At 71.5% G+C, this 57188-nt stretch carries 53 protein-coding genes (1 of these 53 running past the window's edge); 28 read left to right on the top strand and 25 right to left on the bottom strand.

The window, feature by feature from the left end:
* Nucleotides 1-172: the 3' portion of a DUF397 domain-containing protein gene (locus ACFU3E_RS12285; protein ID WP_384155430.1), read on the top strand. It extends 50 nt beyond the left edge of the window; only the last 172 of its 222 coding nucleotides appear in the window; its start codon lies off the left edge, out of view; it ends in the stop codon at nt 170-172.
* An 11-nt stretch (nt 173-183) separates the two neighbouring features.
* On the opposite strand, the gene ACFU3E_RS12280 is transcribed toward ACFU3E_RS12285, so the two are convergent.
* Nucleotides 184-1587 carry a glutamate decarboxylase gene (locus ACFU3E_RS12280; protein WP_384155427.1) on the bottom strand — a complete coding sequence of 468 codons (1404 nt, stop codon included), beginning with the start codon at nt 1585-1587 and terminating at the stop codon, nt 184-186.
* A gap of 40 nt (nt 1588-1627) precedes the next feature.
* A complete protein-coding gene (locus ACFU3E_RS12275; RefSeq protein ID WP_384155424.1) occupies nt 1628-2914 on the bottom strand; it encodes an ion channel protein in 1287 nt (428 codons plus the stop codon).
* A 102-nt stretch (nt 2915-3016) separates the two neighbouring features.
* Between ACFU3E_RS12275 and ACFU3E_RS12270 the strand changes: the two genes are divergently transcribed.
* A complete protein-coding gene (locus ACFU3E_RS12270; RefSeq protein ID WP_384155421.1) occupies nt 3017-3778 on the top strand; it encodes a MerR family transcriptional regulator in 762 nt (253 codons plus the stop codon).
* Between the two features lie 19 nt (nt 3779-3797).
* On the opposite strand, the gene ACFU3E_RS12265 is transcribed toward ACFU3E_RS12270, so the two are convergent.
* Nucleotides 3798-4163, bottom strand: coding sequence for a YbjQ family protein (locus tag ACFU3E_RS12265; RefSeq protein WP_384155418.1), 366 nt, complete (start codon nt 4161-4163; stop codon nt 3798-3800).
* Between the two features lie 134 nt (nt 4164-4297).
* Here ACFU3E_RS12265 and ACFU3E_RS12260 point away from each other — a divergent pair, with 134 nt between their 5' ends.
* Nucleotides 4298-5146, top strand: coding sequence for a DedA family protein (locus tag ACFU3E_RS12260; protein WP_384155415.1), 849 nt, complete (start codon nt 4298-4300; stop codon nt 5144-5146).
* Between the two features lie 111 nt (nt 5147-5257).
* Here the strand turns inward: ACFU3E_RS12260 and ACFU3E_RS12255 are convergent, their stop codons facing one another.
* From ACFU3E_RS12255 to ACFU3E_RS12245, 3 genes are all read right to left on the bottom strand, one after another.
* Complete coding sequence (locus tag ACFU3E_RS12255; RefSeq protein ID WP_384155412.1) at nt 5258-5683, bottom strand: hypothetical protein; 426 nt, start codon at nt 5681-5683, stop codon at nt 5258-5260.
* Nucleotides 5684-5968: 285 nt separating this feature from the next.
* Nucleotides 5969-7675, bottom strand: a complete 1707-nt coding sequence (locus ACFU3E_RS12250; RefSeq protein ID WP_384155409.1) for a threonine/serine exporter ThrE family protein — start codon at nt 7673-7675, stop codon at nt 5969-5971.
* Between the two features lie 120 nt (nt 7676-7795).
* A complete protein-coding gene (locus ACFU3E_RS12245) occupies nt 7796-8287 on the bottom strand; it encodes an inorganic diphosphatase (RefSeq protein WP_033310291.1) in 492 nt (163 codons plus the stop codon).
* Nucleotides 8288-8366: 79 nt separating this feature from the next.
* Here ACFU3E_RS12245 and dacB point away from each other — a divergent pair, with 79 nt between their 5' ends.
* The 6 genes from dacB to folE all read left to right on the top strand — a co-directional run bounded on the left by dacB (nt 8367) and on the right by folE (nt 16015).
* The gene (gene dacB, locus ACFU3E_RS12240; RefSeq protein WP_384155406.1) at nt 8367-9989 is read left to right on the top strand and encodes a D-alanyl-D-alanine carboxypeptidase/D-alanyl-D-alanine-endopeptidase; all 1623 of its coding nucleotides are present in this window, start codon (nt 8367-8369) and stop codon (nt 9987-9989) included.
* 68 nt (nt 9990-10057) lie between these two features.
* Entirely contained in the window at nt 10058-11200 is a 1143-nt protein-coding gene (locus tag ACFU3E_RS12235; RefSeq protein ID WP_384155403.1) for a zinc-dependent metalloprotease, read from the top strand.
* 196 nt (nt 11201-11396) lie between these two features.
* On the top strand, nt 11397-12434 hold the full coding sequence (gene tilS, locus ACFU3E_RS12230; RefSeq protein WP_384155401.1) for a tRNA lysidine(34) synthetase TilS: 1038 nt from the start codon (nt 11397-11399) through the stop codon (nt 12432-12434).
* A gap of 62 nt (nt 12435-12496) precedes the next feature.
* Nucleotides 12497-13057, top strand: a complete 561-nt coding sequence (hpt, locus tag ACFU3E_RS12225) for a hypoxanthine phosphoribosyltransferase (protein WP_384155686.1) — start codon at nt 12497-12499, stop codon at nt 13055-13057.
* 186 nt (nt 13058-13243) lie between these two features.
* Nucleotides 13244-15283 (top strand): ATP-dependent zinc metalloprotease FtsH, encoded by a 2040-nt coding sequence (ftsH, locus tag ACFU3E_RS12220; protein ID WP_384155683.1) that lies wholly within the window; start codon nt 13244-13246, stop codon nt 15281-15283.
* Nucleotides 15284-15409: 126 nt separating this feature from the next.
* Nucleotides 15410-16015 carry a GTP cyclohydrolase I FolE gene (folE, locus tag ACFU3E_RS12215; protein ID WP_384155398.1) on the top strand — a complete coding sequence of 202 codons (606 nt, stop codon included), beginning with the start codon at nt 15410-15412 and terminating at the stop codon, nt 16013-16015.
* Nucleotides 16016-16024: 9 nt separating this feature from the next.
* On the opposite strand, the gene ACFU3E_RS12210 is transcribed toward folE, so the two are convergent.
* The 6 genes from ACFU3E_RS12210 to ACFU3E_RS12185 all read right to left on the bottom strand — a co-directional run bounded on the left by ACFU3E_RS12210 (nt 16025) and on the right by ACFU3E_RS12185 (nt 21080).
* Nucleotides 16025-16513, bottom strand: a complete 489-nt coding sequence (locus ACFU3E_RS12210; protein ID WP_384155395.1) for a DUF3180 domain-containing protein — start codon at nt 16511-16513, stop codon at nt 16025-16027.
* A gap of 59 nt (nt 16514-16572) precedes the next feature.
* Nucleotides 16573-17184 carry a 2-amino-4-hydroxy-6-hydroxymethyldihydropteridine diphosphokinase gene (gene folK / locus ACFU3E_RS12205; RefSeq protein WP_384155392.1) on the bottom strand — a complete coding sequence of 204 codons (612 nt, stop codon included), beginning with the start codon at nt 17182-17184 and terminating at the stop codon, nt 16573-16575.
* The gene (gene folB / locus ACFU3E_RS12200) at nt 17181-17540 is read right to left on the bottom strand and encodes a dihydroneopterin aldolase (RefSeq protein WP_384155389.1); all 360 of its coding nucleotides are present in this window, start codon (nt 17538-17540) and stop codon (nt 17181-17183) included. The genes folK and folB overlap by 4 nt, the downstream gene beginning before the upstream one ends.
* 237 nt (nt 17541-17777) lie before the next feature.
* Entirely contained in the window at nt 17778-18284 is a 507-nt protein-coding gene (locus ACFU3E_RS12195; RefSeq protein WP_384155386.1) for a nuclear transport factor 2 family protein, read from the bottom strand.
* Nucleotides 18281-19171: a dihydropteroate synthase gene (gene folP, locus ACFU3E_RS12190; RefSeq protein ID WP_384155383.1), complete on the bottom strand. Its 891-nt coding sequence runs from the start codon at nt 19169-19171 to the stop codon at nt 18281-18283. The genes ACFU3E_RS12195 and folP overlap by 4 nt, the downstream gene beginning before the upstream one ends.
* Before the next feature lie 73 nt (nt 19172-19244).
* A complete protein-coding gene (locus tag ACFU3E_RS12185; RefSeq protein WP_384155380.1) occupies nt 19245-21080 on the bottom strand; it encodes a phosphatidylglycerol lysyltransferase domain-containing protein in 1836 nt (611 codons plus the stop codon).
* A gap of 233 nt (nt 21081-21313) precedes the next feature.
* On the opposite strand from ACFU3E_RS12185, the gene ACFU3E_RS12180 reads away from it, so the two are divergent.
* Nucleotides 21314-22432 carry an alpha/beta hydrolase gene (locus ACFU3E_RS12180; protein WP_384155377.1) on the top strand — a complete coding sequence of 373 codons (1119 nt, stop codon included), beginning with the start codon at nt 21314-21316 and terminating at the stop codon, nt 22430-22432.
* Nucleotides 22433-22567: 135 nt separating this feature from the next.
* Nucleotides 22568-23890, top strand: coding sequence for a hypothetical protein (locus tag ACFU3E_RS12175; RefSeq protein WP_384155374.1), 1323 nt, complete (start codon nt 22568-22570; stop codon nt 23888-23890).
* Between the two features lie 64 nt (nt 23891-23954).
* On the opposite strand, the gene ACFU3E_RS12170 is transcribed toward ACFU3E_RS12175, so the two are convergent.
* Together ACFU3E_RS12170 and ACFU3E_RS12165 are read right to left on the bottom strand one after the other, a co-directional pair.
* The gene (locus tag ACFU3E_RS12170) at nt 23955-25289 is read right to left on the bottom strand and encodes a PH domain-containing protein (RefSeq protein WP_384155372.1); all 1335 of its coding nucleotides are present in this window, start codon (nt 25287-25289) and stop codon (nt 23955-23957) included.
* Complete coding sequence (locus ACFU3E_RS12165) at nt 25286-25816, bottom strand: PH domain-containing protein (protein ID WP_384155369.1); 531 nt, start codon at nt 25814-25816, stop codon at nt 25286-25288. Before ACFU3E_RS12165 ends, ACFU3E_RS12170 begins: the two co-directional genes overlap by 4 nt.
* A 31-nt stretch (nt 25817-25847) precedes the next feature.
* Between ACFU3E_RS12165 and ACFU3E_RS12160 the strand changes: the two genes are divergently transcribed.
* The gene (locus ACFU3E_RS12160; protein ID WP_384155366.1) at nt 25848-26999 is read left to right on the top strand and encodes an NADH-quinone oxidoreductase subunit D; all 1152 of its coding nucleotides are present in this window, start codon (nt 25848-25850) and stop codon (nt 26997-26999) included.
* Between the two features lie 4 nt (nt 27000-27003).
* On the opposite strand, the gene ACFU3E_RS12155 is transcribed toward ACFU3E_RS12160, so the two are convergent.
* Nucleotides 27004-28002: an SAM-dependent methyltransferase gene (locus ACFU3E_RS12155; RefSeq protein WP_384155363.1), complete on the bottom strand. Its 999-nt coding sequence runs from the start codon at nt 28000-28002 to the stop codon at nt 27004-27006.
* 118 nt (nt 28003-28120) lie between these two features.
* Here ACFU3E_RS12155 and ACFU3E_RS12150 point away from each other — a divergent pair, with 118 nt between their 5' ends.
* Nucleotides 28121-29314 (top strand): sensor histidine kinase, encoded by a 1194-nt coding sequence (locus ACFU3E_RS12150; protein WP_384155360.1) that lies wholly within the window; start codon nt 28121-28123, stop codon nt 29312-29314.
* Nucleotides 29315-29368: 54 nt separating this feature from the next.
* The gene (locus tag ACFU3E_RS12145) at nt 29369-30037 is read left to right on the top strand and encodes a response regulator (RefSeq protein WP_384155357.1); all 669 of its coding nucleotides are present in this window, start codon (nt 29369-29371) and stop codon (nt 30035-30037) included.
* A 174-nt stretch (nt 30038-30211) separates the two neighbouring features.
* On the opposite strand, the gene ACFU3E_RS12140 is transcribed toward ACFU3E_RS12145, so the two are convergent.
* Entirely contained in the window at nt 30212-31393 is a 1182-nt protein-coding gene (locus ACFU3E_RS12140; RefSeq protein ID WP_384155354.1) for a threonine aldolase family protein, read from the bottom strand.
* A gap of 181 nt (nt 31394-31574) precedes the next feature.
* On the opposite strand from ACFU3E_RS12140, the gene ACFU3E_RS12135 reads away from it, so the two are divergent.
* From ACFU3E_RS12135 to ACFU3E_RS12090, 10 genes are all read left to right on the top strand, one after another.
* On the top strand, nt 31575-32504 hold the full coding sequence (locus tag ACFU3E_RS12135) for a Rossmann-like and DUF2520 domain-containing protein (RefSeq protein ID WP_384155351.1): 930 nt from the start codon (nt 31575-31577) through the stop codon (nt 32502-32504).
* Entirely contained in the window at nt 32501-33502 is a 1002-nt protein-coding gene (panC, locus tag ACFU3E_RS12130; RefSeq protein WP_384155348.1) for a pantoate--beta-alanine ligase, read from the top strand. The genes ACFU3E_RS12135 and panC overlap by 4 nt, the downstream gene beginning before the upstream one ends.
* Entirely contained in the window at nt 33499-35208 is a 1710-nt protein-coding gene (locus ACFU3E_RS12125; RefSeq protein WP_384155345.1) for an L-aspartate oxidase, read from the top strand. The genes panC and ACFU3E_RS12125 overlap by 4 nt, the downstream gene beginning before the upstream one ends.
* A 5-nt stretch (nt 35209-35213) precedes the next feature.
* Nucleotides 35214-36188, top strand: coding sequence for a carboxylating nicotinate-nucleotide diphosphorylase (gene nadC, locus ACFU3E_RS12120; protein ID WP_384155342.1), 975 nt, complete (start codon nt 35214-35216; stop codon nt 36186-36188).
* A 14-nt stretch (nt 36189-36202) separates the two neighbouring features.
* Nucleotides 36203-37000 (top strand): type III pantothenate kinase, encoded by a 798-nt coding sequence (locus tag ACFU3E_RS12115; RefSeq protein WP_384155339.1) that lies wholly within the window; start codon nt 36203-36205, stop codon nt 36998-37000.
* 262 nt (nt 37001-37262) lie between these two features.
* Nucleotides 37263-37889, top strand: coding sequence for a hypothetical protein (locus ACFU3E_RS12110; RefSeq protein WP_384155681.1), 627 nt, complete (start codon nt 37263-37265; stop codon nt 37887-37889).
* A gap of 18 nt (nt 37890-37907) precedes the next feature.
* On the top strand, nt 37908-38096 hold the full coding sequence (locus tag ACFU3E_RS12105; protein ID WP_384155336.1) for a hypothetical protein: 189 nt from the start codon (nt 37908-37910) through the stop codon (nt 38094-38096).
* A 182-nt stretch (nt 38097-38278) separates the two neighbouring features.
* Complete coding sequence (locus ACFU3E_RS12100; RefSeq protein WP_384155678.1) at nt 38279-38716, top strand: BlaI/MecI/CopY family transcriptional regulator; 438 nt, start codon at nt 38279-38281, stop codon at nt 38714-38716.
* A 9-nt stretch (nt 38717-38725) separates the two neighbouring features.
* The gene (locus ACFU3E_RS12095; RefSeq protein ID WP_384155333.1) at nt 38726-39259 is read left to right on the top strand and encodes an amino-acid N-acetyltransferase; all 534 of its coding nucleotides are present in this window, start codon (nt 38726-38728) and stop codon (nt 39257-39259) included.
* Nucleotides 39260-39525: 266 nt separating this feature from the next.
* Nucleotides 39526-39861 (top strand): Lsr2 family protein, encoded by a 336-nt coding sequence (locus ACFU3E_RS12090; protein ID WP_094057033.1) that lies wholly within the window; start codon nt 39526-39528, stop codon nt 39859-39861.
* A 9-nt stretch (nt 39862-39870) separates the two neighbouring features.
* On the opposite strand, the gene ACFU3E_RS12085 is transcribed toward ACFU3E_RS12090, so the two are convergent.
* Complete coding sequence (locus tag ACFU3E_RS12085) at nt 39871-40566, bottom strand: SCO3374 family protein (RefSeq protein ID WP_384155330.1); 696 nt, start codon at nt 40564-40566, stop codon at nt 39871-39873.
* Nucleotides 40567-40996: 430 nt separating this feature from the next.
* Here ACFU3E_RS12085 and ACFU3E_RS12080 point away from each other — a divergent pair, with 430 nt between their 5' ends.
* On the top strand, nt 40997-43522 hold the full coding sequence (locus ACFU3E_RS12080; protein ID WP_384155327.1) for an ATP-dependent Clp protease ATP-binding subunit: 2526 nt from the start codon (nt 40997-40999) through the stop codon (nt 43520-43522).
* 65 nt (nt 43523-43587) lie between these two features.
* Here the strand turns inward: ACFU3E_RS12080 and ACFU3E_RS12075 are convergent, their stop codons facing one another.
* Nucleotides 43588-46650, bottom strand: a complete 3063-nt coding sequence (locus tag ACFU3E_RS12075; RefSeq protein ID WP_384155324.1) for an NACHT domain-containing protein — start codon at nt 46648-46650, stop codon at nt 43588-43590.
* A gap of 60 nt (nt 46651-46710) precedes the next feature.
* Nucleotides 46711-47346, bottom strand: a complete 636-nt coding sequence (locus tag ACFU3E_RS12070; RefSeq protein ID WP_384155321.1) for an HAD family acid phosphatase — start codon at nt 47344-47346, stop codon at nt 46711-46713.
* A 440-nt stretch (nt 47347-47786) separates the two neighbouring features.
* On the opposite strand from ACFU3E_RS12070, the gene ACFU3E_RS12065 reads away from it, so the two are divergent.
* Complete coding sequence (locus ACFU3E_RS12065; RefSeq protein WP_384155318.1) at nt 47787-48515, top strand: M23 family metallopeptidase; 729 nt, start codon at nt 47787-47789, stop codon at nt 48513-48515.
* 18 nt (nt 48516-48533) lie between these two features.
* Here ACFU3E_RS12065 and ACFU3E_RS12060 read toward each other — a convergent pair whose 3' ends face one another.
* The gene (locus ACFU3E_RS12060) at nt 48534-49130 is read right to left on the bottom strand and encodes a TetR/AcrR family transcriptional regulator (RefSeq protein WP_384155315.1); all 597 of its coding nucleotides are present in this window, start codon (nt 49128-49130) and stop codon (nt 48534-48536) included.
* Between the two features lie 122 nt (nt 49131-49252).
* Between ACFU3E_RS12060 and ACFU3E_RS12055 the strand changes: the two genes are divergently transcribed.
* Nucleotides 49253-50836: an MDR family MFS transporter gene (locus ACFU3E_RS12055; RefSeq protein WP_384155312.1), complete on the top strand. Its 1584-nt coding sequence runs from the start codon at nt 49253-49255 to the stop codon at nt 50834-50836.
* A 160-nt stretch (nt 50837-50996) separates the two neighbouring features.
* Here ACFU3E_RS12055 and cseC read toward each other — a convergent pair whose 3' ends face one another.
* From cseC to ACFU3E_RS12030, 5 genes are all read right to left on the bottom strand, one after another.
* Entirely contained in the window at nt 50997-52352 is a 1356-nt protein-coding gene (cseC, locus tag ACFU3E_RS12050; RefSeq protein WP_384155309.1) for a two-component system sensor histidine kinase CseC, read from the bottom strand.
* 14 nt (nt 52353-52366) lie between these two features.
* Nucleotides 52367-53068 carry a two-component system response regulator CseB gene (gene cseB, locus ACFU3E_RS12045; RefSeq protein WP_384155305.1) on the bottom strand — a complete coding sequence of 234 codons (702 nt, stop codon included), beginning with the start codon at nt 53066-53068 and terminating at the stop codon, nt 52367-52369.
* A 129-nt stretch (nt 53069-53197) separates the two neighbouring features.
* Nucleotides 53198-53851, bottom strand: coding sequence for a hypothetical protein (locus tag ACFU3E_RS12040; protein ID WP_384155301.1), 654 nt, complete (start codon nt 53849-53851; stop codon nt 53198-53200).
* Entirely contained in the window at nt 53839-54378 is a 540-nt protein-coding gene (locus ACFU3E_RS12035; protein WP_030251439.1) for a SigE family RNA polymerase sigma factor, read from the bottom strand. The genes ACFU3E_RS12040 and ACFU3E_RS12035 overlap by 13 nt, the downstream gene beginning before the upstream one ends.
* A gap of 284 nt (nt 54379-54662) precedes the next feature.
* On the bottom strand, nt 54663-55604 hold the full coding sequence (locus ACFU3E_RS12030; protein WP_384155298.1) for an A/G-specific adenine glycosylase: 942 nt from the start codon (nt 55602-55604) through the stop codon (nt 54663-54665).
* A gap of 656 nt (nt 55605-56260) precedes the next feature.
* On the opposite strand from ACFU3E_RS12030, the gene ACFU3E_RS12025 reads away from it, so the two are divergent.
* A complete protein-coding gene (locus ACFU3E_RS12025; RefSeq protein WP_384155295.1) occupies nt 56261-57127 on the top strand; it encodes a hypothetical protein in 867 nt (288 codons plus the stop codon).
* Nucleotides 57128-57188: the final 61 nt, after the last annotated feature.

Genomic DNA, 57188 nt, shown 5'->3' with positions numbered 1-57188 from the left:
GTCCTCCTACAGCAACGATCAGGGCGGCAGTTGCCTGGAAGTCCTCGACGGCCACCGCCGGGGCGTTCCCGTACGCGACTCGAAGAACCCCCACGGACCGGCGATCATCCTCCCGGAGCCGGCTTGGTCGACGTTCGTCACGGCGGTCAGGAACGGCGCGTTCCCCTCCTGACCGCCCTGTCGTCAGTGATGGAACCCGGTCGCCGCGCCCCTGTCCTCGGTCAGCGGGCGCGGCTGCTTGCGCAGATCCGGCAGCAGCCGCTCCAGGTCCTGCGCGAGCAGTTCGGCGAGGTCGGCGGAGAAGCCGTTGCGGCACACCACCCGCAGCACGGACAGGTCCTGCCGGTTCGGCGGAAAGGTGTACGCGGGCACCAGCCAGCCGCTCTCGCGCAGCCGCCGGGACACGTCGAAGACGTCGTACGCCGTCACGTCCGGCGCGGTCGTGAAGGCGAACACCGGCAACTCGTCGCCCCGGGTCAGCAGCCGGAAGTCGCCGAGTGCCTCGACCCGCCCGGCGAGCCCCGTGGCCACGTCCCGCGCGGCCTGCTGGACGGCCCGGTAGCCGTCCCGGCCCAGCCGCAGGAAGGTGTAGTACTGCGCCACGACCTGCGCGCCCGACCGGGAGAAGTTCAGCGCGAACGTCGGCATGTCACCGCCCAGGTAGTTCACCCGGAACACCAGCTCCTCCGGCAGCGCCTCCGCGTCCCGCCACAGCGCCCAGCCCACGCCCGGGTAGACCAGCCCGTACTTGTGCCCCGAGGTGTTGATCGACGCCACCCTCGGCAGCCGGAAGTCCCACACCAGGTCCTCGTCGAGGAACGGCGCGACCATCGCGCCGGACGCCCCGTCGACATGGACGGGGACATCGATCCCGGTCCGCTCCCGCAGCGCGTCCAGCGCCGCGCACAGGTCGGCGATCGGCTCGTAGGACCCGTCGAAGGTGGAGCCGAGGATGCCGACGACCCCGATGGTGTTCTCGTCGCACAGCTCGGCCGCGGCCTGCGGGTCGAGGTGGAACCGATCGCCCTCCATGGGCACCAGCCGGGGCTCCACCTCCCAGAAGGTGCAGAACTTGTCCCAGCAGACCTGCACGTTCACGCCCATCACCAGGTTGGGCCGGGCCCCGGGGTAGCGGTCGGCGTTGCGCTTCGCCCAGCGCCGCTTCAGCGCCATCCCGGCGAGCATGCACGCCTCGCTCGACCCGGTGGTCGAACACCCCACGACGGACGCCGGGTCGGGGGCGTTCCACAGGTCGGCGAGCATCGCCACGCAACGCCGCTCCAGCTCGGCGGTGCGCGGGTACTCGTCCTTGTCGATCATGTTCTTGTCCCGGCACTCCGCCATCAGCAACCCGGCCTCGGGCTCCATCCAGGTGGTGACGAAGGTGGCGAGGTTCAGCCGTGCGTTGCCGTCGAGCATCAGCTCGTCGCGCACCAGCTGGTGGGCGGTCGCCGGGGCCATGGGCCGGTCCGGGAGCCGGTGGGTGGGCGGGGCCTCGGCCATGTCGCCGAGGGGGTTGGCGGGGCCGTAGAAGGGGTTGACGGACAGGTGGCGTTCGAGGGGCCGGTGACCTTCGTGGAGCGGCATGAGTGCCTCCAGGGGCGAGTTCGAGAGGGGGAGGGGGGCGTCAGTGGACGGGCGTGCCGTCCTCGCGCAGCTGCATCTGCGGCCGGCCCGTCACCAGCAGCCAGGCGGGCAGCGAGGCGACGCAGAGCACGGCGATGATCCCCGGCGAGGCGACCAGCACCGCGGCGACGAACAGGCTCACCCAGCCCTGCCGGGTGATGGCCAGCAACAGTCCGAGCACGGCGGCCGAGACCCCGATCGAGGGATGCACCCCGGACACCAGGGCGTGGGCGCCCAGGCCGAGGGCGGTGCCGACGAACACCGCCGGGAAGATGCGCCCGCCCCGGAAGCCGCAGGACGCGGCGACCAGCAGCGCGGCCAGCTTCACGACCGTCAGCAGGGCGTACTCCCCGGCCGACCGGCTGTCCGGGGCCTGCGCGAGCTCGGCGATCTCGTCGATCCCCTTGAACAGCGTCAGATGCCCGCCCAGGGCCGCGAGGGCGCCCAGCACGATGCCGCCCGCCGGGAGCATCAGCATCGGGTGGCGCAGCCGGCGGAAGGCGCCGTGCACGCACGGGAAGGCCCGCACGGCTGCCATGCCGAGCAGCGCGCCCACCGAGGCGACCACGACCGCCGCCAGCAGGTCGCTCCAGCCGGGGCGGCCGAAGGAGGGCAGGTTCAGGTCGAAGCTCGGATGGTCGATGAGGGTGACGGTGAGGGCACCGGCCGTGCCGGCGGTCAGCGGTGCGAAGACGTTGTCCCACAGCAGTCCGCGGGTCTCCCGCGCGGCCAGCGCCTCGGAGATCACCAGGGCCGCCGCGACCGGCGTGCCGAACAGGGCGCCGATCGTCGCCGCCTCGGCCAGCGCCGGCCAGACCCGGCCCGGCGCCCGCGGCACGAGGCGGGCGCCCAGCCAGGCCGCGAGGGCGACGTTCACGGTGATGATGGGGTTCTCGGGGCCGAGGCTCGGCCCGCCGGCCAGCATCAGCGCGGTCGCCAGCACCAGCCCTGGCAGCACGACGGGCGGCAGCACAGGGGCGTCCAGTCCGACGGTCGCCGGATCCGGGCCGGCGTGCCCCGGCATCTTCCACACCACGAGCCCGACCGCGACGCCCGTCGTGAAGAGCATCACGACCATCCACGCCACGGAGTACCGGCCGATCCCCAGGGCGTCCGGCAGCGGCCCCCAGAGCACGTCCTGGAGCTCCTCGGCGGCGACTTCCACCCCCACCAGGACCAGGCTGGACAGGATTCCCACGGCCAGAGCGGGCAGGATCGTCGGCAGCAGCGTGCGGGCGGGAGTCGCGGGGGTGACGGAGGGCGCCTGCTGCGCGGAATCCTGGACCACGCCCACACCATAAACGCGTCAAAGAGGGCAAACCGGAAACACGCTTGCACCTCACGCGGCGTGAGGCCCGACCGTGGAGCACGGAAGAAGGAAGGAGCGGAAGTGAGCTACTCCGTGGGACAGGTCGCGGGCTTCGCCGGCGTCACGGTGCGCACGCTGCACCACTACGACGACATCGGCCTGCTCGTCCCGGGCGGGCGCAGCCACGCGGGCCACCGGCGCTACAGCGACGACGACCTCGACCGGCTGCAGCAGATCCTGTTCTACCGGGAGCTCGGCTTCCCGCTCGAGGAGGTCGCCGCGCTGCTCGACGACCCGGAAGCGGACCCGCGCGCACACCTGCGCCGGCAGCACGAGCTGCTGACCGCCCGGATCGAGAAGCTGCGGAAGATGGCGGCGGCCGTGGAGCACGCCATGGAGGCACACAAGATGGGACTCAACCTCACGCCCGAGGAGAAGTTCGAGGTCTTCGGGGGCAAGGACCCGGAGCAGTACGCCGACGAGGCGGAGGCGCGCTGGGGCGGCACGGACGAGTACGCCGAGTCGCAGCGCCGCACCGCGAGGTACACCAAGGAGGACTGGAAGCGCATCCAGGCCGAGGCCGCCGACTGGGGGGAGCGTTACGGCGCGCTGATGTCGGCGGACGAGCCGCCCACCGGCGAGGCGGCCATGGCCCTGGCGGAGGAGCACCGCCAGCACATCTGCACCTGGTTCTACGAGTGCTCCCACGAGCTCCACCGCTGCCTGGGCGAGATGTACGTCTCGGACGAGCGGTTCAAGGCGTTCTACGACGCGATGCGCCCGGGTCTCGCGGAGCACCTGAGGGACGCGATCACCGCGAACGCCGCGCGGCACACCTCCTGATCCCCGGCCCGGGGGTGGCTCACTCCCGGGTCAGGACCACCGCCGTGCCGTACGCGCACACCTCGGTGCCCACGTCCGCCGCCTCCGTCACGTCGAAGCGGAAGGCGAGGACGCCGTTGGCGCCACGGGAGCGGGCCTGTTCGACGAGTCGGTCCATCGCCTGGTTGCGGGTCTGCACGAGCGTCTTGGTGAGCCCGCGCAGCTCGCCGCCGACCATCGACTTCAGCCCGGCGCCGATCTGGCTCCCCAGGTGCCGGGAGCGCACGGTCAGGCCGAAGACCTCGCCGATCACCTCCCGAACGTGGTAGCCGGGTACGTCGTTCGTGGTGACGACCAGGACGTCGGGCTCCGGGCCCTGTCCGCCGCCGTATTCATCGATGCCCATGGTTCACAGCTTTGACCGGGACCGCGCACAGTGCATCCTGAGTACGCCCATGGAACCTGGGTCATGACGGCTGCGTTGATACTTTGAGGCAGCCAGCCCCAGCCCGTCCCCACTGCAGCAGGAGCCACATCCCCGTGACCACGCTTGCGCTCGGCCCCGAGTGGCTCAGCCCGGACTATCTGATCTCGACGTTCAGCCTGCCCGGCATCCTGCTCATCGTCTTCGCGGAGTCAGGTCTCTTCGCCTTCCTGCCGGGTGACTCCCTGCTGTTCACGGCGGGTCTCTTCGTCGCCGAGGGCACGTACATCACCCAGCCGCTGTGGCTGGTCTGCGCGTTGATCGTGATCGCCGCCGTCGTCGGTGACCAAGTGGGCTACACGATCGGCAAAGTCCTGGGCCCGAAGCTCTTCAACCGTCCCAACTCCAAGCTCTTCAAGCAGGAGAACCTGGACAAGGCCCACGAGTTCATGGAGAAGTACGGCCCCAAGGCGATCGTCCTGGCCCGCTTCGTCCCGATCGTGCGCACCTTCGCCCCCATCGTCGCCGGCGCCGGGCGTATGAAGTACCGCACGTTCCTCACGTACAACGTCATCGGGGGTATCGCCTGGGGCACCGGCGTCACCCTCGCGGGTTACTGGCTCGGCCAGATCGACTTCATCAAGAAGAACGTCGAGCCGATCCTCATCCTGATCGTCCTGCTCTCCGTCGTCCCGATCATCATCGAGTACCTGCGCGACCGCTCCAAGAAGAAGCGCGCGGCGGCGCAGGCCTCCGCGCAGCGCCGGCAGCCCCCCGTCATGGACGACGCGACGACCCAGCTCCGCCGCATCGACCCGAACGGCTGGCCGCCCCACCAGCAGCCGCAGCAGCCCCCGTACGGCAACCAGGACGGCTACAACGACCAGCAGTACTACAGCCAGTACCCGCAGGCTCCGGGCTACGGCCACCAGCAGCAGTACGACAAGAACTACCCGCAGAACTGAATCCGGGCAGGGGTGCATCACCTGCGAGACCGAGTGCTGTACAGCGATCCCGCAGGTGATGGGCCACCTATGCCGCCAGCCAAGGGCGGCGCTGCTTTCCCGGCTCTTCCCCTAGCTCACGTACATCCACCTGGTCACATAGACGTTTCCGTCGGTCATCATGATGCCGCGGATGCTGTCATCGGAACCCAGGTTGCTGAGACGCCTGGTGTATGAGCCGCAATTTCCAGTCCCGATGAATTGATTGTCCCAGCCGTCCCAGATGTAGCTCCCGCCGTCTATCTGGTAGCCGAACTGCACGTTGATGGTCCCCGAGCCTCCCGTCCTGCAGTATTCGGTGGTGTAATTCCCGGTGATCGGACCGTCCGGACCGTAGATGCACAGCTCGCCGTTGTCGAGCGATCCGCACTTCGACGACTGGGCAGTCTGCGGAGCAGCGCTGGCGGATGGGACAGGACCGAACAGCACGAGGACTCCGGCCATGGCCGCAGCCAAGGAGAGCGTGTTCTTGGCGGCTCGCAACACGGAAAATCTCAAGTCTGTCTCCCCTTCAGGAAAATGGCTTCGGCGAAAGGCTAGGCGGTTGGCCCATGGGTCAGACAGGCCGCATCCCTGAAGGTGAAGACACTAAAGGTGACAGTAGGTAGTCGAAGAAACCTCTTGGGGTCGGTCAAAGGCGTCATGTCTCTATATTGAATCCATGCCGTCCGCTGTCGAAGTCACTGTCGGCTGGTCTCGCAAGGCGCATGTGACATCCATCACTGGATGATCATGGTCGTGTCCCGCAGATGCCTACGTCGACCCCGCCGCAGGACTGGCCCGTCAGAAACCGCGTGTCCGCTTGGCGGCGCGGCGGCTCGCCGCCGTGGCCGCGCCGGGGATGCGCAGGAACAGCCGCGAGATCTCCGTTCCCAGGTTCACTCCGATCGCGATGGCCATCGCCAGCGCCGCGGCCTTCGACAGCCACACCAGCCCCATATCGACATCGTTCTGCGAGATCGACAACAGCCCGAAGTACGACGCGGAACCGGGCAACAGGGGCCCGATGGCCGCCGTCGTGTACGGCAGCGCCGACGCGAACCGGTACCGGGACAGCAACTGCCCGAACAGCCCCACCAGCCCCGCCGCAACCGCCGTAGAGGCAACCGGCGAGAATTCGCCCGTGTAGTGCATCGCGCCGTAGACCGACCACGCGACGCCGCCGTTCAACGTCACAGCCAGCACGGTGGATCGTTCCTGCTGCAGCAGTACCGCAAAGGCCAGGGACAGCAGCATCGACGCGCCGATCTGCAACAGCGGCCGCGGCTCGGTGCTCAGAGCCGCGTCAGGGGTGAGGCGGGCACCCAACTGGACGCCGACATAGAGCATCACCAGCACCCCGACGACGATGCCCACAAAGAAGTACATGACTTCCAGCAGCCGTGCGGACGCGGTGATGTAGTAGCCGGTCAGACCGTCCTGCACGCCCGCCACCAACGCCCGGCCGGGCAGCAGCGCGAACAACCCACCAGTGATCACCGCGGACGCCTTGACGTCCACGTGCGCCAGCGCCAGCGCGATCCCGATCGCGGCCGGAGGCGTCGCGGCGACCGTGAACTGGTAGAACTCCGGCAGCCCGCGCCCCGCGCACAGCCAAGCCAGCCGGTCGCCGAGCATCGCGCCCACCACGGCCGCGAAGAAGACGATCAGGTCACCGCCGACCAGCACCGAGGCCGAGCCTGCCAGCAGTCCGCTCGCGGCGGTCAGTACCCAGCCGGGATAGGGGTGCCGGTTGCGGCGGATCTCTGCGAGCCGCCCATAGGCCTCCTCCAGGGAAATCTGCGTCTCCGGATCGCTGAGGTCGTCCACCAGCTGGTACACGGCCGCCAGACGCGTGTAGTCGGTGCCCCGGCGGCGTACCGTCCGGGACGCCGTCACCGGGTCGTCCACCAGGGACGGCTGATGGGAGATCGACAGCAGAGTGAAGGTGACGTTCGGCTCGCAGCGGTCCAGGCCGTAGGACCGGCAGACGGCGAACATCGCCGCCTCCACGTCCTCGGCGCCCTCGCCGCCGGCCAGCAGCAGTTCACCGATACGCAGTGTCAGGTCGAGCACACGCGGAACGGCCGGACCCTCGTCCTCCTCCGCCTTGTGCACGAGCTCCAGCGCGGGCCGCTCGGCCACCGGCATCCGCAGCATCGTGCGCATCCGATCCTGCCAGGGCACGTCCTTGGTCAGACTGATCGCGGGGATGCCGGTCGGCGGCGTGAAGGCGGGAGGCGCTTGCCTGGCGCTGTAGGTCCTCGGCGGGTTGAAGGCCGAACCTCCCGACTCCGCCACGGGCGCCTGCGGGACGTCGAGTCTCTTGGGGAAGACGAACTCGGACGTCGTCTCCGACTCCGTGCCGGTCGTCCTGGGCACGGCCAGCCCCTCAGGGATCGCGAACTCCGACGTCGTCGACATGTCCCCGTCGACGCCGGTCCCGGCCGGAGGCACAAACGCACTCCTCGCCTCGTCCGACCTCGGCTTGCGGTCCTCCGCGTCCGTCACTGCCTGGCGCTCCCTGTACGACACCTCAGCCTCAGTACCCCCCAGTGCCTCAGTATGCGCACATACAGGCGAACGGGCCGCACGCGCAGGCGTACGGCCCGTGGGTTCAGGAAGAGGGGGTCAGTGACCGCCGCTCTCCTTGAAACGCTTGTAGGACCGCTCGATCTCGATCTCGGCGTCCGTACGGCCCACCCAGTTGGCGCCCTCGACCGACTTGCCCGGCTCCAGGTCCTTGTAGACCTCGAAGAAGTGCTGGATCTCCAGGCGGTCGAACTCCGACACGTGGTGGATGTCCCGAAGGTGTTCCACGCGCGGGTCCGTCGACGGCACGCACAGCAGCTTGTCGTCGCCGCCCGCCTCGTCCGTCATGCGGAACATGCCGATCGCCCGGCAGCGGATCAGGCAACCCGGGAACGTCGGCTCGTCGAGGATGACCAGCGCGTCCAGCGGGTCGCCGTCCTCGCCGAGCGTGTTCTCGACGAAGCCGTAGTCCGTCGGGTAGGCGGTCGAGGTGAAGAGTCGCCGGTCCAGGCGGATACGACCGGTCTCGTGGTCCACCTCGTACTTGTTGCGCGAACCCTTCGGAATCTCGATCGTGACGTCGAACTCCACCGGTGGCTCCTCCATGATCAACACATAGTTCTGGTGGTTAAGTGTCCCTCACGCAGGTGTGTGATCGCGAAAGGGGCTGGTGGTCGTGCCAGAGCTGAGGCCTTGGCGGGCCGCGAAACCGCACGTGGTGCGCCTCGCGGATTCCGTACGACCGCGCCTGGCCCGGGCCGCGGCGGCCACGAAACCACAGGTCGCGCGACTCGTACGAGCCGGGAAACCGCAGGTCGCGCGACTCGCACGAGCCGGGAAACCGCAGGTCGCGCGGGTCACGCGGCCGAAGGCCTGGCAGTACACCGCGGGCGCCGCCACCGCCGGACTCGCACTGGCCGCCGGTGTGGTGACCGCCGCCGGTCCCTGGGACTCCTCGGGTCAGCGTACGGCCGAGCGGGACCGGGCAGTGGCCCTGGGCCGCGCGGGTGGCACAGATCACGGCAGCGTCCCCGGCGCCCCCGGGCGGCCCCGGCCCGCCCCCAGCGCCGGACCCGTGCTGACCGGCCTCGGCGGCGTCAGCACCGTGAAGTCCGCCCCGGACGGCAAGGCCCTCGCCGGCGCCCTCGACCCCCTGCTGAAGGACCCGGCCCTCGGCCCACGGCCCGCCGCCGCGGTCGTCGACGTGACCACCGGCAGGCGCCTGTACGGCTCGGGCTCGGGCACCGGGCTCACCCCGGCCTCGACGACGAAGATCGCCACGGCCGTCGCCGCGCTGTCCGCGATGGGCGCCGACCACCGCCTCACCACCCGCGCCGCGCTGGAACCCGACACCGAGGAAGTCGTCCTGGTCGGCGGCGGCGATCCCACCCTCACCGCCCGCGAGAACGACCGGACAGGCTCGGCCAGCCTGCGCGCCCTGGCCGCCGAGACGGCGGGCGCCCTCGCCGAACGCGGCGTCCGCGAGGTGACCCTGTCCTACGACACGACCCTCTACGCGGGCGACGCAATGCACCCGATCGGGGTCAACGGCAATCTCGCCCTCGTCAGCCCCCTGATGGCCGACGAAGGCCGCACGAACGACTCCACGAGCGGCCCGGTCGAGCGTGTGAAGGACCCGGCGGCGGACGCGGCCCGCCGGTTCGGCGACCTCCTGGAGTCCCACGGCATCAAGACCACGGCCCCCGGCCTGTCCAAGGCAACGACCCGCGCCGAGACCCTCGCGACGGTCTCCTCACCCCCGCTCTCCGCCCTCGTCGAGCGCATGCTGACCAACAGCGACAACGACATCGCCGAGGCCCTCGCCCGCCAGACGGCGATCGCCACCGGCAACCGGGCCGACTTCGCCGGAGCCGGCAAAGCCATCGGCTCCCAGCTGCGCAAGCTCGGCCTCCCCCTGAAGGGCGCGGCCTTCAAGGACGGCAGCGGCCTGAACCGTGCGGACCGGCTGACCCCCGACCTCCTCACCGCGCTGCTCGCGAAGGCGGCCGACCCTTCCCACCCCGAGCTGCGCCCGGCCCTCACCGGCCTCCCCGTCGCCGGCTTCACCGGCACTCTGACCACCCGTTACGCGGACGGAGCATCCGGCGTCGTCCGCGCGAAGACCGGCACGCTCTCGGGCGTCCACAGCCTCGCGGGCACCCTGGTCGACGAGGACGGCCGGCTGCTGGCCTTCGCGTTCATGGCCACCGGCACGGAAGCGATCCTCCCGGCCACGACGCAGAAGGCCCTGGACAGAGTGGCGAGCGCACTGGCGGCGTGCGGCTGCAGGTGAACGGCCCCCGGCCTCACCCGGCCCTCGTCGCCCTGCCCCAGCGGGCGGCGCTCACGTACGGTTGACGCATGACGAGCATCGGTGGTGCTTCAACCGGCATGGTCGACTGGAATCTCGCGGTCGCGACCGCGACCCGGCTCGTACGGCCGGGCCCGGAGGTCAGTCGCGACGAGGCCCGGGCCGTCGTCGCGGAGCTGCGCCGGCATGCCAAGGCCTCGGAGGAACACGTCCGCGGATTCACCCGTCTGGGCACCGAGGAGGGACACGACACCCCCGTCCTGGTGGTCGACCGGCCGGGCTGGATCCGGGCGAACGTCGCCGGGTTCCGGGAGATTCTCCGGCCCCTGCTCGACAAGATGCAGGAACGGCGCGGCAACACCCCCGGCGGCGGGGTCATGAGCGCCGTCGGCGGCAAGGTCACCGGCGTCGAACTCGGCATGCTGCTGTCCTTCCTGGCCTCCCGCGTCCTCGGCCAGTACGAGACCTTCGCCCCCGCCACCCGCGAATTCCCCTCCGGCGGCCCCTCCGGCGCACCGAGCGGAGGGGGCCGGCTCCTGCTCGTCGCCCCGAACATCGTCCACGTGGAGCGCGAACTCGACGTCGACCCGCACGACTTCAGGCTCTGGGTGTGCCTGCACGAGGAGACGCACCGCACCCAGTTCACCGCCGTGCCCTGGCTGCGGGACCACCTCGGGGGTGAAATCCAGTCGTTCCTGGAGGAGACCGACGTCGACCCCATGACGGTCCTGGAACGCGTCCGCGAAGCCGCCCAGACCCTCGCCGGGGGCCGCCCCGAGGCCGAGGAGGACGACGGCGGCCGCTCCCTCGTCGAGATCGTCCAGACCCCCGCCCAGCGCGAGATCCTGGGCCGGCTGACGGCCGTGATGTCCCTGCTGGAGGGCCACGCCGACTTCGTCATGGACGGCGTCGGCCCGGACGTCGTACCGACCGTCGGGGAGATCCGCGAGAAGTTCCAGCAGCGGCGCGCCAAGGGCGCCTCCCGCCTGGACCTGGCCCTGCGCAAGCTGCTCGGCTTGGACGCCAAACTCCGCCAGTACCGGGACGGCGAACGCTTCGTGCGGGCCGTCGTCGACGAGGTCGGCATGGACGGCTTCAACCGTGTGTGGACCTCGCCCAACACCCTCCCCACCAAGTCGGAGATCGCCAAACCGGCGGACTGGGTCGCGCGGGTGCATCGCAGGGCCGAGTAGTGAACATCGCGGGAAGGTCGTGAAAGGAAACCGGCCGACGGCAGGCGAACGCCCCTCCAATCACCCGTCCGAGGGACCGTGAGGCAGGGGTAGGCGTGCAATGCTCGGGGAACGGCCCGGTTCTGTCACCATCTACACACTCTGCGTGACCGGCACGCGGGCTCACCCCCCGAAAACTTCATGAAGGGAACCGGACATGGGTCCCCATCCTGCGGTCGCGGCGATACGCCTGGCGGTCCGCCGCGTCCTCCACGACCTCCTCACCGAACACCACCGCGCCCCCGCCGCGGTCCCGCACGCCCTCCCGCACGAGAAGCCACCCCCGCCGCTCGTGCTCGTGGCATGCTCCGGCGGCGCCGACTCGATGGCCCTCGCCTCCGCCCTGGCCTTCGAGTCCCCCAAACTCGGCGTTCGAGCCGGCGGCGTCACCGTCGACCACGGCCTCCAGCCCGGCTCCGACGCCCGCGCCGCGGAAGTCGTCCAGCGCCTGCGCGAACTCGGCCTCGACCCCGTCGACTCCGTCGCCGTCACCGTCGGCCGCGCCGGCGGACCCGAGGCCGCCGCCCGCGACGCCCGCTACGCCGCACTCGACACCGCGGCCGAACGCCACGGCGCCGCCGCGGTCCTGCTCGGCCACACCCGCGACGACCAGGCCGAGACCGTCCTGCTCGGCCTCGCCCGGGGCTCCGGCATCCGCTCCCTGTCCGGAATGGCCGCGGTCTCGGGGGCCGGCGGCCGTTACCGGCGTCCCTTCCTGGAACTCGACCGGCAGACGGCCCGTAAGGCCTGCATGGTGCAGTCCCTGCCCGTCTGGGACGACCCCCACAACGCCGACCCGGCCTACACCCGCTCCCGGCTGCGCCACGAGGGCCTGCCCGCGCTGGAGAAGGCCCTCGGCAAAGGCGTCGTCGAGGCCCTCGCCCGTACGGCCCGGCTCTCCCGCGACGACGCCGACGCCCTCGACTCCTGGGCCGGCCAGGCCGAGGCCACCGTCCGTGACGCCGCGGGCCTGCTCGAGTGCGCGAAGCTCTACGCCCTGCCGCCCGCCGTACGCCGCCGGATCCTGCGCCGGGCCGCCATCGCGGCCGGCGCGCCCGCGGGATCGCTGTTCGCCCGCCACATCGAGGAAGTCGACCGGCTGATCACCGGCTGGCGCGGTCAGGGAGCCATCAACCTCCCCGGCAAGGTCGTGGCCCGGCGGCAGGGTGGCAGACTGGTGATTCGGCAAGGCTGAACCACGACCCCTCCCGCCGGACCGGCGGAGGGGCCGCTCGGCCGGTGGGACGACCGAAAGTGATGCGGGTGGACGCGAAAGACATGGGTGCCGACCTCGAGAAGGTGCTCATCACCAAGGAAGAGATCGACGCCAAGCTGGCCGAGCTGGCCGCGAAGATCGACGTGGAATACGCGGGCAAGGACCTGCTGATCGTCGGAGTCCTCAAGGGCGCGGTGATGGTCATGGCCGACCTCGCCCGGGCGCTGTCCACCCCCGTCACCATGGACTGGATGGCCGTATCCTCGTACGGGGCGGGCACCCAGTCCTCCGGTGTGGTGCGGATCCTCAAGGACCTCGACACCGACATCAAGGGCAAGCACGTCCTGATCGTCGAGGACATCATCGACTCCGGCCTGACCCTGTCCTGGCTGCTCTCCAACCTCGGCTCGCGCGAGCCCGCCTCCCTCAAGGTGTGCACGCTGCTGCGCAAGCCCGAGGCCGCGAAGGTCGCCATCGACGTGGAATGGGTCGGCTTCGACATCCCCAACGAATTCGTCGTGGGCTACGGCCTCGACTACGCCGAGAAGTACCGCAACCTCCCGTTCGTCGGTACGCTCGCGCCCCACGTGTACGGCGGCTGAAACCCCGGCCGGAGTGCCGTGACGGTGATCGGGAACCCCAGCGGGTTTCCCGCCGTTGGAGCAGGCGTAGGCGGATCGCCAGCCGTCCCACGCGGCTTCAGGTGACAATGCTGGGGTACCGTCCGAAGAACAGTCTTTATCAAACTCACTATGGCAGGAGGGACGGGGCGGCACCGCTCCGTATGGATGGACGTGAAGCGATACTTCCGTGGGCCGGTCATGTGGATCGTGCTGGCCGTCCTTGCCGTGGTCGTGTTGATGCAGGTCGTCGGCTCGTCCGGCGGCTACAAGACGGTGGACACCGGCCAGGTCGTCCAGGCGATCAACCAGAACAAGGTGGAGTCGGCCAAGCTCACCACCGGTGACGAGTCGACCATCAAGGTCACGCTCAAGGACGGCGAAAAGGTCGAGGACAGCTCGAAGATCCAGGCGAGCTATATCGGCGATCAGGGCGTGGACATCGCCAACACGCTGCAGAACAAGTACCAGGACAAGCAGATCCCGGACGGCTACACGGTCTCGCCGTCCAAGCAGAACCCGTTCGTCGGCATCCTGCTCTCCCTGCTGCCCTTCGTGCTGATCGTGGTCGTGTTCCTGTTCCTGATGAATCAGATGCAGGGCGGCGGCTCCCGGGTCATGAACTTCGGGAAGTCCAAGGCGAAGCTCATCACCAAGGACACGCCCAAGACGACCTTCTCCGACGTCGCCGGGTCCGACGAGGCCGTCGAGGAGCTCCACGAGATCAAGGAGTTCCTCCAGGAGCCGGCCAAGTTCCAGGCCGTCGGCGCCAAGATCCCCAAGGGCGTCCTGCTCTACGGGCCTCCCGGCACCGGCAAGACCCTGCTCGCGCGTGCCGTCGCGGGCGAGGCGGGCGTCCCCTTCTACTCGATCTCCGGTTCCGACTTCGTCGAGATGTTCGTCGGTGTCGGTGCCTCCCGAGTCCGTGATCTGTTCGAGCAGGCCAAGGCGAACGCCCCGGCGATCGTCTTCGTCGACGAGATCGACGCGGTCGGCCGCCACCGCGGCGCCGGCCTCGGCGGCGGTCACGACGAGCGCGAGCAGACCCTGAACCAGCTCCTCGTCGAGATGGACGGCTTCGACGTCAAGGGCGGCGTGATCCTCATCGCCGCGACGAACCGGCCCGACATCCTCGACCCGGCGCTGCTGCGCCCGGGCCGCTTCGACCGGCAGATCGCCGTCGACCGCCCGGACATGCAGGGCCGTCTGGAGATCCTCAAGGTCCACCAGAAGGGCAAGCCGGTCGCGCCCGACGTCGACCTGTCGGCCATGGCCCGCCGTACCCCCGGTATGACGGGTGCCGATCTGGCCAACGTGCTGAACGAGGCCGCCCTGCTGACGGCCCGCAGCGACCAGAAGCTGATCGACAACCACATGCTCGACGAGGCGATCGACCGTGTGGTCGCGGGCCCGCAGAAGCGGACCCGGATCATGTCGGACAAGGAGAAGAAGATCACCGCGTACCACGAGGGCGGTCACGCCCTGGTCGCGGCGGCCTCGCCGAACTCCGATCCCGTCCACAAGATCACGATCCTGTCGAGAGGCCGTGCCCTCGGCTACACGATGGTGTTGCCGGACGAGGACAAGTACTCGACCACGCGCAACGAGATGCTGGACCAGCTGGCCTACATGCTGGGCGGCCGCGCGGCCGAGGAGCTCGTCTTCCACGACCCGACCACGGGTGCCGCCAACGACATCGAGAAGGCCACCGGTCTGGCCCGCGCGATGGTCACGCAGTACGGCATGACCGAGCGTCTCGGCGCGATCAAGTTCGGTGGCGACAACACCGAGCCCTTCCTCGGCCGTGAGATGTCTCACCAGCGCGACTACTCGGAAGAGGTCGCCGCGCTCGTGGACGAAGAGGTCAAGAAGCTCATCGAGACCGCGCACAACGAGGCCTGGGAGATCCTGGTCGAGAACCGCGACGTCCTCGACAACCTGGTGCTGCAGCTGCTGGAGAAGGAGACGCTGGGCAAGGAGGAGATCGCCGAGATCTTCGCCCCGATCGTCAAGCGCCCGCCCAGGCCCGCCTGGACCGGCTCCTCCCGCCGTACGCCGTCCACCCGTCCGCCGGTCCTCTCCCCCAAGGAGCTGGCTCTGACGAACGGGGCGAACGGCGCGACGCCGGCCATCTCCACCGTGAAGAGCACCGCGGCGGAGCCCGCCCCGGCGCCCGAGCGGACCCCGGAGGACCGCCCCGAGAGCTGATCTGAGCTCTCCCGGCGGTCCCGCCCCCGGAATGGATGCCGCGCCCCCCAGGTTTTAGCCTGGGGGGCGCGGCTTTCCGCCATATGTGCAGGCCGCACCGTGAAGGACACAGGAACGAGGCACCAGATGACCGACCCCGTGACGCTGGACGGCGACGGCCGGATCGGCGAGTTCGACGAGAAGCGCGCCGAGAACGCCGTACGTGAACTCCTGATCGCGGTCGGCGAGGACCCGGAGCGCGAGGGGTTGCGGGAGACGCCGGCGCGGGTGGCGCGGGCGTATCGGGAGCTGCTTGCAGGGCTGCGGCAGGAGCCCGAGGATGTTCTGACGACGACGTTCGACCTGGGGCACGACGAGATGGTCCTGGTGAAGGACATCGAGATCGTTTCCCTCTGTGAACATCATCTGCTGCCCTTCCACGGCGTAGCCCATGTGGGTTACATCCCGGCCGAGACCGGCAAGATCACAGGCCTCTCGAAGCTGGCACGTCTCGTCGAGGTGTTCGCCCGGCGGCCGCAGGTGCAGGAACGACTCACCACGCAGATCGCCGACTCGCTGATGAAGATCCTCGAGGCGCGGGGGGCCATCGTCGTGATCGAGGCGGAGCACATGTGCATGTCCGTGCGTGGCATTCGCAAGCCGGGGGCCAAGACCACGACGTCGGCGGTGCGCGGCCAGCTCCGGGACGCTACGACCCGAGCCGAGGCGATGAGCCTGATACTGGCGCGCTGACGCTGCGCGTCACACCGTCGGTGCGGCCCCCGCGCCGTCGTTCTCGTCGTCCTCCGGGAGCTTGCAGACGCGCTCCAGGAAGATGGCGGCCGCTATGACGCCGATGGCCGCGAGGACCGAGAAGCCGGCGTAGATGGCCTGGTCGCGGCGGGCGGGAACGTCGAGGGATTCCAGGAGGAAGACGCCGGTGCCGCCGTACATGCCGGCGACCAGGGCGGCGACCAGGGCGCTGGCGTGGCCGAAGACGACCGCGCGGGCCGCCATGAGGGGGTCGACACCCTTGGCCTCGGGGCGGCGCTCGCGCTGGGCCTTGAGCCGGGCGCGGATCGAGAGCGCCGTGGCCAGCAGGACCACGGCGATCACGGCCAGGACGATGGGGGCGGCCAGAGGGACGCTCGGGAGTGTTCCGACCGAGTTCCACAGGCGGGCGCCCGCCCAGGACAGGACTCCGGCCACGACGAAGACGCCGGCCAGCACCCGGATACGCAGCTCTCTCACGGTGTCCCTTCGGTTCCCCCGGCTTCCGGCCCGGTTCGCGGCCGTCTTGACCTTAACGGCTACTCGGGCAGCCGGAGTTCCAGGTCCGTGCGGGGCGCCACCCCGTCCCGGGTGACGGCGTCCAGCAGACCGGCGACCGGGCCGCGGCCGGGCAGCTGCGCCTCGGGGTCCAGGTCGTGCCAGGGGGCCAGGACGAAGGCACGTTCGTGGGCGCGGGGGTGGGGGAGGACGAGCTGCGGGTCGTCGGAGACGACATCGGCGTAGGAGACGATGTCGACGTCGAGGGTGCGGGGGCCCCAGTGCTCGTCCCGGACGCGGTGGAAGGCCTCCTCGACCGCGTGCGCGCGCTCCAGGAGCGAGGACGGCGGGAGAGTGGTCTTGAGGACCACGACGGCGTTGAAGTAGGCGGGCTGGCTGCCCGGGTCCACGCCCCAGGGCTCGGTCTCGTAGACCGGGGAGACGCCCTTGATGCGGAGGCCGGGCGTGTCGCCGAGGGCGTCCACGGCTCCCTGGAGGGTCTCCAGGCGGTTGCCCAGGTTGGACCCGAGAGCGACCACGGCCCATTTGGGGTTGGACAGGGTCGTGTCCGCGGCGTCGACCTTCTCGACGACGGAGGCGGGTACCGGCTGGACGGTCGGGTCGCTGGGACCCTTGATGAAGGGCGCGGTCATGCTCGGCTCCGGGTGATGGTGACGGTCACGTCGTCGAAGGGGACGGTGATCGGGGCGTCCGGCTTGTGGACGCAGACCTCGACCTCCTCCACTCCCTCGTGCTTCAGACAGACCTGGGCGATGCGCTCGGCGAGCGTCTCGATGAGGTCGACGGGCTCGCCCTGGACGACGGCCACGACCTCCTCCGCCACGATGCCGTAGTGCACGGTCTTCGCCAGGTCGTCGTCGGCCGCGGCCGGTCGGGTGTCCAGGCCGAGGACGAGGTCCACGACGAAGGCCTGGCCCTCTTCGCGTTCCCTGGGGAACACGCCGTGGTGCCCGCGGGCCTTCAGGCCGCGCAGCGCGACACGATCCACGCGAATCACTCCTGCAATCGTCGGTCAGGGCCGGTCGGTGCCGTGTGCGGTCGGCACACCGGCCTCGGTCGAATCTACCTGCGAGCACGGACGGGCCCGGGCCACGGGGGTGGGGGCTTCGGCCGGGCCCGGCAGGATTCATCCAGCGTTTCCCCTGGGGAACCCGTCGGTGCACAGGTTGGTAGCCGCCCCTACCCGGGGGCCCGTGATTCCAACCACTTCGTGGCGCCTACCCACTCAGGCGGGGGTGTCGTCCTGCTCGTCCTCACCGGTTTCGGCCAGGACCGGGGAAGCGTGGTGCGACCAGAGTTTCCACCCCTGGGGCGTGCGCCGGAACACGTTGGTGGCGACCACGAGCTGCCCGACGAGCGGGCCGAGCTCCTCGCCGGCGCCCTCGGGGGCGGGGCCGCCGCTGAGGATGTTCTCCGTGCAGGTCACCAGGGCGGTGTCGCCGGTGACCGAGACGTGCACATCGGTCAGGAAGAACTGGATGTAGTCGGTGTTCGCCATGATCAGCGCGTACGACCTCAGGACCTCGCCGCGGCCGGTCAGCACGGGCCAGCCGGGGTGCACGCAGGAGACCACGCCGGTGTCGGCCGGGTCGTGGTAGGTCTCGTCGACGCCCAGGTCGGCGGGGGTCAGCCAGAGCGACGCCAGTTCCTCGAAGTCGCCCTGCTCCAGTGCCTCGTAGAAGGCGGTGTTGGCGGCCTCGACCTGCTCGACGTCGGTGTGCGGGGCGCTCACCGGGCACCTTCCGCGCCGGTGCGCGGGCCGCGCGCCCCCGCGATGGCGCGGGCGACCCGGACCGCGTCCGCCGTGGCGCGCACCTCGTGGACGCGGACGGCCCAGGCGCCGGCGTGCGCCGCGAGCGCGGAGACGGCCGCGGTGGCCGCGTCGCGTTCGCGCGCGGGCGGCGGGGGGCCGTCGGGGCCGGCGAGGATCCGGCCGAGGAAGCGTTTGCGGGAGGCGGCGACGAGCAGCGGGTGGCCGAGGGCGAGGACCCGGTCGAGGCTCGCGAGGAGCGCGAGGTCGTGCTCGGCGTCCTTGGAGAAGCCGAGGCCGGGGTCGACGATGACGCGGTCGGGGGCGATGCCGCCGGCCAGGACGGCCTCCACGCGCGCGTGCAGCTCGTCGACGACTTCGGTGACGACGTCGGCGTACTCGCCCCTGACGTTGCCGCCCTGGAGGAAGCCGCGCCAGTGCATGACGACGAAGGGCGCTCCGGCATCGGCGACGGCCGGGATCATGCGGGGGTCGGCGAGGCCGCCGCTGACGTCGTTGACGAGGGCGGCACCGGCCGCGAGGGCCCGTTCGGCGACGGAGGCGCGCATGGTGTCCACGGATACGGTGACGCCCTCGGAGGCCAGGCCGCGGACGACGGGGACGACGCGGCGGAGTTCCTCGTCCTCGTCGACCCGGGTGGCGCCGGGGCGGGTGGACTCGCCACCCACGTCGACCAGGTCCGCGCCCTCGGCGACGAGGTCGAGGCCGCGTTTGACGGCGGCCGTGGTGTCGAAGAAGCGGCCGCCGTCGGAGAAGGAGTCGGGGGTGACGTTCACGACTCCCATGACCGCGCAGCGGTCCCGTTCCGGTAGGCCCGCCACGCGCCCGCGTCCGCTCAGGTTGCTCATATCTTCAGCGTAGGCCCAGGCGGGGGCCGTCAGGCGCTGCGGCCCGGGCGACGGCCCCGTGGGAGCGGCCCGGTCAGGCCGCCCGGACGTCCCGTTCCACGGTGGTGCCGTGGGCGCACGGGTGGTGGGCGGCCGGGCGCCGTCGGCGCAGGAAGCGCGGCAGGGGCGGGGCGAGGGTGACGAAGCCCTCGGCCTGCATGGCGGCGAAGCCGATGCGGGGCAGGTCGGCGGAGGCGCGGTAGACGACGAAGCGCGGCTCCCAGCGCGGCCGGAACTTGGCGTTGAACTTGTACAGCGACTCGATCTGGAACCAGCGGGAGAGGAAGACCAGCAGTCCGCGCCAGGCGCGCAGCACCGGTCCGGCGCCGATCTTCTCGCCGCGGGCCAGTGCCGCGCGGAACATGGCGAAGTTGAGGGAGACCCGCGCGATACCGAGCTTGGGGGCGGCCTGGAGGGCGGCCACGATGAGCAGTTCGTTCATGCCCGGGTCGGCCGAGCGGTCGCGGCGCATCAGGTCCAGGGAGACGCCGTCGGTGCCCCAGGGCACGAAGTGCAGGATCGCCTTCAGGTCGCCGTAGGGGCCCGGGTGCTCGTCCTGTTTGTGGGCGGTGGCGATGAGGCAGTCGCCGTCGGCAGGGTCGCCGACGCGGCCCAGTGCCATGGAGAAGCCGCGCTCGGTGTCGGTGCCGCGCCAGTCGTCGGCGGCCTGCCGGATGCGCTCCAGTTCGGCTTCGCCGACGTCACGGACACGTCGTACCCGGGTTTCGTAACCGGCGCGCTCGATGCGCTTGACCATCTGGCGCACGTTGCGCATCGCACGGCCGGCGAGGGAGAAATCCGCGACGTCCACCACCGCCTCGTCGCCCAGTTCGAGGGCGTCGAGCCCGGTCTCGCGGGTCCACACCTCGCCGCCGGTCTCGGAGCAGCCCATCACGGCGGGGGTCCAGGAGTGGGCCTTGGCCTCGTCCATGAACCGTTCGATGGCGCCGGGCCAGGCCTCGACGTCGCCGATCGGGTCGCCGCTGGCGAGCATCACGCCGGAGACCACGCGGTAGGTCACCGCCGCCTTGCCGCTGGGCGAGAAGACGACGGCCTTGTCGCGGCGCAGCGCGAAGTGGCCGAGGGAGTCGCGGCCGCCGTGCTGGTCCAGCAGGGCGCGCAGCCGGGCCTCGTCCTCCTCGGTGAGCCGAGCGGCCGGATGTTCGGGGCGGAAGGCCAGGTAGATGGTGGTGACCGCGGTGAGCAGGCCGAGGGCGCCGAGTGAGAAGGCGACGGTCCAGGAGGTGTTGCCCTGGTAGGCGACCGGGCCCTCGAAGCCGAACAGCCCGTAGATGACGTGGGTGATGCGGTCGGCGAGGCTGGGGTCGCCGACGATGCGCTCGCCGTGGACGCTGACGATGAGCAGCCCGAGCAGGAGCGAACCGGCGCTCATGAGCACGAAGTTGGCCAGGGCCCGCCAGCGGCTGCGAGGGTCGGGCAGGGCGTTGAACTGGTCGCGGTGGCGCAGCAGGGGAGCCAGCAGCGCCAGGGAGATCAGCACGCCCACCAGCGAGTGCCGGTAGGTGAACTGAGCGACGGCACCGGCCGGCAGGAGTGCCACCGCCGCCCGCCAGGCCCGGCGCTTGCCGCGCTTGAGGCCGTGGGCGAGCAGCAGCAACAGCACGCCGGTGCTGAGGGACAGGGCGGCCGCGAACGGGCCGAGCGCGCCGGGCAGGACCTCGGCGATGGCGTGCATGCGGCTGTGCCGGAAGCGGGGGAAGACGCCCGCGGCGATGTCCAGGACGCCCACCAGGGCGCAGGCTCTGCCGACGAGGACGGGGACGGCCTCGGGGCGTGGCCCGCGCAGTATCCGGCTCACCCGGCCCGGACGGGCCGCGCCGCTGCTGTGACGCGGAACCTCGCCCGACATTTCCTCATCTGTCCTGACAGACATCGCATCCCGTAGTTCTGCGAGAGACCTTGGATCCGGTGCCGATTCGGGCATCCGGCGACATTGCGCCCTCTAGGACGGTGTCTCGGGGGGAGAGGTTCACTCCCCACGTCAAAGCCGTTTCAAAGGCCAAGGAAAGTCCGGGACAAGCCCTTGCGAAGGTGTGATCGCGGGGCGGGCCCGGACGGAGAGCGCGGACAGGTAACCAACCCATGGGTCTGACGAGCAACAAGATGCTGGTGCTGGCGGTGCTGTCGGCCGTGCTGCTGTTCGCCGGCACGGTCTGGCTGTGGCCACGGATGGCCCGGCGCAGTTGGCCTGCCGTGGCCGGGCGTATCGGCCTGCTGCTGGGCACTCAGCTGGCGCTGTTCGCAGCGGTGGGCCTGGCCGCCAACCAGGCCTTCGGCTTCTACGCGAGCTGGGCGGACCTGTTCGGGCAGGAGAAGGACCAGGGCGTGGTCGTCGACCACGCGCCGGGCGGCGGTCCGCTGGAGGTGGTCGGCTCGCGCCGGGTGCCGGGGGCGGGCGGTGCGCTGCCCCGGGCCGGCGGCCGGGTCCAGCAGGTCGACATCGTGGGCCGCACGACGGACATCGCCACGCCCGCGTACGTCTATCTGCCGCCGGAGTACTTCCAGCCGCGGTACCGCACCCACAGGTTCCCGACGGCCGTCGTGCTGACGGGTTACCCGGGTACGGCGTCGGCGCTGGTGGAGAAGCTCCACTATCCGCGTACGGCCCTGGAACTGGCCCGGGCGGGCCGGGCGGAGCCGATGATCCTCGTGATGCTGCGGCCCACGGTGGCGCCGCCCCGGGACACGGAGTGCGTCGACATCCCGGGCGGTCCGCAGACCGAGTCGTTCTTCGCGAAGGATCTCCCCGACGCGTTGCGCACGCACTACAGAGTGGCCGAAAAGCCGGGCGGTCTGGGCATCATCGGCAACTCCACGGGCGGCTACTGCGCGTTGAAGATCGCCCTGCACCATCCCGGTGTGTACGCGGCCGGGGCGGGCTTGTCCGCGTACTACAAGGCGCCGGCCGACGCCACGACAGGCGATCTCTTCCAGGGCGACAAGGCGCTGCGGAATCGCGCGGACCTGTGGTGGTATCTCGCGCACATGCCCGCTCCCGATACGTCCCTGCTGGTCAGCAGCAGCAAGCTGGGCGAGACCAACTACCGGGACACGCTGGAGTTCATCGAGCGGGTGAAGGACACCGGGCGGACACGGATCTCGTCGATCATCCTCGAAAGCGGGGGGCACAACTTCAACACCTGGCGGCGCGAGATTCCGGCGGCGCTGGAGTGGATGAGCGGGCGGCTGGGCGGGCACTGAAAACGATCTTGGGAATTGGGCGGGCGGCCGATTCCGGTTCTTCCCGAGTTCTGATGCGGTGTGAACGTTTCGGTGTGGCTTTGTTTTTGCGGGGTGGCTCACCATGATTCGCCTACGCGCGGTAAGTTTCTGGCCATGCCACGTGGACGTCACCGCCATTCCCCGCCCCTGCACAGGATGCTCCCCCCGTCGGCGATCGCAGGCGTCTCCCTCGTCTGCGCCCTGGGGCCCTGGGTGTTCACGGAGCCGATGGTGCTCCGCGGTCTGGCCGCGGCCGCCGCGGCGACGGCGGTCATCGGCGCGGTCGTGCTGCGCCGTTGGGACACCCAGGCGGGCAAGCGCGTCGCCGACCTCACGCGCGCGCGTGCGAGCGACGAGTGGCGCTTCGAGGAGCGGGTCGCCGAGCTGGAGGCCGACCTCGAGGAGTCCCGCGAGCTGCGCGTGAAGCTGGAGCAGCGGCTGCGCGCCAAGCGCACGGAACTGGCCGGGCTGCGCAACGAGCACGCCGCGCTGCTGCGCCGGTACGCCACGGCGGAGGCCGAGCGCGCGAGCGTCCTGGAGGAACGCCGGGTGCTCGAGATAGAAGCGACGGTTCCGGTTCGGGCCGCGCTGCCGGCGGGGGCGTCGGACACCGCGGACGCTTCGACGGAGCCGGACGGGACGCCTGCCGCTCTCACCGCCGAGGAGGAGGCCGCGGTTCCCGCCGTGTTCTCGCCCGAGGGTTCCCGGCTGTTCCTGCGGGCCGCGGCGGCACTCGCCCGGTTCGACGGTGAGACGGTCCCGGACCCGGACGGTGGCGGTGACGGTGACGGCGTACCGAAGAGCGAGGACGCGGAGCCCGCGCAGGAGCCGAAGCAGGAGCAAGCCGAACCGCGGGAGCAGGTGCGGGAGGACGAGCCGCAGGGGCCGTCCGAGGCGGCCGACGGGCACGAGCGCGCGACCGCCGAGACGTCCGTGGGGGCCGCTGAGGCGTCGAGGGCGCCGGGCGAGGGCCCCGTAGCGGCCGCTGAGGCCTCGGGGGCGGCCGGCGAGGACTCCGCAGCGCCCGCTGAGAACGCGGTACCGGCCGCTGGGACCGGGCAACTGCCGGAGGCCGTGCGGTCCGGGCGGGCGGCCCGGCCCGAGCAGCCCGCAGGCCGGCTCGCCGGTCACTACACCGTGCCGACCGCCGTGGCCGTCGCGCCGCAGGCACCGGTGCGGCGTCCGCTGGCCGAGGGCGGGTTCGACTTCTTCGGCACGAAGGCCGGCACGTCGCACGCCGCCCTGGAGGCCGTGCAGAACGAGGACCTCGCCGATGTCGTCGGCCAGGAGGCGCTCGCCCTGCACAAGGCCGAGACCGAGGCCCGCTACAAGCCGGCCGACGAGGAGTCGCGCGGCATCGGTCAGGTCATCGACCTGACGGCGCACGACGAGACGGAGCAGATCGACGTACAGGGGCTGCGGAGCGCGGTGTCCTGAGGCCTGGCCGGACGGAGGGCCCCTCGGCTACGGCCGGGGGGCCCTCGGCTTTCGGATGGTCAGGTCATGCCATCCAGCGGTCCGGCCGCGCGTCCCGCCGCCCCGTCCGGGACCGCTCCGCCTGTGCCGCCAGCAACGCGCGCGCCTCACCGGCCTCCCGCAGCCGGGCCCGCACCGTCTTGTTCGCCCCCGTGTCCACACACACGTCGGCGACGCCCCGGGCCCGCTCCCACGGCCCCTGCGTCATCCGTACGCTCTGCACCTTGGCGTGCGGCACCAGCGCCAGGCTCCGCCGCAGCAGCCCCGACCGGGCCGCGAACACCGTGTCCGTGACGGCGAGTCCGTACCCGCGCCACCACAGCGGCACGCACCAGCGGGCGCTGCGCGGCGCCGGCGACAGGGCCGCGGGCTCCGGCACGCTCACCCCGGGCAGCACCCGGGCGACGACGTCCTCGGCGATCTCGCGCGGAGCGACCGGCACCAGCACGGAGTTGGACGAGCCCGCCACGTCCAGTTCCACGCGCACCCAGCCGCGCCGCCGCCACAGCAGCGGTTCGACGATCCGCACGGTCTGGACGCGTCCCGGCGGCACCGTCTCGTGTGCCCGGTCCAGCAGCCCGTGGTCGATGCGCAGCCCGTCGGGCGACTCGCCCACCGTCCAGTCGTACTCGGTGACGAACCGGCCGACGCTGCTCGCACCCGCCGCGCCCAGCAGCGGCAGGGCGACCGCGAGGACCGTCCACAGGCTGTGGGTGAGCAGCCACAGCACCGGCGGGACGACGAGCGCCGCGGCCAGCGACACCCAGGTCGCGCCCGTCAGCACCAGTGACAGTGCGAGGACGCCCGGCGGCACCCGCAGCAGCTGCCGGGACGGGGCCTCGCCGACCTCGTGCGCGGTCTCGGGTGCGAAACCGGCCGCCCGGGCGAGCAGTTCGGCCCGCAGGGTCCGTGCCTCGTCCGCGCCGAGGAAGGCCAGTTCGTCCTTCTTGTCGGTGCCTATGACGTCGAGTTTGAGCTTGGCGACACCTGCCACCCGGGCCAGCAGCGGCTGGGTGACGTCGATGGCCTGGATCCGCTCCAGCCGGATGTGCGCGGTGCGCCGGAAGACCAGTCCGGTACGGATGCGCAGTTCGGTCCCGGTCACCGCGAAGTGAGTGAACCACCAGGAGCAGAAGCCGTAGAGAGCGGCGGCCGGGACGAGCACGGCGAGGCCGATCAGCAGCGTGGTCGTCGTCAGCCGGGTCAGATGGCGCTGCGCCCCGTCGGGGTCGTGCACGGCCCAGCCGATGAGCACGGCGACCGGTGCCCAGGCGCGGCGCAGCGGGGTGACGGGGTGCAGCCGCCGCTCGGTGACCTCGGCGGCGGCCTCTGAGGCCTCGGCTGCCCCGGGCGCCGTCACAGCCCCGCCGACCGGGCTTCGCCCAGCTCGGTGAGCCGGTCCCGCAGCCGTTCCGCCTCGGCCGGGTCCAGGCCGGGGATGGTCGCGTCGGTCGCCGCGGCGGCCGTGTGCAGCTGCACGCTGGCCAGCCCGAAGTGCCGCTCGACGGGCCCGGAGGTGACCTCGACCAGCTGCATCCGCCCGTACGGCACGACCGTCTCCTCGCGCCACAGCACGCCACGGCTGATCAGCAGGTCGTCGGCGCGCTCGGCGTACCGCCAGGACCGCCAGTTGCGCTCGGTCATCACCCAGCCCCAGGCCATCAGCGCCAGCGGCGGCAGCGCGAAGGCGGCCCAGGCGGGCCCGGCCAGCAGGCCCGGCAGCAGCCCGGCGGCCAGGGCGATCAGCCCGAGCCACACCACCAGCAGCAGCCGGCGCATCTTCAGCAGACCGGGCGGCAGCGCGATCCACACCGGCTCGTGCTCCACGGCCTCGATCGTGCCCTGCGGCCCGTCCGGCCCCGCCTCGTGCGGACTCCCCGTATCCATGGGGCCAGGGTACGTAGGAGAGACTGTGTCCATGACTCCTACGACGGAGACCATGGTCGGAATCGGCGGCGCCGCGGAGAGCACCGACATGGTGCTCAACATCGGGCCGCAGCACCCGTCCACCCATGGCGTGCTGCGGCTGAAGCTCGTCCTGGACGGCGAGCGCATCAGCCACGCGGAGCCGGTGATCGGCTACATGCACCGCGGCGCGGAGAAGCTGTTCGAGGCGCGCGACTACCGCCAGATCATCATGCTCGCCAACCGCCACGACTGGCTGTCGGCGTTCTCCAACGAGCTGGGCGTGGTCCTCGCCGTGGAGCGAATGCTCGGCATGGAGGTCCCGGAGCGCGCGGTCTGGCTGCGCACGCTGCTCGCCGAGCTGAACCGGGTGCTCAACCACCTCATGTTCCTCGGCTCGTACCCGCTGGAGCTCGGCGGGATCACCCCGATCTTCTACTCCTTCCGGGAGCGCGAGGAGCTCCAGCACGTCATGGAGGAGGTCTCCGGCGGGCGGATGCACTACATGTTCAACCGGGTGGGCGGCCTCAAGGAGGACCTGCCGGCCGGGTGGACCACGCGCGCGCGTGCCGCCGTCGCCGACGTCCGCTCCCGCATGGACCGCTTCGACGACCTGGTGCTCGGCAACGAGATCTTCCGGGGCCGCACCCGGGGCGTCGGCACCCTCACCGCCGAGGCCGTGCACGCCTACGGGGTCAGCGGGCCGATCGGCCGCGCCTCGGGCGTCGACTTCGACCTGCGCCGGGACGAGCCGTACCTCGCCTACGGCGAGCTGGGCGACGTCCTGAAGGTCGTCACCCGGCAGGAGGGCGACTGCCTCGCCCGCTTCGAGTGCCTCCTGGAGCAGACGAACAACGCGCTCGACCTGGCCGACGCCTGCCTCGACCGGCTCGCCGAGCTGCCGCCCGGGCCGGTCAACCAGCGGCTCCCGAAGGTCCTCAAGGCACCCGAGGGCCACACGTACGCGTGGACCGAGAACCCCCTCGGGATCAACGGCTACTACCTGGTCAGCAAGGGCGAGAAGACCCCGTACCGGCTGAAGCTGCGCTCGGCGTCGTACAACAACATCCAGGCGCTGACCGAGCTGCTGCCGGGGACGCTGGTCGCGGACATGGTGGCGATCCTGGGGTCGATGTTCTTCGTGGTCGGGGACATCGACAAGTAGGGGCTCAGGCGCGGAACGGGTCCGGGATCCCGACCGGCTGGACCAGCCACCCGAAGTCGCCCAGCCCGCCCGCCGCGGTGAGCTCGGCGGCCTCCCCGGCGCTCGCGAGGCCGCGTACGTACGCGGCGGGGTCGGTGGAGGCCAGCGTGAGCGGGGGCCGTGCGCCGGTCACGCCCAGGGCGCGCAGCGCCTCGCGCTGGGGAAGCACGTGCCCGCCGGGCAGCGCGCACGCGTCCAGGGCCACATGGGCGGTGATGTCGCAGGAGCCGTCCGGCACCGGTGTGGTCTCGCGGCCTTCCCGGAACCCGGTGAGCGTCCCGAACGGCGGCCGGGTGCCCGCCGTGTGCCCGTAGTCCACGGCGACGGCGAGCCCCCGCCGGAGCGTCGCGGCCGCCGCGGCCCAGGCCTCGTCCCGGGGCAGGCCGATCTCGGCCCGCAGCCCCTCCTCGCCGGGCAGCGGCCACCAACGCTCCAGCCACCGCGCCCGCGCCCCGTCCACCGGCTCCCCGAGCCGCTCGGTCCCGTCCTCCCGGACCAGCACCCGCCGCGCGACGCCCGCGGAGTCCACCTCCGCGACGTCCACGGGGACGTTGTCCAGCCATTCGTTGGCGAACAGCAGCCCGGTCGTCCCCTCCGGCGGCCCGGCCAGCCACTCGATCCGGTGATCGAGACCGGCGGGCCGCTCGGCGATCTCCACGGCGTACGCGCGCGTGCGGGCCGCCACGTCGGCGGGGAGTGCGGCGAGCACCCCGCCCGTCAGCTCGCCCCGCCCGGCGGCCATGTCGACGAAGTCGAGGACCTCGGGCCGCCCCAGCGCCTCGTCGACCCGGCACAGCAGCAGCGCCACGGCCCCGGCGAACAGCGGCGACGCGTGCACGGAGGTGCGGAAGTGCCCGGCCGGCCCCTCGGCCCCGGCCCGCCGGTAGAAGCCGTCCGGCGCGTACAGCGCGTCCTGCGCCGCCGCGCGCCACCCGCGCCACTGGTCCCTGGTTCCCGCAGTCACCGGCCCAGGCTAAGCGCACGCAACGTACGCAACTCCACCTTGCGGAGTATGCGCGCCCGGTACGGATCGGCCCTCCGGTTGACCCCTGCACCTATCCCGCTTCCCTACGCTGGGTTACGTGCAGCGCCTCTATGACTTTCTCCGCAGGCACCCGATGTGGGTCGACGGCACCTGGGCCGTCGTCCTCCTCGGGATTTCGGTACTGGGCGGAGCGGCGGGCGAGCAGATCGGCCCGTGGGCCGCCGTCATTCCGATCACGCTGCTGCTGAGCCTCGTGGTCGCGCTGCGGCGCCGGATGCCGGAGAAGATGCTGCTGCTCGCGGCCGCGGTCGGCGTGGCGCAACTGGTCACCGATGTCGCGATCCTGCCCGCCGACTTCGCCATGCTCGTGATCGTCTACACGGTCGCGGCGGAAGGCGCCCGCTGGGCCTCCCGCTTCGCACTGATCGCCGGCCTGTGCGCGGCCCCCCTGGCGCAGCTGCGCTGGTCGAACGAGCAGACGGGCGTGGCCGGCGACATCGCCCTGGCCGTCCTCCAGACCGTCCCCTTCGCCCTCGCCTGGGTGCTCGGCGACTCCATCCGCACCCGGCGGGCCTACTTCGCGCAGCTGGAGGAGCGGGCCGCCCGCCTGGAGAAGGAGCGCGAGGCGCAGTCCAAGGTCGCCGTAGCCGCCGAACGGGCCCGGATCGCCCGCGAGTTGCACGACGTCGTCGCGCACAACGTCTCGGTGATGGTGGTCCAGGCCGACGGCGCCGCCTACGTCCTCGACGCCGCGCCGGACCAGGCGAGGAAGGCCCTGGAGACCATCTCCTCCACCGGCCGCCAGGCCCTCGCCGAGATGCGCCGCCTGCTCGGCGTGCTGCGCACCGGCGAGCACCAGGAGGCCGGAGAGTACGTGCCGCAGCCCGACGTGCGGCAGATCGAGGACCTCGTCGAGCAGTGCCGCGGTTCCGGGCTGCCCGTCGACTTCAAGGTCGAGGGCACGCCCCGCCCGCTGCCCAGCGGCGTCGAGCTCACCGCCTACCGCATCGTGCAGGAGGCGCTCACCAACACCCGCAAGCACGGCGGCCCCAACGTGGGTGCGAGCGTCCGCCTGGTCTACTTCGACGACGGCCTCGGCCTGCTCGTCGAGGACGACGGCAAGGGCGCCCCGCACGAGCTGTACGAGGAGGGCGGGTTCGACGGCCAGGGCCACGGTCTGATCGGCATGCGCGAGCGGGTCGGTATGGTCGGCGGCACCCTGGACGCGGGCCCGCGCCCGGGTGGAGGCTTCCGCATCAGTGCCCTGCTGCCGCTCAAGCCCGCGCACTGACGCTGGCACACGCCCCACTGACACCTGTAACGACCCCGATAGGGAAGAGGCCCGATGACGATCCGCGTGATGCTCGTCGACGACCAGGTGCTGCTGCGCACCGGGTTCCGGATGGTGCTCGCCGCCCAGCCGGACATGGAGGTCGTGGCCGAGGCGGGCGACGGCGTCGAGGCCCTCCGGGAACTGCGGACGACCGAGGTCGACGTGGTGCTGATGGACGTCCGCATGCCGAAGCTCGACGGGGTGGAGACGACCCGCCGGATCTGCGCGGACACCGACCCGCCGAAGGTGCTCATCCTGACCACCTTCGACCTCGACGAGTACGCCTTCTCCGGGCTGAAGGCGGGCGCCTCCGGCTTCATGCTCAAGGACGTGCCGCCGGCCGATCTCCTGGCCGCGATCAGGGCCGTGCACAGCGGCGACGCGGTCGTGGCGCCCACCACCACCCGGCGGCTCCTGGACCGCTTCGCGCCGATGCTGCCGGGCACCGAGCAACCCCGGCACAAGGAGCTGGAGCGGCTCACCGACCGCGAGCGCGAGGTGATGGTGCTGGTCGCGCAGGGCCTGTCCAACGGTGAGATCGCGGCCCGGCTGGTGCTGTCGGAGGCGACCGTGAAGACGCACGTGGGCCGCATCCTGACCAAGCTGGGGCTCAGGGACCGGGTGCAGGTCGTGGTACTGGCCTACGAGACGGGGCTGGTGCGGGCCGGCGGGCACGGCTGACCCGCACCCGGCCGCGCCCGGGTCCCTCGGCGAGCCCGCCCCGCCCGCGTCGGGCACGCACGACCGGCGGGTCGTACGGGAGTGGCGCGACGAACGGCGGTTCCGCGCGGTCCTCGCCGGCCGTCCGGTCCGCCCCCCGGCTCCGGGACGCCCTGAACCGGTGGCGGCGGCGCCCTACCTGAGCTGCTCCGGCAGCCGGGCCACGAACTCCGCCACCGCCGCCTTCACGTCCTCGGCGGTCCACTCCAGCCCGGCGGCCCGCACATGCACCTCCGTGCGCGCGAGCCCCGGCCCGCCCCGGTCCCAGGCACTGCCGAACAGCACGGCCCCCGTCTCCTCCACCGTCCGCACCGCCGCCTCCGCGAGGACGTCCGGCTCGTACGGCAGCCACACCTGGAAGTCGTGGGTGTGCGGCACCTCCGGGTGCACGCGCGCCCACGGCACCCCGGCCGCCGCGAACCCCTCACGCAGGGCGGCGGCCACCACGCGCGCGTGGGCCACGTACTCCGGCAGCCGGGGCAGCTGCCGCTCCAGCCCGACCAGCGCCGACAGGGCCGTGGGGAACTGCTGGAAGACCATCCCGCCGTACCGGTGCCGCCAGGTCCTCGCCTCCTCGACGAGCTCCCTCGGACCCGCCAGCGCCGCGCCGCCGAACGCCTCCAGGGACTTGTAGAACGACACGTAGACGCTGTCGGCCAGACCCGCGATCTCCTCCAGGGGCCGGCCGAAGTGGACGGTCGACTCCCAGAGGCGGGCCCCGTCGAAGTGCACCACCGCGTCCCGGTCCCGCGCGGCCTGAACGACCGCGGTGAGCTCCTCCCAGGCGGGCAGCACGAAACCGACGTCCCTGAGGGGCAGTTCCAGCATCAGCGCCCCGAAGGGCTCCTCGAAGTCGCGCACCTCGGCGGCGGTCGGCAGCCGCGGCTCCTCGGTGAGCCGCACCGGGCGAAGGCCCCCGACCTCGCTGAACGCGTTCCGCTCGTGCACCTCGGGATGGCTGAGCGCGTGCAGGGCGACGGTCGGGTTCCCGGTGCGGCCCGCCCAGCAGCGCAGGGCCACCTGCTGGGCCATCGTGCCCGTCGGGAAGAACACGGCGGCCTCGGTGCCGAGCAGCCCGGCCACCTTCGTCTCCAGCGCCTCGACGACACCGCCGCCGTAGATGTCGGACAACTCGTCCAGGTCGTGGACGCCCTCCGCCTCCTCCAGCACCGCCAGGCGCTCCCGGAGGGTCATGTGGAAGCCGAAGCGCGCGAACACCCGCCGTGCCGTGCGATGGGCGGCCAGCCGCCGCTCCCGCAGCCGTGCGCCCGGGTCCTCGTCCGTCACCTGATCGTCGCGTTCCGCCGTATCGGTCATGCTCCGGATCCTCTCCCGCGCGCGGGGGACCGGGCATCCGCATTTCCCTGCGCCGTTCCGGGAACGCCGCAGGGGTGTGCACAGCCTGTGGACAACCGAACGCCCCTCGAACCGATCGCGTTAACATGACGAGAAATCGTCCGGTACCCGGAGCGGACTGGAACGGGAAGGCCGCCGTCGAGTGAACACAACCCCACAGCCAGACCCCAAGGACCGTCCCGCGCGGCTCACCGTCGGCGTCGTCGGCGCCGGCCGCGTGGGTCCCGCGCTGGCGGCGTCCCTGCAGCTCGCCGGGCACCGCCCGGTCGCCGTCTCCGCCGTCTCGGACGCCTCCCGGCGCCGCGCCGGGCAACTGCTGCCCGACGTGCCCGTGATGCCGCCCGCCGAGGTCCTCCAGCGGGCCGACCTGGTGCTGCTGACCGTTCCCGACGACGCCCTGCCCGACCTGGTCACCGGCCTCGCCGACACCGGGTCCGTACGACCCGGGCAGCTCCTCGTCCACACCTCGGGGCGCTACGGCGCCCGGGTCCTCGACCCCGCCCTGCGCGCGGGCGCCCTGCCGCTCGCCCTGCACCCCGCGATGACCTTCACGGGCACGCCCGTGGACGTCCAGCGGCTGGCCGGCTGCTCCTTCGGCGTCACCGCCCCCGAGGAGCTGCGCATGGCCGCCGAGGCCCTCGTCATCGAGATGGGCGGCGAGCCGGAGTGGATCGCCGAGGAGAACCGGCCGCTCTACCACGCGGCGCTCGCCCTGGGCGCCAACCACCTGGTCACGCTGGTCGCCCAGTCCATGGAGCTGCTGAGCGCGGCCGGCGTCGCCGCCCCGGACCGGATGCTCGGCCCGCTGCTCGGCGCGGCCCTGGACAACGCCCTGCGCTCCGGCGACGCGGCCCTCACCGGCCCGGTCGCGCGCGGTGACGCGGGCACGGTCGCCGCGCACGTCACCGAGCTGCGCCGGCACGCCCCGCAGACCGTCGCCGGTTACCTGGCGATGGCCCGCGCGACCGCCGACCGGGCCCTGGCCCACGGCCTGCTGAAGCCGGAACTCGCCGAGGACCTCCTCGGGGTACTCGCCCACGGGACCGACGGCACCGAAGGGGACGCCCGATGACCACCACCCTGCTGCGCACCGCCGGGGAACTGCACGCACGCGCGCGTGCGGGCCGCCGGGCCGTGGTGATGACCATGGGCGCGCTGCACGAGGGCCACGCCACGCTGGTCCGCACCGCGCGCGGCATCGCAGGCTCGGACGGCGAGGTCGTCGTCACCGTCTTCGTCAACCCGCTCCAGTTCGGCCAGGGCGAGGACCTCGACCGCTACCCGCGCACCCTGGACGCCGACCTCGCGCTCGCCGGGCAGTCGGGCGCCGATGTCGTGTTCGCGCCCTCCGTGGACGAGGTCTACCCGGGCGGCGAGCCCCAGGTCCGCGTCACCGCGGGCCCCATGGGCGAGCGCCTGGAGGGCTCCTCCCGCCCCGGGCACTTCGACGGCATGCTCACCGTCGTCGCCAAGCTGCTGCACCTGACCCGCCCCGATGTCGCCCTGTACGGCCAGAAGGACGCCCAGCAGCTCGCCCTGATCCGCCGCATGGTGCGGGACCTGAACTTCGGCGTGGAGATCGTCGGCGTGCCCACCGTCCGCGAGGAGGACGGCCTGGCCCTGTCCAGCCGCAACCGCTACCTGTCGGCCGCGGAGCGGCGCACCGCCCTCGCCCTGTCCGGGGCCCTGTTCGCGGGCCAGGACCGCCATGCCGCGCAGGAGGCGCTGCGTGCCCGGGCCCGCGAAGTTCCCGCCACACGCGCGCGTGCCGAGGCGCTCAGCGCCATAGGGGAGTCCCGCGCGGCGGCCGACGCGCACGCCGTGGCGACGGCCGTCCCGGGCGGCCCGGCCGCCGTACGCGCCGCCGCCCGCCAGGTACTCGACGAGGCCGCCCGCCTCGACCCGCCGCTCGCGCTGGACTACCTCGCCCTGGTCGACCCGTCCGACTTCACCGAGATCGGGGACGACTTCACCGGCGACGCGGTCCTCGCCGTCGCCGCCCGGGTCGGGGCGACCCGGCTGATCGACAACGTCCCCCTCACCTTCGGAAGCTTCGGAGCCGCCTCGTGACCACCACAGGCATACGACTGCACGCCCCCGCCGCCGGGTGGTCCATCGCCGCGGACGTGGTCGTCGTCGGCTCCGGCGTCGCCGGGCTGACCGCGGCGCTGCGCTGCGAGGCCGCGGGCCTGCGGACGGTCGTCGTCACCAAGGCGCGTCTCGACGACGGCTCCACCCGCTGGGCCCAGGGCGGCATCGCCGCGGCCCTCGGTGAGGGCGACACTCCCGAGCAGCACCTCGAGGACACCCTGGTCGCGGGCGCCGGCCTGTGCGACGAGGACGCGGTCCGCCTCCTCGTCACCGAGGGCCCCGACGCCGTACGCCGCCTCATCGAGACCGGCGCCCGGTTCGACGAGTCCTCCGAGGGCGGACTGGAACTCACCCGCGAGGGCGGCCACCACCGCCGCCGCATCGCCCACGCCGGCGGCGACGCCACCGGCGCCGAGATCTCCCGCGCCCTGGTCGACGCGGTACGCGCGCGGGGCATGCGCACCGTCGAGAACGCGCTCGTCCTGGACCTCCTCACGGACGCCGAGGGCCGCACCGCCGGCGTCACCCTGCACGTCATGGGGGAGGGCCAGCACGACGGCGTCGGGGCCGTGCACGCCCCCGCGGTGGTCCTCGCGACGGGCGGCATGGGCCAGGTCTTCTCCGCCACCACCAACCCGTCGGTGTCGACGGGCGACGGCGTGGCGCTCGCGCTCCGGGCGGGCGCGGAGGTCAGCGACCTGGAGTTCGTCCAGTTCCACCCGACCGTGCTGTTCCTGGGCCCGGACGCGGAGGGCCAGCAGCCCCTGGTCTCCGAGGCCGTACGCGGCGAGGGCGCCCATCTGATCGACGGCGACGGCGTGCGCTTCATGGTCGGACAGCACGAACTCGCCGAACTCGCCCCCCGCGACATCGTCGCCAAGGGCATCATGCGCCGCATGCAGGAGATGGACGCCGAGCACATGTTCCTCGACGCCCGGCACTTCGGCGCCGCGATGTGGGAGCACCGCTTCCCGACCATCCTCGCCGCCTGCCGCGCCCACGGCATCGACCCGGTCACCACCCCCGTCCCGGTCGCCCCGGCCGCCCACTACGCCTCCGGCGGCGTCCGCACCGACTCGCGCGGCCGTACGACCGTGCCCGGCCTGTACGCGTGCGGCGAGGTCGCCTGCACCGGCGTGCACGGAGCCAACCGCCTGGCGTCCAACTCCCTGCTCGAAGGCCTCGTCTACGCCGAGCGCATCGCGGCCGACATCGCGGCGGCCGGCCTCCCCGCGCGCGTGCCCCAGCCGGCCCCGCACCCGGAGATCCCCGAGCACCCCCTGCAGACCCCGGAGGCGCGCTTCACGATCCAGCGGATCATGACGAGCGGGGCGGGCGTCCTGCGCTCGGCCGGCTCGCTCACCCAGGCCGCCGACCAGCTCCAGCGTCTGCACACCGACGCCCGGGAGGCCCTCGCCGAGAACGGCAAGACGGCCGAGCCCGGCGTGGACACCTGGGAGGCCACCAACCTCCTGTGCGTGGCCCGCGTCCTGGTCGCCGCCGCCCTGCTGCGCGAGGAGACCCGGGGCTGCCACTGGCGCGAGGACCGCCCCGAGCGCGACGACACCACCTGGCGCCGCCACGTCGTCGTACGCCTGAACCCGGACCGCACGCTGGCCGTGCACACCACGGACACCACACACTTCCCTACGACTTTCCCGCCCCAGGCCCCCCAGGAGCAGTGACCGACGTGAGCACCCCCGACCTTCCCCTCGCCTCCTCCGGAGGCTGCGGAGACGGCTGCGCCTGTGGCGCGGACGACGAGGCATACCTGGAGTGCGGCCTGGACCCCGCACTCGCCCAGCTCCTGGCCGAGGCCGGACTCGACCCCGTCGAGGTCGAGGACATCGCCAACGTGGCCCTCCAGGAGGACCTGGCGCACGGCGTGGACGTGACGACGGTGGCGACCATCCCCGAGGACGCGGTGGCCACGGCCGACTTCACCGCACGCGAGGCGGGCACGGTGGCCGGCCTGCGCGTCGCCGAGGCGGTCATCTCGGTGGTCTGCGAGGAGGAACTGGAGATCGAGCGCCACGCGGAGGACGGCGACCGTGTCGCAGCGGGCCAGAAGCTCCTCTCCGTCACCACCCGCACCCGCGACCTCCTCACGGCCGAGCGCAGCGCGCTGAACATCCTGTGCCGCCTGTCGGGCATCGCGACGGCGACGCGCGCGTGGGCGGACGTCCTGGACGGCACGAAGGCCAGGGTCCGCGACACCCGCAAGACCACGCCGGGCCTGCGCTCGCTGGAGAAGTACGCGGTCCGCTGCGGCGGCGGCGTCAACCACCGCATGTCCCTCTCGGACGCGGCCCTCGTCAAGGACAACCACGTGGTCGCCGCGGGCGGCGTCGCCCAGGCCTTCCAGGCGGTACGCGAACGCTTCCCCGACGTCCCCGTCGAGGTCGAGGTCGACACCCTGCACCAGCTCCGCGAGGTCCTGGACGCCGGCGCCGACCTGATCCTGCTGGACAACTTCACGCCGGGCGAGTGCGAGGAGGCCGTCGCGATCGTCCAGGGCCGCGCCGCCCTGGAGGCCTCGGGCCGCCTCACCCTCGCCAACGCCGGGGCGTACGCGGACACCGGCGTCGACTACCTGGCCGTCGGGGCCCTCACGCACTCCTCGCCGATCCTGGACATCGGCCTCGACCTGCGGCCGGCGGAGTAGGGGCGGTACGGGCCATGCTGCTGACGATCGACGTGGGAAACACCCACACCGTGCTCGGACTGTTCGACGGCGACGAGATCGTCGAACACTGGCGCATCTCCACGGACGCGCGCCGCACCGCCGACGAGCTGGCGGTCCTCCTCCAGGGCCTGATGGGCATGCACCCGCTCCTCGGCGACGAACTGGGCGACGGCATCGACGGCATCGCCATCTGCGCCACCGTCCCCTCGGTGCTGCACGAGCTCCGCGAGGTGACGCGGCGCTACTACGGCGACGTACCCGCCATCCTCGTCGAACCGGGCGTCAAGACGGGCGTGCCGATCCTCATGGACAACCCCAAGGAGGTCGGCGCCGACCGCATCATCAACGCGGTCGCGGCGGTCGAGCTCTACGGCGGCCCGGCCATCGTCGTCGACTTCGGCACGGCGACGACGTTCGACGCGGTCAGCGCGCGAGGGGAGTACGTCGGCGGGGTCATCTCGCCCGGCATCGAGATCTCCGTGGAGGCCCTGGGCGTCCGCGGCGCCCAGCTCCGCAAGATCGAGGTGGCCCGGCCGCGCAGTGTCATCGGCAAGAACACGGTCGAGGCGATGCAGTCCGGCGTGATCTACGGGTTCGCCGGCCAGGTCGACGGCGTGGTCGGCCGCATGGCCCGCGAGCTGTCGGACGACCCCGACGACGTCACCGTCATCGCGACGGGCGGGCTGGCACCGATGGTCCTGGGCGAGTCGTCGGTGATCGACGAGCACGAGCCGTGGCTGACGCTGGTCGGGCTGCGGCTGGTGTACGAGCGGAACGTGTCGCGCATGTGAGTCCCTGCGGGGCCGGGCGGGGCCGCCCGGCCCTGTCGCGGACGTGGCCGCCCGCCGTGGGACGCCACGCTCGCGGCATCCCGCAGGGCCTGCCGTCCGGATCACGCCGGTGAGACGCCGCCGATTCCCCGCGACCTGATCCGGACGACAGCCCCTGGGCGGGACGAGTGGTCCCGCACGCCACACCCGCTCCCTATGCGAGATTTGTCTGATTAGCGCGTATCGTCGCCGCATGCCCACGCCATACGGATCCCGCGGCGGCATGGCGTTCGGCGTGGAGGAGCTGCGTGTGCTCCGCCGCGCTCTCGCCCTCGCCCTCCACCCCACCCCCGCCTCGGCCGACGACGTCCAGGACTGTCTCCGTCTCGCAGAGTCGCTCGACGAGGCGCTGCGGGAGGGGGCCAGGCTGCGTGCCTTCCTCGTGGCCGACCTGGGCCGGTACCGCGCCGCCCTCCCTGGTACCGCCGCCGGCTACCTCGCCCTCCTGGACGAGGCGCTGGGCGCCGGCTACCGCCCCGTGCCCGACGACCTCGCCGCCCTCCGCGCCCTGCGCGGCAACCCCACCGCAGCGGCCCTCCTGGACCGCTGCGCGGTCACCCCCGTCACCACAGCCCTTCCCCCCGCGGCCACCGTCCCCGGTTCCCGCACCCGCCTCCTGGCCCTCCCCGGGGGCCGCCGCGCCCCCACCGGCCACTCCGCCGGGGGCGGTACGGAGAAGCAGCCCGAGAAGAAGCCCGCCCGCAAGCCGCCCGCCCCCAAGCCGGCGCCGGCCCCCGCCCCCGGCACCCCGAAGCCCTCCCGCCCGATCCCCACCCCGGGCGAGGTCTTCCCGCGTCGCAAGCCGGCCCCGCCACCCCCCTCGAACCCCCGGCAGCTCGCCGCGGGCTGACGTGGCTACCCTGGATCCATGGACTACGTCTCCGCGCTCCTGCCCCCGGCCGTCATGGCCGTCTTCTTCATCGGCGTGATCCGGGTGATCGTGAAGACACAGGGTGGCGCCAACAAGGCCAAGGAGGACGCGGTCGTGGACGCCGCCCTCGCGCGGGTGGAGGGCGCCCGTCAGTCCACCGCGACGTCCCCGAAGGCCGAGGCCTGACCCCACCCGCTCCCAGGGCGTACGACTCGGCGAGCCCGCACCCGCGGCGCCCGCACTCCGAGCCGTACGCCCTTTTTGTTCCCATTCGCCGGTGAAGCGCACGTCCGCCACGCCATTACCGGGATCTCCCACTATTGTTCTGAGCTGTGCCTCGCCCATTGGGAGAACTCGAAGACGCGGTCATGTCGCGGGTGTGGAAGTGGAACCGCCCGGTGACCGTTCGGGAAGTCCTGGAAGATCTTCAGAAGGAGCGGTCCATCGCGTACACCACCGTGATGACCGTTTTGGACAATCTCCATCAGAAGGGCTGGGTGCGCCGCGAGGCGGAAGGCCGTGCCTATCGATATGAGGCCGTCTCCACCCGTGCCGCCTACGCGGCCGCCCTGATGAACGACGCCTGGTCGCAGAGCGACAACCCGGCAGCCGCTCTCGTCGCCTTCTTCGGCATGATGAGCGAGGAACAGCGGCGGTCTCTCAGCGATGCCGTACGCATCGTCCAGGGCCCGGAAACCCAGGAACCGACCGAACCGTCGGAATCCGCGGAACGGGCCGAACGCGCGGAACCCCGGGAAGGCCCCCCGGAGAACCCCGCCTCCACTCGGGACCACGGCGGGCGATAGCGTCCCGTCATGCCCGTGAAGAGCCCCGAAGCCACCGCAAAAGCCATCACCGTCCGACGGGCTCGCACCAGCGATGTCCCGGCCGTGCGCCGCCTCCTTGACGCCTACGTCCGCGGCGGCATCCTGCTCGACAAAGCGACGGTGACGCTTTACGAGGACATCCAGGAGTTCTGGGTCGCGGAACGGGACGACAACGCCGAGGTCGTCGGCTGCGGTGCGCTGCACGTGATGTGGGAAGACCTGGCGGAAGTCCGTACTCTCGCGGTGAAGCCGGGCCTGCAGGGCGCGGGCGTCGGGCACCACGTGCTGGAGAAGTTGCTGCAGACCGCCCGCTGGCTCGGCGTTCGCCGCGTTTTCTGCCTGACCTTCGAAGTCGACTTCTTCACCAAGCACGGCTTCGTGGAGATCGGTGAGACGCCCGTGGACACGGATGTCTACGCGGAGCTGCTGCGTTCCTATGACGAGGGCGTCGCGGAGTTCCTCGGACTCGAACGAGTGAAACCGAACACCTTGGGCAACAGCCGGATGCTTCTGCATCTGTGATCGGCGGGCGCGAGTGGGCCGCTAGAGGGCCCGGCCGGTTCGGCAAGGCATATTCCGCGGTGTCAGCCCCTTCCCTGGTGCCCTATGTCCGAAACGCGCACGTTTCCGGACCGAGCCGGGGCTGCCGGTCTCTGCCGGGGGTTTGTGTTTTTCCGGCAAAAGCGGTTTGCTTTCCGAGGTACTGCAGTACTGCATATAACAGGGGACGGCGATACGGCGGACGCCGGCACACCCCGGCCCTGAAGATATCGATGAAAGGAAATCCGGTGGCACAGAAGGTTCAGGTCCTTCTTGTCGACGACCTCGACGGTGGCGAGGCGGACGAGACCGTGACGTTCGCGCTGGACGGCAAGACGTACGAGATCGATCTCACCACTGCCAATGCGGACAAGCTCCGTGGCCTTCTCGAGCCTTACGTGAAGGGCGGTCGTCGTACCGGAGGCCGTGCTTCGGGCGGGCGTGGAAAGACGCGCGCCGCGTCGAGCGGCAGCCAGGACACCGCGGCGATCCGCGCCTGGGCGAAGGAGAACGGCTACGAGGTCAACGACCGCGGCCGTGTTCCCGCGACCATCCGCGAGGCTTACGAGAAGGCCAACGGCTGAACAGCGGCACTACCGACCCTGCGCACGCAAGGCCGGTGGCTGGGCGCACGCGCGCCGCAGCCGGACCCGGTGGCACTGCGTGGCCACCGTGTTCACCAGCCGCACGAGATCGGGGGCGTCCTCACAGCCCCCCAGCGCCGACAGCGTCGGCAGCGAGGTCTCGACCTCGCATCCCGGCTCGGGGGGCCGCAGCCACACGGCGGCCCCCTGGGAACCGACCAGGCCCGAGGGAGCAGGCGGAACAGCCGCCTCGGGGGTCACCGCGGCGTTCGACCCGCGCGCCGGCGGCGCTGCCCTCTCCGTGTCCGGCACCGGCGGCGACGGCGCCTCCATGAGGCCGCCCGCACCGATCGCCACCAGGCCCAGCGGCAGGGACCCCCAGTCGAGCCACTCCAGCAGCCCGGGAAGCTCCTCCGCGCTGCCCGCGGCCACCAGAAGCAGCATCCGGTCGCCGTGCAAGGCGACGGGAGAGCCCGGCGCCGAGCGCCGCAGCGCCGCGTGCCCCGCCTCCGCCGGCACGTCCAGGACGTCGTAGCGCACCCCCACCACCAGCCGCAGCGGATCGCCGGGCACCGTCGGCCACTCCAGTTCGTTCTCGTACCACCGCCGGACCTGACCGCTCGCGCCGGCCGGGTCGAGCGGCCGGCGGGGGAGTGGGACGAGCGGGGCCGAGGATGCGATCACGGGCCGATGGGTGCCGAACATGCCAAGTGCAACAGCCGGAAAGGCCTGCGGGTTACGCTGAGTGGCGTCGCGAGTGCGCAACGTCGCGGAACGGGGGCGTGCGGGGGGTGCGGGGAGGCGCAAGGTTGTTCGCCCGTAGCGGAGGGAACAGGGGCGCCCGGCATGGACTTCCGGTCCCTACGGGTAAGACATCCCTAGTGGGAGGGGGCGACACGCAGGAAAGGCCGTCTCACGTTCGCCATCGGCGTACTGGCGAGTGGGGTATCTGCCTGGCCTGCGGGAACATCGTCTCGCACCATCGGGTTGGAGCAGATGTCGGCGTTCGGGGTCAGGAGGCCAAGGACGGTGTCGGCAGTTGGAATGAGCGGTCCCCGCTCGCGGGACTAAGCTGCGGAAGGACAGGGAGGGGAAGTTCCCCCCACTGCCTGACCGCTCTGAGGAGCGATTAACGATGTTCGAGAGGTTCACCGACCGCGCGCGGCGGGTTGTCGTCCTGGCTCAGGAAGAAGCCCGGATGCTCAACCACAACTACATCGGCACTGAGCACATCCTCCTGGGCCTGATCCACGAGGGTGAAGGTGTCGCCGCCAAGGCCCTTGAGAGCCTCGGGATTTCGCTCGAGGCGGTCCGCCAGCAGGTGGAGGAGATCATCGGCCAGGGCCAGCAGGCCCCGTCCGGCCACATCCCCTTCACCCCCCGTGCCAAGAAGGTCCTGGAGCTGTCGCTCCGCGAGGCCCTTCAGCTGGGCCACAACTACATCGGCACGGAGCACATCCTGCTCGGCCTGATCCGCGAGGGCGAGGGCGTCGCCGCCCAGGTCCTCGTCAAGCTGGGCGCAGATCTGAACCGGGTGCGGCAGCAGGTGATCCAGCTGCTCTCCGGCTACCAGGGCAAGGAGACCGCCACCGCCGGCGGTCCTGCCGAGGGCACCCCCTCCACGTCCCTGGTCCTCGACCAGTTCGGCCGGAACCTCACCCAGGCCGCTCGTGAGTCCAAGCTCGACCCGGTCATCGGGCGCGAGAAGGAGATCGAGCGGGTCATGCAGGTGCTGTCCCGCCGTACGAAGAACAACCCGGTGCTGATCGGTGAGCCCGGCGTCGGCAAGACCGCCGTCGTCGAGGGCCTCGCCCAGGCCATCGTCAAGGGCGAGGTGCCCGAGACCCTCAAGGACAAGCACCTCTACACCCTGGACCTCGGCGCCCTGGTCGCCGGCTCCCGCTACCGCGGTGACTTCGAGGAGCGCCTGAAGAAGGTCCTCAAGGAGATCCGCACCCGCGGCGACATCATCCTGTTCATCGACGAGCTGCACACGCTGGTCGGTGCGGGTGCCGCCGAGGGCGCCATCGACGCGGCTTCGATCCTGAAGCCGATGCTGGCCCGCGGTGAGCTGCAGACCATCGGTGCCACCACGCTGGACGAGTACCGCAAGCACCTGGAGAAGGACGCCGCTCTCGAGCGCCGCTTCCAGCCCATCCAGGTCGCGGAGCCGTCCCTGCCGCACACGATCGAGATCCTCAAGGGTCTCCGCGACCGGTACGAGGCCCACCACCGCGTCTCCATCACGGACGAGGCGCTGGTCCAGGCCGCCACCCTGGCCGACCGGTACATCTCGGACCGCTTCCTGCCGGACAAGGCGATCGACCTGATCGACGAGGCCGGCTCCCGGATGCGCATCCGCCGGATGACCGCGCCGCCGGACCTGCGCGAGTTCGACGAGAAGATCGCCGGCGTCCGCCGCGACAAGGAGTCCGCGATCGACTCGCAGGACTTCGAGAAGGCCGCCTCCCTGCGCGACAAGGAGAAGCAGCTCCTCGCCGCCAAGGCCAAGCGGGAGAAGGAGTGGAAGGCCGGCGACATGGACGTCGTCGCCGAGGTCGACGGCGAGCTGATCGCCGAGGTCCTCGCCACGGCCACGGGCATCCCGGTCTTCAAGCTGACCGAGGAGGAGTCCTCCCGCCTGCTGCGCATGGAGGACGAGCTCCACAAGCGGGTCATCGGCCAGAACGACGCCGTCAAGGCGCTGTCGAAGGCGATCCGCCGTACGCGTGCCGGTCTGAAGGACCCGAAGCGCCCCGGTGGCTCGTTCATCTTCGCCGGCCCCTCCGGTGTCGGTAAGACCGAGCTGTCCAAGGCGCTCGCCGAGTTCCTCTTCGGCGACGAGGACGCGCTGATCTCCCTCGACATGTCGGAGTTCAGCGAGAAGCACACGGTCTCGCGTCTCTTCGGTTCGCCCCCCGGCTACGTGGGCTACGAGGAGGGCGGCCAGCTGACCGAGAAGGTCCGCCGCAAGCCGTTCTCGGTCGTCCTCTTCGACGAGGTCGAGAAGGCCCACCCGGACATCTTCAACTCGCTGCTGCAGATCCTGGAGGACGGTCGCCTGACCGACTCCCAGGGCCGGGTCGTGGACTTCAAGAACACGGTCATCATCATGACGACCAACCTCGGCACCCGGGACATCTCCAAGGGCTTCAACCTGGGCTTCGCGGCCCAGGGCGACACGAAGTCCAACTACGAGCGCATGAAGAACAAGGTCTCGGACGAGCTCAAGCAGCACTTCCGGCCCGAGTTCCTCAACCGCGTCGACGACGTGGTCGTCTTCCCGCAGCTCAGCCAGGGCGACATCCTCAAGATCGTCGACCTGATGATCGGCAAGGTGGACGAGCGCCTGAAGGACCGGGACATGGGCATCGAGCTCTCCCAGTCCGCCAAGGAGCTGCTGTCCCAGAAGGGCTACGACCCGGTGCTGGGTGCGCGTCCGCTGCGTCGCACCATCCAGCGCGAGATCGAGGACTCGCTGTCGGAGAAGATCCTCTTCGGCGAGCTGCGCCCCGGTCACATCGTGGTCGTGGACACGGAGGGCGAGGGCGACGCCAAGACCTTCACCTTCCGCGGTGAGGAGAAGGCGGCTCTCCCGGACGTCCCGCCGATCGAGCAGGCGGCCGGCGGCTCGGGTCCGAACCTGAGCAAGGACGCGTAAGCGTCACGGCCGAGTGAAAGGGGCCGGTGCCTTCCGGGGCACCGGCCCCTTTCCCGTGTCCGGGGTCAGATGCGGAAGATCTCGGCGGTGGGGAAGAGCTCGGCATAGGGATCGAGGGGTTCGGTGCTGCTGAGCGCAGTGGCGACGCCCACGGTGCGCACTGCCGGCAGGCGCGAGGCGAGGACCCGCAGCGCTTCCGGGGGCGGTGGGTCGGCGAGGAACTGAAGATCCCGTACGCCGGGCAGCTCCGGCATGGCGTCGTGCGCGTAGGCCTCGGGCTGCCCGTAGAGCGACAGCGTCGTGAGCGACGGGAGGCCGGCCACCTCGGACCAGTCCTCGGCACCGAGGCGCTGCCCGCCGGACACGCCGAAGGCGAGGGACTGGAGCGTGGGCCACCGGGCCAGGCCGCGCAGCCCCGTCGAGCGGATGGACCCCGCCCCCAGGAAGAGACTCAGCAGGGGCGCCTCCACGGGGAGGACGTCGGTGAGGACGTCCCCCGGAAGGCTCTGGGCGATGGAGAGCCGCGTGAGCAGCGTCAGCGACCCCAGCCCGGCGAGGTCCGCGCCGCGGTCGATGACCGACAGGTCGGTGAGCGGCAGGTCCGCCAGGCTCGACAGGCCCTCGGCGTCCGGGCAGCGCTGAAGCCACAGAGAGGTCAGAGACCGGAACGCCCGTAGCTCCCCCAGGTGCCCGAGGTCCGGGTTGTTCCGCAGGTGCAGAAGCCGGACCTCGGAGGGCTCGGGGATGCAGTCGATGAGGCCGGCCGCGGTGAGCGGGCCGTCGAACCGCAGCTTCTGCCAGGGGCGCATCGAGCGGAGCGCCGTCCGCTGCTCGGCCGACTCGCAGACCAGGGAGAGGCCGTCCCGCTCCAGGTGGTCGAGCACCTCGATCGCGTACTCGCGCGTGTCGAAGCGGCTCCAGGTGCCGGCCAGCTGACGCCGTACGTCGAGGTCCGGATGCTCGCGGAAGCGGCGCAGCACCGCCAGGGCGCCCTCGTTCTCCTCGGCCCCGAGCAGTGAGGCGGTGACGGCGACGCCGTGGGCCTCCTGGGCGGTGAGTCCCTCCGGCCCGGGCAGCAGCTCCAGGACCAGCGGGCCCGCCTCCGCGAGGGCCTTCGCCTCCTCCGTCGTACGCGGCGGAACGAGCGACCCGGCCCGTTCCTCCACCTCCGCCCGCACCCCGGGGTCCAGGGCCGCGGCGTGTTCGAGGCAGGCCAGGGCGAGGAGGGTCAGCCGCGGGGTGCCCTCGGCCAGCAGCCGGCGGAGCAGGGTCGCTCGTTCCCGGGGCCGGGCGTGCGCGACCGCCATGCGGATCACGTCCTCCCAGAGGCTGTCGCCCGCGTGGCCGGCGAGGACGTCCAGGTGCCCCTCCTCGACGGCGTACCGGGCGCCCAGGTAGTCCTGGAAGGTGCGGTGGACGAAGTCGACGACGCCCTCGCCGGGCCGGCGGAGCAGGCCGCTGCGGAGCAGGAGCGTGCGCAGCACCGCCTCCGCGTCACCCTGGCCCGGCCCGGGCGCGATGACCGGCAGACAGCGGGCCACGATGCCCTCGGCCGTCTCCAGGTCCATTTCCGTGTTGCCGCTCAGCACCAGCGCGTAGGCGAGGCGCTGGAGCACCTCCAGCTGGGCCTCCTCGCCCAGCTCGACGCCGTCCACCGCGCCCATGCCCCGCTCCCGGTCACGGCGTGCCAGCAGCATCGCGAGGGCGGCGTCGTACAGCTCCTTGCGGCCGGTGGGGAGGTAGCCCCGCCGCTCCCGGTGGAGGGCGCAGATCAGCCCGCACATCAGGGGGTTGGTGGCGAGGCGGGCCAGGTCCCGTTTGGTGCGCAGGGCGTCCAGGAGCTGGGTCTCGTACTCGGGTGCCCGCGCGGCCGCGTGCCAGCGGTGGACGAACGTCGTCACGTCGGCGCGGCGCATCGGGGCGAGGGTCAGTTCCCGGAAGCCCTCGGTGGCCAGCCAGTCGGGGCGTACGGCTGTGGGACGTGAGGTCAGCAGCCAGTGGTTGCCGGGGAAGGCGTGGATCAGGGCGAGCAGCCAGTCGCGGGTGCGGTGCCGGTCGGAGGCCGGGATCTCGTCCAGGCCGTCGACCAGGATCAGCCCGCGTCCGGCGGTCAGGACGCGTTCCGTCCAGCCCTCCGGCGGGGCGAGGGGGCAGCCCACCGCCGTGAGGAAGGCCGTGGGTGCGGGGAGCGCGCCCGAGCGGACCAGGGTGCGCAGGGGGAGGACGAACGGGATGCGGGCCGCGTCCCGGGCGGCGGTCACCGCCAGCCACTGCACGAGGGTGGTCTTGCCGGAGCCGGCGTCGCCGCGCAGCAAGACCCGGTCGTGGCTGCTCAGGGCCTCCTCGGCGGGCAGCCGGACGGTGGCGGTGGCGGCGCCCGTGTGCTCGCCCGGCGGCGCGTCGGATACGCCGGTCCGCTCGCCGCTCGTCGCCTCCAGGCTGAGGTAGGCGACTTCCAGCGGCCAGCGGTCCGGGGAGTCCCGCAGGTCGATTCCGTAGATGGTGATGTGGTTGTGGCGCTCGGCGACGTACGGCCGGTAGCGGCGTTCGAAGGCGGCGTCGCTGGCGTACGGGCGGGGTGTGCGGATGAGCAGCTCGTCGACCTTGGCGATCAGTTCGGCCTGGCCGCGGGTCTGCTCGACGAGGGAGCGGGCGACGAAGGTGGAGCGGCGGGTGAAGAACTCCAGGATGTTCAGGCACGCCCACTCCGTCGCGTGATCGAGGAAGTGGCAGGAGTCCACGGACAGCCCGTCGGGTGCCGGGGCCGCGTAGAGCAGCTTCTTGGCCAGTTCGCGGTGGCCCAGGCGGACCGCCTGGACGTCGTCCATGTCGAGGTCGCCGAGGGCGAGCAGCCTGCGGGCCAGGGTGTCGGTGACCGCGATCCGCTCGTCGGGCGGGAAGGGCGGCTCACCGGGGGAGTCCACCGCCTGGGCCACGAGCTGCGCCGCGAGATTCTGGACGTCCCGCTCGTCCAGGGTGCGTTTCTCGCCCCGGAAGGACACGAGAGCGGACAGGCGTACGGGCTTGTCGACGAGGCCCGCTCCCGGTCCGTCCGGGCGGAAGAGCTTCTTCAGCAGCGGGGTCACCAGCGCGGACGCCAGCTTGCCGCCGAGTACCGTCGGATCCAACCGCCTCACCCCCGTGATCGCCTGAACGGGGGTGAGACTACCCGCAGTTGACCAGGTGGGTCAGGAGAGCTGCCCGTCGTAGTCCGGCAGTTTGTAGGTCTTCTCGGCGTGGCCGCCCGAGAGGTCGGTGCTGCTGTTGCCGATGTTCGCGATGATCGTGTAACCCTTGCGTTCGATGTCGACGCGCTGGGCCGTCTTGTACTCGGCGACGTTCTTGAAGAGGTCGATGAAGTTGCGGACGTAGAGCCCCGAGACCTGGTAGCCGGTCTGCTTCAGGTTGTACTGGGTGAACGAGGCGATGATGTCCGGCCGGGCGGTCACGAAGAAGAGGGCGACGCCGCGTTCCTGCGCGTATCTGGCGGCCTCCAGGACCGGCTTGTTGGCCGGTTGCGGGTAGCTGAAGCCGAAGTCCGTCTCCAGAGCGGTGTTGTCGATGTCGAGGACGATCGCCTGCTTCTCGCCCGGCTTCGTGGCCGCGATCCGCTGCTTCAGGTAGGGCAGCGCCTGGTCCATCACGGCCTGGCAGTCCTTCTGCCAGGTGCCGTAGTCGACGTCCGCGGTGGTGGCCGCGGTGGCGGCGGCCGTGGAGGCCCGGGTGGCGGTCGCCGCGTCGGCCGGTGCGGCCATTGCCACGAGGGCTGCCGCCGAGACGGCGGTCACTGATGCGCGGCGCAACCAGGGGCGTCGGTTCTGCATGTCGTGGGGGTCCTCTCACGTCCGTGACGCTGCCAACATGTCGTGTGCATGCTTGTGCTCGAGGGTGGCGCGAGGGGAACCGTAGGGTTACCGGACGGTAGGCGCCTAGAGGCGTGCGCCACATTTCCGGAATGGCCGAAGAGGGCCCCCGGTGACATGGCGCACAGGCGATATGTCCGTTACTAGCTGGAATAGTGGATAACGGACCGGGAGAAAAGGGATTCGCGCCTCGGAGTGTGAGGGGAAGTGCGGGCCAGTGTCCTGATTCGTCCTGAATGACTGCTGTGTCAAGAGACGTAGAACACTGGACCAAATTACTAACTAGCGTCGTAGATCACGCTTTTGGGAGTTTGTCGGGCTTCGGGTTACCAAGGGATGGCCATGCGGCGAGCGTCTGTGCGCCGGGTGGTTTTCTCTGTCCCCTTCCATACGAGGTTTCGATGTCCCAGCGCGTCACGTCCCGTTCTTCCCGTACGTCCCAGCTCCGCACCCGTGCGACCGTGCTGGCCGCCGGCCTTGGTGTCTCGGTCGCACTGGGAGCCGGGGTCGCGTCCGCCGCCGACACCACGGCCGCGTCCGGTGCCGCCAGTGCCGTCCAGGCGCAGGCCGCCGCCCAGGCCAAGGCCGCCAAGGCCGAGGCCGTGAAGGCCGAGAAGGCCGCCAAGGCCGCCGCCGCGAAGAAGGCGGCCGAGAAGAAGGCCGCCGTCAAGAAGGCCGCCGTCAAGAAGGCCGCCGCCAAGAAGGCCAAGCCGTCCTGGGTCGACCCGGTGAAGAAGTACAAGCTCTCCGCGAGCTTCGCCCAGAACGGCGGCATGTGGCAGTCCACCCACAGCGGTCAGGACTTCGCCGTGCCGAGCGGCACCCAGGTCGTCGCCACGCACGGCGGCACCGTGGTCAAGGCCGGCGGCAACGGCGCCGGTGACGGTCCCGCGTACGGCAACGCCGTCGTGATCAAGCACGGCAACGGCACGTACTCCCAGTACGCCCATCTGTCGAAGGTCACCGTGCGGGTCGGCCAGATCGTCAAGACCGGCCAGGAGATCGCCAAGTCCGGCAACACCGGCAACTCCAGCGGTCCGCACCTGCACTTCGAGATCCGTACGACCCCGAACTACGGCTCGGCCGTCGACCCGGTGAAGTTCCTGCGCGCCAAGGGCGTGAAGGTCTGACCCGCCCGGCCTGACCTCCTAGGAGCCCCCGGCTCCCCGGTGGGCCCGGGTCACCAGGTCCGTGGCGACCTCGAGGACGGCTTTGTGCTTCTCCTCGGGGTCGCCTTCCAGGTCCTGGAGCAGGAACATCCCGGCGTGCAGCGTGAACAGGGCGCTGACGCAGCGGACCTGGTCGACCAGGCCCGCGTCGGTGTCGACGATGATGTCGCGCAGGCTGCGGATGCGCTCCTTGAAGGACTCGCCGATCCGCAGGTCCCGTACCGTCGCCTGGTTCTCGTGCATGAAGCGGAACAGCGGGGCCGCCTCGGCGAGCGTGTCGGCGTAGCGGCGGACGATCTCCTGCTTGGTGGCGAGGGTGTGCGGCTGCCGCCGGCCCCACTCGATCAGGTCCTCGATCGGCTGGGTGAGGTCCTCGAAGATGCTGACGAGGATCTCTTCCTTCGTCTTGAAGTGGTAGTAGAGCGCCGCTTTGGTGACGTCCAGGTGCTCGGCGATCTCGCGCAGGGACGTCTTCTCGTAGCCCTGCTCCGCGAAGAGGTCGAGGGCCACGTCCTGGATGCGCCGGCGGGTGTTCCCGCGGCGCCGCTGCCTGGTGCCGTCCATGGTGCCGCCCATCCTCCTACGCCGCCCGCTTTCCATAAAACTTACTTGACGCCCGGCTAGTTCCGCGGCTAGCTTCCGAGTGTATTCACTAGCCGGTCGGCAAGTAAGTGGCGGTAGTGGGGGAACGGGAAGCGATGACGGACACGATGGACACACCGGCGGCCGAGCCCGGGGGGAAACAGCCGAAGAGCGTGCGGGTGGTGCTGCTCGCGCTGATGATCGCCATGATGCTCGCGATGCTCGACAACATGATCATCGGTACGGCGATGCCGACGATCGTCGGTGAGCTCGGCGGACTCGAACACCTCTCCTGGGTCGTCACCGCCTACACGCTCGCGACCGCCGCCTCCACCCCGCTGTGGGGCAAGCTCGGCGACATGTACGGCCGCAAGGGCACGTTCCTGTCGTCCATCGTCCTCTTCCTGATCGGCTCCGCGCTCAGCGGCATGGCCCAGGACATGGGCGAGCTGATCGGCTTCCGTGCCGTGCAGGGCCTCGGTGCCGGCGGTCTGATGGTCGGCGTCATGGCGATCATCGGTGACCTCGTCCCGCCCCGGGAGCGCGGCAAGTACCAGGGCATGATGGCCGGTGTCATGGCGCTGGCGATGATCGGCGGTCCGCTGGTCGGCGGCACGATCACCGACAACTGGGGCTGGCGCTGGGCCTTCTACGTCAACCTTCCGCTCGGCGCGGTCGCGCTCGTCGCCGTCAGTGCCGTGCTGCACCTGCCGAGGAAGCGCACCGAGGCGCGGATCGACTACCTGGGCGCCGCGCTGCTGACCGTCGGCATCACCGCGATCGTGCTGGTGACGACATGGGGCGGCACGGAGTACGCCTGGAGCTCCGCGCGGATCATGGAGCTGATCGGCATCGGGGTCGCCGCGCTCGTCGGGTTCGTGTTCTGGCAGACCAGGGCCGCCGAGCCGGTGCTGCCGCTGCACATCTTCCGCAGCCTCAACTTCACCCTGATGTCGGTCATCGGCTTCATCACCGGCTTCGTGATGTTCGGGGCCACGCTCTTCCTGCCGCTGTACCAGCAGTCCGTGCAGGGTGCTTCCGCGACGAACTCCGGGCTGCTGCTCCTGCCGATGCTGGGTGCGATGCTCGTGACCTCGATGGTCGCCGGCCGGGTTACCACGAACACCGGCAGGTACAAGGTCTTCCCGGTCGTCGGCAGCGCGCTGATGATCGTCGGGCTGTACCTGCTGTCCACGATGGACACCGGGACGTCCCGTCTGACGTCCGGGATCTTCATGGCCGTGGTCGGGCTCGGCATGGGCTGTCTGATGCAGATCACCATGCTGGTCGCGCAGAACAGCGTGGAGATGAAGGACATGGGCGTCGCGTCCTCGTCCACGACGCTCTTCCGCACCCTCGGCTCCTCCTTCGGCGTCGCGATCATGGGCGCGCTGTTCAACCACCGCGTCCAGGACGTCATGACGGAGCGGGCCGGGGCACTGGGCTCCAAGGTGACCGAGCAGTCGGCGCAGCTCGACGCGAAGAGTCTGGAGAAGCTGCCGGTGCTGGCCCGGGAGGCCTACCAGCACGCGGTCTCCGCCGGCACCCACTCGGCGTTCCTGCTCGGCGCGGTGGTCGCGGTGGTCGCACTCGCGGCGGCCGTGTTCGTGAAGGAGGTGCCGCTGAAGGGAGCGGAGCCGAAGGAGGCGGGCGAGCCGGAGGCCCCGGCGGCGCAGCCGCCCGTGGCCGAGACCGTCTGACCGCGCCGCGCGTGGCCCCCGGGAGTGCTCGAGTCGTGGTGGCCGTCGCACCACCCCGCCTCAAGGGGTGCGAGGGACTTCGAGGTCCGTCAGGACAGAAGGGGTGGGGGCGGCCTCGACACCGGCCAGGACCGGTCCTGCTGATGCGGAACTCCCCGCCCTACGCTCCCGGCCCCGGCAGCACCGGGTAGCTCCCCGTGTTCGTCGGCGCGTGCTCCGGCAGCCACAGCACGGCGACCGCGCCCTCGGCCGGCAGATGCTCCGGCGACCCGGGGGTGCGGACATTGCGGAAGGTCAGCCGGGCGCCCAGCACCCGGGCCTGACCGGCCGCGATGGTCAGGCCGAGTCCGTGGCCGTGCCCGGCCCGGTCCACGCTGCCGGTGCGGAAGCGGCTGGGCCCCTCGGCGAGCAGGTCCTCGGGGAAGCCCGGGCCGTGATCGCGCACCCGGATGACCCGGCCCTCGACGCCGACCTCGATGGGCGGCTTGCCGTGCCGGGCCGCGTTGGCCAGCAGGTTGAACAGGACGCGCTCCAGGCGGCGCGGGTCGGTGGTGACCTCCGACTCGTGCACGACGCGCACCTCGACGGCCGGATCCTTGGCCGCCACCCGCCGGGCGACGAACTCGCCCAGCATGATGTCCTGCAGCTCCGCCCGCTCGGAGGCCCCGTCCAGCCGGGCCACCTCCAGCACGTCCTCGACCAGCGTGCGCATGGCCTTCGCCCGGTCCAGCACCAGCTCGGTCGGGCGCCCGGGCGGCAGCAGTTCCGCGGCGGTCAGCAGTCCGGTCACCGGGGTGCGCAGCTCGTGCGCGATGTCGGCGGTGACCCGCCGCTCGGCCTCGATGCGCTGCCGCAGCGCGTCCGCCATGGCGTCCACCGCGCTCGCCAGGTCGTCCGTCTCGTCCCGCACGATCCCGCCCATGGCGTCCCGCACGCGCACGTCCGTCCCGCCGCCCGCGAGCTGGCCCGCCGCGATGGCCGCCTTGCGCAGCCGCCGCGAGAGATGCCCGCCGATGAGCACCCCGAGCGCGCTGCCCCCGAGGACCACCGCGATCGACCCGATGAGCAGGGCCTGGTCGAGGTCCTGGAGGATGTCCGAGCTGCGGTCGGTGAAGCCCGAGTGCAGCGACATCACCTGCCCGTTCTTCAGCGGCACGGCGGCCCATATGTCGGGCACGTCACCCGGCCCGTCGGCCACGTAGGTCGCCCGCTGGCCCGCCTCGACCCGGTCCCGCAGCGCGGGCGGCAGATCCGGGTCGTTGATCTTGGTGTTGGGGAAGTTCATCCGCCCGGACAGCTCGAAGTTCCGCTGGGCGATCATGATCCGCTCGTCGGCGAGGTCGCGCGCGTTGTCCAGCATCGAGACCCGGGCGGCGTTGTGCACGACGAGGCTCAGGGCGATCGCCACCAGCGCGCCCACCAGTGCGATGGCCGCGCTCAGTTTCCATCTGAGGCCCGTACGGATGCCCGCACGCTCCAAGCCAGCGGCGACCAGGCGCCGGAAGTGCCCCCTCATACCCCTGCCCCTGCTCAGGCCTTCAACTTGTAGCCGAAGCCACGGACCGTCTCGATCCGGTCCTGGCCGATCTTCTGCCGCAGCCGCTGCACATGCACGTCGACGACGCGGGTGTCCCCGCCCCAGCCGTAGTCCCACACCCGCTCCAGCAGCTTGTCGCGGGAGAGCACCGTGCCCGGCGCGGAGGAGAACTCCAGCAGCAGCCGCATCTCCGTCGGCGTCAGTGCCACCGGCTGCCCGGCACGGCGGACCTCCATGCCCTCGGTGTCGACCTCCAGGTCCCCGAAGACCAGCACCGCGCCGTCGGCCGGGGCGGCCGGCTCCTCGCCCCGGCCGCCGCCCGCGTGCCCGAAGCGGCGCAGCACCGCGCGGATCCGGGCGACCAGGACGGCACCGTCGAACGGCTTGGTCACATAGTCGTCGGCGCCCGCCTCCAGGCCCAGCACGACGTCGATGGAGTCGGCCCGCGCCGACAGCATGATCACCGGAACCGTCGACTCGTCGCGGATGCGGCGGCACAGGCTCACCCCGTCGAGGCCGGGAACCATGACGTCCAGCAGCGCGATGTCGGGCCGGTCCGCCCGGAACGCCTCCAGGCCCGACAGCCCGTCGGGCATGGCGGTGACCACGAAGCCGTCCCGTTCCAGGGCGAGCTGCGTGGCCTCACGGATGACGTCGTCGTCCTCGACGAACAGGACGTGGGTCTGGTCTGCCATCCCGGTGCTCTCAGTCCTTCGTGGTCCGTGGGGGTGCGTTCTCTCTGCTGGGACGCACGGTCCGTGCGATGCGTTCACCGGGGGATCGGTGCGAGCGGCCCGATCGGTTCACGCGGTCCCGCGCCCGCGTCAGCTCGCGGGCTCCGGCGTCGCGCTGTCGCCGGCGACCTTCCCGTAGTCGTTGTGCGTGCGGTACTTCTCGGCGAAGCGGCCCGAGGTCCATCTGTACGTGATCACGTTCTCACCGGAGGGGCTCGACACCGGGTCGCCCTTGTCGTACACCTGCTTGGTCACCACCAGGTCGCCGCGGTCGATCTCCGCGTAGACCGGCGGTTCCTCGGCCTTGAACACGTTCTCGTACGAGCCGTCCTGCTCGCGATACACATAACTGCCGACGCCCACCGCGTCACCGCAGGTCAGCACGTTGACGACGACGTCGTCGGCGGAGCCCGAGGTCAGATTGCCGTAGGAGACGTCGACCGGGTACTCGTCGGCCACACACGGCTTCAGATCACGCTTCACCTCGGGCGCGACCTTCGGGTCGTCCTTGACGAGCTTGACCGCGTTCACGGGGTCGGGCGACTTCGACGGCGCGGCGGACGGGGTGGCGGCGGAACCCGTCACCGAGTCGGCGTGCGCCGGGCCCTCGTCACGGGCGCCGGTCCCGCCGGCACCGCACCCGGACACCAAAAGGGCGAGGGCGGTGGGCACGGCCAGTGCCGCGCTCACCGCCTGGATACTGCCCCGGGTCCGTGCAGAACCCTCGCCGGTCAGGCCGCGCACCGCTCCCGCTCCTCACGCTCCAGCGCGCGTGCGTCCAGATCGCGGGACTCCAGCTCCTCGCGGAGCCGGGCGAGCGCCCGGTGCAGCGTGCTCTTGACCGTTCCGGCCGACATACCGAGGGCGGCGGCCGTCTCCTCCGTGGACATCTGCTCCCAGTGTCGCAGCACCACGACACTGCGCTGCTTCGGGGCGAGCACCTTCAGGATGTCCATGAGCAGGGCGCGGTCCGCGTGCTGCTCGGTGGCGTCGTCGACCGAGGCGTCCGGGAGCTGCTCGGTCGGGACCTCCTCCAGCTTCCGCGCCCGCCACCATTCCGTGCGGGTGTTGATCATCACCCGGCGCAGGTAGGCGTCGGCCAGCCGCTTGTCCTCGATGGTCTCCCAGCGGCCGTACGTCCGTACCAGCGCCGTCTGCAGCAGGTCCTGCGCATCCGTCGGGTCCGGGACCAGGCGGCGGGCACTGCGCAGCAGCGCGTCCTGCCGGGTGCGGACGTACTCCTCGAACTCGAGCACCTCGCCCTGCGCCATGGTGAACCGCCTCCCGTTTCCCCGTTCGGGCCGGCTCCCCGCCGCCCGTGCACTGCCTGTGGTCTTCAGTCGTCCCGTGTCTTCCGGGGACGTGTCCGAAGCTACGGAGGCGTTGTCACGGCGCTGTCCGAAGCAGCCTGCGGCTAGCGCTCGGCTGTCCGTCGGTTGTGTAACGGAAGCCCGAACGGGAGAGAGCGGTGCGGGTGTTGGGGTGGGTTCGGGGTGATTTGTCCATCGCGGGTGCTGTGACGGGCAGTGGTCAGCGCCTGTGATGTTTCTGTACGTCAGGTGAGAGGCAGCCGGTACAGACCGCCCGCCAGCGGCTCCACCAGACCGTCGGAGACGAGACCGTCCAGGGCGCGGGCCCGCTGCACCGGCTCGTGCCACACCCGGTCCAGGGCGGCCTGCGGCACGGGCCCGTGGGCCTCCCGCAGCACGGCCAGCAGCCGCCCGCGCACCTGCCGGTCGGTGCCCGCGTAGGTCTGGCCGCGGCGCGGCGGTCCGTCGTGCTCCGGCTTGCCCGCCAGCCGCCACGCACACTGCGCGGCGATCGGGCAGCGGTGGCACGACTCGCTCTTCGCCGTGCACACCAGCGCGCCCAGCTCCATGGAGGCGGCGGCCCAGCGGGCCGCGGTCGGCTCGTCCTCGGGCAGCAGTGCGCGGGCCAGCTTGCGCTCGGCGGCGGTGGTGGCGTTCGGCGGGTACCGCACGCCTGTCACCGCGCGGGCGAACACCCGGCGCACATTGGTGTCCAGCACCGGGTGCCGCTGTCCGTAGGCGAAGGAGGCGACGGCGGCAGCCGTGTACTCCCCGATGCCGGGCAGCGCCAGCAGCTGGGCGTGGTCGGCCGGTACGTCACCGCCGTGCCGTTCCGTTATGGCGACGGCGGCGCCGTGCAGCCGCAGCGCACGGCGCGGGTAGCCGAGCCGGCCCCAGGCGCGGACGGCCTCACCGGGCGCCTCCTTGGCCAGGTCGGCGGGGCGCGGCCAGCGCTCCAGCCACTGCTCGTAGACGGGCAGGACGCGGTTCACCGGCGTCTGCTGCAGCATGAACTCACTGACCATCACCCCCCACGCCCCGGCCTCGGGGCGCCGCCACGGCAGGTCACGGGCGTGTTCGCCGAACCAGTCGATGACGGGGGAGTGCAGGTTCTCTCCGGAGGGCGGCCCGGAGGGGGTGTCGGCGGGGGCGGGGATGGGGTGCGGGGGCTTCACGGGAGCAGTCATGGCTTCTCGATGGTGCCACGCAGAGCCACCGAATCGGGCACACCGCCACCCCACCGGGGCGGTTACCCGACGATCGGCCCTTCTTGTTCGAGCGGCTGATCGTGACTGCACGCTGCCTCGGCTTCCTCGGTCATCCCCAATGCTCTTTCCACCGAGGCCGGTTCACCCGGGCCGCGCGGGCGTTCCGGACCGGCGGTGCGCCGTGCGGCCCGGCTCAGCGGCGCGCGGGCGTATCGTACGGAGGAAAGGGCGCCGTCCCGGCACCGGTCCACACGCGCCACAGCCGTGGCCAGAGGTGCAAGGGCCGCTCTCGCGAAGGCGCGGGGTTGTCACGGCGGGCACGGCACCGCCCGGCGGTGAACAGCACGGCAGAGACGAGCAGTCAGGCCTCCGTCCGCGTCCCGGCCCCGCGCTGTACCCACACCGGGGCGTCCTGCGCGAAGTCGGCGACCGCGCGGCAGGCACGCGTCCTGGCAGGTCATGGTCACGGACGGTAGGCGGCAAGCCGATATCGTCACACCCGGCGATCATCGCGTCCCGTACCGGCGAAAGACCAGGGCGGGAACCAGATTTCCGGAATGATGATCCGGAAAAGTTGTGCCCCCGAGCGGCGGGTGGGACCGGCGAACGCGCCGATCTCTCGTAAGGTTTGCGCCGTGGGATCTCTGCGCAATCCGGTCGGGCCGCTTCCCTCCTCCATCTACTGGCGTCGGAGGGTCGTACTGGTGTCTGTGGTCGCCGTGTTGGCGCTGCTGACCACCTGGATCGTGACGATGGGCGGCGGAGGCGGCAAGGACAGCGACAACGGCGCCAACGGCAAGAATCCCGCGCCCTCCATCACGCCCGGCCCGTCGAGTTCGGGCCCGGCCATCAGCCAAGCGCCCGGCGGACGCGACGAGTCGGGCGACGAGGGTTCCGGCGGTTCGGGAGGCGGCTCCGGGAACGGCTCGGGAGACGGCTCCGGGAACGGTTCCGGCTCTGGTTCCGGTTCCGGCTCCGGCGACGGCTCCGGGTCCGGCGGCTCGGGCGGTTCCGAGGGGTCGGGCGCCTCCGGCGGCTCGGGGAGCGGCACCGCCGGCGGCGTCGGCGCGGGCGACACCCTGCCGGCCGGTTCCACCCTGCCCAACTGCACCGCGAGCGCAGTGAAGTTCAGCCTGCGCAGCCGGCACAACACCTACGACCCCGAGCAGACGCCCACGTTCCTGCTGACCGCGCGGAACGTCTCCGGCAGCGACTGCAAGATCGATCTCGGGCCGAAGAACGCGGTGTTCACGATCGCCCCGGCGAGCAGCGACGACGACTACTGGTCCTCCGAGGACTGCCCCAAGGCCGCCGCGCACCAGCTGTACCGGGTCGCCGCCGGCAGCGGCATCACCTACACCGTGAAGTGGGACCGCAAGCCGAGCGTCCCCGAGTGCGCCACGCCTCCGGCGGGCTCGGCCGGGTCGGGCACATACCTGGTGGAAGCCAAGGCTCCCGGCTTCGCGAAGGTGCAGACGTCGTTCGTGCTGTCGGCCGACTAGGACGGCCCGGCCGGAACGCGAGAGGGCGGTACCCCGCCTGGGATACCGCCCTCTCGCGTTC

Source organism: Streptomyces sp. NPDC057424, from assembly GCF_042803315.1.
Classification (GTDB): domain Bacteria; phylum Actinomycetota; class Actinomycetes; order Streptomycetales; family Streptomycetaceae; genus Streptomyces.
Note: the sequence above shows the minus strand (reverse complement) of the source record. Positions and strands in the feature narration are given on the sequence as shown.

Coding starts and splice junctions, on each gene's coding strand:
- ACFU3E_RS12165 (WP_384155369.1), bottom strand. CDS start 25,816: ATGGATACGGGGAGTCCGCACGAGGCGGGGCCGGACGGGCCGCAGGGC.
- folK (WP_384155392.1), bottom strand. CDS start 17,184: ATGACCGCGCCCTTCATCAAGGGTCCCAGCGACCCGACCGTCCAGCCG.
- cseC (WP_384155309.1), bottom strand. CDS start 52,352: ATGAGGGGGCACTTCCGGCGCCTGGTCGCCGCTGGCTTGGAGCGTGCG.
- ACFU3E_RS12085 (WP_384155330.1), bottom strand. CDS start 40,566: ATGTTCGGCACCCATCGGCCCGTGATCGCATCCTCGGCCCCGCTCGTC.
- ACFU3E_RS12035 (WP_030251439.1), bottom strand. CDS start 54,378: ATGGCGCAGGGCGAGGTGCTCGAGTTCGAGGAGTACGTCCGCACCCGG.
- folE (WP_384155398.1), top strand. CDS start 15,410: ATGACCGACCCCGTGACGCTGGACGGCGACGGCCGGATCGGCGAGTTC.
- hpt (WP_384155686.1), top strand. CDS start 12,497: ATGCGGGTGGACGCGAAAGACATGGGTGCCGACCTCGAGAAGGTGCTC.
- ACFU3E_RS12080 (WP_384155327.1), top strand. CDS start 40,997: ATGTTCGAGAGGTTCACCGACCGCGCGCGGCGGGTTGTCGTCCTGGCT.
- ftsH (WP_384155683.1), top strand. CDS start 13,244: ATGGACGTGAAGCGATACTTCCGTGGGCCGGTCATGTGGATCGTGCTG.
- ACFU3E_RS12280 (WP_384155427.1), bottom strand. CDS start 1,587: ATGCCGCTCCACGAAGGTCACCGGCCCCTCGAACGCCACCTGTCCGTC.
- ACFU3E_RS12060 (WP_384155315.1), bottom strand. CDS start 49,130: ATGGGCGGCACCATGGACGGCACCAGGCAGCGGCGCCGCGGGAACACC.
- ACFU3E_RS12145 (WP_384155357.1), top strand. CDS start 29,369: ATGACGATCCGCGTGATGCTCGTCGACGACCAGGTGCTGCTGCGCACC.
- ACFU3E_RS12070 (WP_384155321.1), bottom strand. CDS start 47,346: ATGCAGAACCGACGCCCCTGGTTGCGCCGCGCATCAGTGACCGCCGTC.
- ACFU3E_RS12185 (WP_384155380.1), bottom strand. CDS start 21,080: ATGTCGGGCGAGGTTCCGCGTCACAGCAGCGGCGCGGCCCGTCCGGGC.
- panC (WP_384155348.1), top strand. CDS start 32,501: ATGACCACCACCCTGCTGCGCACCGCCGGGGAACTGCACGCACGCGCG.
- ACFU3E_RS12055 (WP_384155312.1), top strand. CDS start 49,253: ATGACGGACACGATGGACACACCGGCGGCCGAGCCCGGGGGGAAACAG.
- ACFU3E_RS12175 (WP_384155374.1), top strand. CDS start 22,568: ATGCCACGTGGACGTCACCGCCATTCCCCGCCCCTGCACAGGATGCTC.
- ACFU3E_RS12095 (WP_384155333.1), top strand. CDS start 38,726: ATGCCCGTGAAGAGCCCCGAAGCCACCGCAAAAGCCATCACCGTCCGA.
- ACFU3E_RS12030 (WP_384155298.1), bottom strand. CDS start 55,604: ATGACTGCTCCCGTGAAGCCCCCGCACCCCATCCCCGCCCCCGCCGAC.
- ACFU3E_RS12180 (WP_384155377.1), top strand. CDS start 21,314: ATGGGTCTGACGAGCAACAAGATGCTGGTGCTGGCGGTGCTGTCGGCC.
- ACFU3E_RS12160 (WP_384155366.1), top strand. CDS start 25,848: ATGACTCCTACGACGGAGACCATGGTCGGAATCGGCGGCGCCGCGGAG.
- ACFU3E_RS12235 (WP_384155403.1), top strand. CDS start 10,058: ATGACGAGCATCGGTGGTGCTTCAACCGGCATGGTCGACTGGAATCTC.
- tilS (WP_384155401.1), top strand. CDS start 11,397: ATGGGTCCCCATCCTGCGGTCGCGGCGATACGCCTGGCGGTCCGCCGC.
- ACFU3E_RS12100 (WP_384155678.1), top strand. CDS start 38,279: ATGTCGCGGGTGTGGAAGTGGAACCGCCCGGTGACCGTTCGGGAAGTC.
- ACFU3E_RS12065 (WP_384155318.1), top strand. CDS start 47,787: ATGTCCCAGCGCGTCACGTCCCGTTCTTCCCGTACGTCCCAGCTCCGC.
- ACFU3E_RS12115 (WP_384155339.1), top strand. CDS start 36,203: ATGCTGCTGACGATCGACGTGGGAAACACCCACACCGTGCTCGGACTG.
- ACFU3E_RS12140 (WP_384155354.1), bottom strand. CDS start 31,393: ATGACCGATACGGCGGAACGCGACGATCAGGTGACGGACGAGGACCCG.
- folP (WP_384155383.1), bottom strand. CDS start 19,171: ATGAGCAACCTGAGCGGACGCGGGCGCGTGGCGGGCCTACCGGAACGG.
- cseB (WP_384155305.1), bottom strand. CDS start 53,068: ATGGCAGACCAGACCCACGTCCTGTTCGTCGAGGACGACGACGTCATC.
- ACFU3E_RS12110 (WP_384155681.1), top strand. CDS start 37,263: ATGGCGTTCGGCGTGGAGGAGCTGCGTGTGCTCCGCCGCGCTCTCGCC.
- ACFU3E_RS12105 (WP_384155336.1), top strand. CDS start 37,908: ATGGACTACGTCTCCGCGCTCCTGCCCCCGGCCGTCATGGCCGTCTTC.
- ACFU3E_RS12265 (WP_384155418.1), bottom strand. CDS start 4,163: ATGGGCATCGATGAATACGGCGGCGGACAGGGCCCGGAGCCCGACGTC.